47 protein-coding genes (2 of these 47 cut by a window edge) are annotated in these 57671 nt (G+C 69.0%); 12 read left to right on the forward strand and 35 right to left on the reverse strand.

Annotated elements, in window-relative coordinates; genetic code table 11:
• The 7 genes from cydB to EDF63_RS18665 all read right to left on the reverse strand — a co-directional run.
• Window positions 1–654, reverse strand: partial view of a cytochrome d ubiquinol oxidase subunit II gene (cydB, locus tag EDF63_RS10295; protein ID WP_123312915.1) — the 5' portion only. The gene continues 351 nt to the left of window position 1, outside the view; the window shows 654 of its 1005 coding nt (coding positions 1–654); its start codon is at window positions 652–654; the stop codon falls past the left edge of the window.
• Window position 655: 1 nt separating this feature from the next.
• On the reverse strand, window positions 656–2068 hold the full coding sequence (locus tag EDF63_RS10300; RefSeq protein ID WP_123312916.1) for a cytochrome ubiquinol oxidase subunit I: 1413 nt from the start codon (window positions 2066–2068) through the stop codon (window positions 656–658).
• A 274-nt stretch (window positions 2069–2342) separates the two neighbouring features.
• Complete coding sequence (locus tag EDF63_RS10305) at window positions 2343–3263, reverse strand: ABC transporter substrate-binding protein (RefSeq protein WP_123312917.1); 921 nt, start codon at window positions 3261–3263, stop codon at window positions 2343–2345.
• Window positions 3260–3988, reverse strand: a complete 729-nt coding sequence (locus EDF63_RS10310) for an ABC transporter permease (protein WP_123313146.1) — start codon at window positions 3986–3988, stop codon at window positions 3260–3262. Before EDF63_RS10310 ends, EDF63_RS10305 begins: the two co-directional genes overlap by 4 nt.
• Window positions 3985–4701, reverse strand: a complete 717-nt coding sequence (locus EDF63_RS10315; protein ID WP_123312918.1) for an ABC transporter permease — start codon at window positions 4699–4701, stop codon at window positions 3985–3987. Before EDF63_RS10315 ends, EDF63_RS10310 begins: the two co-directional genes overlap by 4 nt.
• Window positions 4698–5621 carry an ABC transporter ATP-binding protein gene (locus EDF63_RS10320; protein ID WP_123312919.1) on the reverse strand — a complete coding sequence of 308 codons (924 nt, stop codon included), beginning with the start codon at window positions 5619–5621 and terminating at the stop codon, window positions 4698–4700. Before EDF63_RS10320 ends, EDF63_RS10315 begins: the two co-directional genes overlap by 4 nt.
• 212 nt (window positions 5622–5833) lie before the next feature.
• Window positions 5834–6364: a TetR/AcrR family transcriptional regulator gene (locus EDF63_RS18665; protein ID WP_395871788.1), complete on the reverse strand. Its 531-nt coding sequence runs from the start codon at window positions 6362–6364 to the stop codon at window positions 5834–5836.
• Between the two features lie 256 nt (window positions 6365–6620).
• On the opposite strand from EDF63_RS18665, the gene EDF63_RS10330 reads away from it, so the two are divergent.
• Window positions 6621–7685 (forward strand): App1 family protein, encoded by a 1065-nt coding sequence (locus EDF63_RS10330; protein ID WP_111085765.1) that lies wholly within the window; start codon window positions 6621–6623, stop codon window positions 7683–7685.
• Window positions 7686–7782: 97 nt separating this feature from the next.
• Window positions 7783–9720 (forward strand): glycoside hydrolase family 15 protein, encoded by a 1938-nt coding sequence (locus EDF63_RS10335; RefSeq protein ID WP_123312920.1) that lies wholly within the window; start codon window positions 7783–7785, stop codon window positions 9718–9720.
• Between the two features lie 102 nt (window positions 9721–9822).
• Here the strand turns inward: EDF63_RS10335 and EDF63_RS10340 are convergent, their stop codons facing one another.
• The 6 genes from EDF63_RS10340 to EDF63_RS10365 form a co-directional block, all read right to left on the reverse strand.
• Window positions 9823–11196 carry a glucose-6-phosphate dehydrogenase gene (locus tag EDF63_RS10340; protein WP_123312921.1) on the reverse strand — a complete coding sequence of 458 codons (1374 nt, stop codon included), beginning with the start codon at window positions 11194–11196 and terminating at the stop codon, window positions 9823–9825.
• Window positions 11197–11361: 165 nt separating this feature from the next.
• Window positions 11362–11778 (reverse strand): cytochrome c oxidase subunit 4, encoded by a 417-nt coding sequence (locus EDF63_RS10345; RefSeq protein ID WP_123312922.1) that lies wholly within the window; start codon window positions 11776–11778, stop codon window positions 11362–11364.
• A 4-nt stretch (window positions 11779–11782) separates the two neighbouring features.
• On the reverse strand, window positions 11783–13519 hold the full coding sequence (gene ctaD, locus EDF63_RS10350; RefSeq protein WP_173168381.1) for a cytochrome c oxidase subunit I: 1737 nt from the start codon (window positions 13517–13519) through the stop codon (window positions 11783–11785).
• Window positions 13520–13530: 11 nt separating this feature from the next.
• Window positions 13531–14433: a cytochrome c oxidase subunit II gene (gene coxB, locus EDF63_RS10355; RefSeq protein ID WP_111085770.1), complete on the reverse strand. Its 903-nt coding sequence runs from the start codon at window positions 14431–14433 to the stop codon at window positions 13531–13533.
• Between the two features lie 267 nt (window positions 14434–14700).
• Entirely contained in the window at window positions 14701–15072 is a 372-nt protein-coding gene (locus tag EDF63_RS10360) for an iron-sulfur cluster assembly accessory protein (protein WP_123312923.1), read from the reverse strand.
• Between the two features lie 58 nt (window positions 15073–15130).
• A complete protein-coding gene (locus tag EDF63_RS10365; RefSeq protein WP_123312924.1) occupies window positions 15131–16576 on the reverse strand; it encodes a dipeptidase in 1446 nt (481 codons plus the stop codon).
• 53 nt (window positions 16577–16629) lie between these two features.
• On the opposite strand from EDF63_RS10365, the gene EDF63_RS10370 reads away from it, so the two are divergent.
• Window positions 16630–17205 carry a DUF3043 domain-containing protein gene (locus EDF63_RS10370; RefSeq protein WP_123312925.1) on the forward strand — a complete coding sequence of 192 codons (576 nt, stop codon included), beginning with the start codon at window positions 16630–16632 and terminating at the stop codon, window positions 17203–17205.
• Window positions 17206–17726: 521 nt separating this feature from the next.
• Here the strand turns inward: EDF63_RS10370 and EDF63_RS10375 are convergent.
• The 3 genes from EDF63_RS10375 to hisD are packed head-to-tail and all read right to left on the reverse strand — an operon-like array spanning window position 17727 to window position 20663.
• Window positions 17727–18794: a quinone-dependent dihydroorotate dehydrogenase gene (locus EDF63_RS10375; RefSeq protein ID WP_395871853.1), complete on the reverse strand. Its 1068-nt coding sequence runs from the start codon at window positions 18792–18794 to the stop codon at window positions 17727–17729.
• Window positions 18795–18799: 5 nt separating this feature from the next.
• A complete protein-coding gene (gene nrdR, locus EDF63_RS10380) occupies window positions 18800–19342 on the reverse strand; it encodes a transcriptional regulator NrdR (RefSeq protein ID WP_123312927.1) in 543 nt (180 codons plus the stop codon).
• Window positions 19343–19355: 13 nt separating this feature from the next.
• Window positions 19356–20663, reverse strand: coding sequence for a histidinol dehydrogenase (hisD, locus tag EDF63_RS10385; RefSeq protein ID WP_123312928.1), 1308 nt, complete (start codon window positions 20661–20663; stop codon window positions 19356–19358).
• A gap of 52 nt (window positions 20664–20715) precedes the next feature.
• On the opposite strand from hisD, the gene EDF63_RS18670 reads away from it, so the two are divergent.
• The 5 genes from EDF63_RS18670 to EDF63_RS10405 all read left to right on the forward strand — a co-directional run bounded on the left by EDF63_RS18670 (window position 20716) and on the right by EDF63_RS10405 (window position 27572).
• Window positions 20716–22092 (forward strand): hypothetical protein, encoded by a 1377-nt coding sequence (locus tag EDF63_RS18670; protein WP_185021368.1) that lies wholly within the window; start codon window positions 20716–20718, stop codon window positions 22090–22092.
• A complete protein-coding gene (locus EDF63_RS10395) occupies window positions 22089–23558 on the forward strand; it encodes a glycosyltransferase family 2 protein (RefSeq protein ID WP_123312929.1) in 1470 nt (489 codons plus the stop codon). Before EDF63_RS18670 ends, EDF63_RS10395 begins: the two co-directional genes overlap by 4 nt.
• The gene (locus EDF63_RS10400) at window positions 23558–26221 is read left to right on the forward strand and encodes a glycosyltransferase (protein ID WP_123312930.1); all 2664 of its coding nucleotides are present in this window, start codon (window positions 23558–23560) and stop codon (window positions 26219–26221) included. Before EDF63_RS10395 ends, EDF63_RS10400 begins: the two co-directional genes overlap by 1 nt.
• A 101-nt stretch (window positions 26222–26322) precedes the next feature.
• On the forward strand, window positions 26323–26478 hold the full coding sequence (locus EDF63_RS18675) for a hypothetical protein (protein ID WP_185021369.1): 156 nt from the start codon (window positions 26323–26325) through the stop codon (window positions 26476–26478).
• 41 nt (window positions 26479–26519) lie between these two features.
• Window positions 26520–27572 carry a glycosyltransferase gene (locus tag EDF63_RS10405; RefSeq protein ID WP_123312931.1) on the forward strand — a complete coding sequence of 351 codons (1053 nt, stop codon included), beginning with the start codon at window positions 26520–26522 and terminating at the stop codon, window positions 27570–27572.
• Window positions 27573–27582: 10 nt separating this feature from the next.
• Here the strand turns inward: EDF63_RS10405 and EDF63_RS10410 are convergent, their stop codons facing one another.
• The 4 genes from EDF63_RS10410 to EDF63_RS10425 are packed head-to-tail and all read right to left on the reverse strand — an operon-like array spanning window position 27583 to window position 33180.
• Entirely contained in the window at window positions 27583–28575 is a 993-nt protein-coding gene (locus tag EDF63_RS10410) for an acyltransferase family protein (RefSeq protein ID WP_123312932.1), read from the reverse strand.
• A 59-nt stretch (window positions 28576–28634) separates the two neighbouring features.
• Entirely contained in the window at window positions 28635–29297 is a 663-nt protein-coding gene (locus tag EDF63_RS10415; RefSeq protein WP_185021370.1) for an SGNH/GDSL hydrolase family protein, read from the reverse strand.
• Between the two features lie 55 nt (window positions 29298–29352).
• On the reverse strand, window positions 29353–31440 hold the full coding sequence (locus EDF63_RS10420; protein ID WP_123312934.1) for an acyltransferase family protein: 2088 nt from the start codon (window positions 31438–31440) through the stop codon (window positions 29353–29355).
• Between the two features lie 24 nt (window positions 31441–31464).
• The gene (locus EDF63_RS10425) at window positions 31465–33180 is read right to left on the reverse strand and encodes a glycosyltransferase family 2 protein (RefSeq protein WP_123312935.1); all 1716 of its coding nucleotides are present in this window, start codon (window positions 33178–33180) and stop codon (window positions 31465–31467) included.
• Window positions 33181–33277: 97 nt separating this feature from the next.
• Between EDF63_RS10425 and EDF63_RS10430 the strand changes: the two genes are divergently transcribed.
• Together EDF63_RS10430 and EDF63_RS10435 are read left to right on the forward strand one after the other, a co-directional pair.
• A complete protein-coding gene (locus EDF63_RS10430) occupies window positions 33278–34882 on the forward strand; it encodes a hypothetical protein (protein WP_123312936.1) in 1605 nt (534 codons plus the stop codon).
• 33 nt (window positions 34883–34915) lie between these two features.
• Window positions 34916–36589: a DUF563 domain-containing protein gene (locus tag EDF63_RS10435; protein ID WP_123312937.1), complete on the forward strand. Its 1674-nt coding sequence runs from the start codon at window positions 34916–34918 to the stop codon at window positions 36587–36589.
• Here the strand turns inward: EDF63_RS10435 and EDF63_RS10440 are convergent.
• Genes EDF63_RS10440 through EDF63_RS10455 form a run of 4 tightly spaced genes read right to left on the reverse strand, consistent with a single transcriptional unit; the run spans window position 36577 to window position 43481 of the window.
• Window positions 36577–39240, reverse strand: a complete 2664-nt coding sequence (locus tag EDF63_RS10440; protein WP_123312938.1) for a CDP-glycerol glycerophosphotransferase family protein — start codon at window positions 39238–39240, stop codon at window positions 36577–36579. The genes EDF63_RS10435 and EDF63_RS10440 overlap by 13 nt on opposite strands.
• Window positions 39233–41935: a CDP-glycerol glycerophosphotransferase family protein gene (locus tag EDF63_RS10445; RefSeq protein ID WP_123312939.1), complete on the reverse strand. Its 2703-nt coding sequence runs from the start codon at window positions 41933–41935 to the stop codon at window positions 39233–39235. Before EDF63_RS10445 ends, EDF63_RS10440 begins: the two co-directional genes overlap by 8 nt.
• A complete protein-coding gene (locus tag EDF63_RS10450; protein ID WP_123313147.1) occupies window positions 41935–42615 on the reverse strand; it encodes an ABC transporter ATP-binding protein in 681 nt (226 codons plus the stop codon). The genes EDF63_RS10445 and EDF63_RS10450 overlap by 1 nt, the downstream gene beginning before the upstream one ends.
• 44 nt (window positions 42616–42659) lie before the next feature.
• On the reverse strand, window positions 42660–43481 hold the full coding sequence (locus EDF63_RS10455) for an ABC transporter permease (RefSeq protein WP_123312940.1): 822 nt from the start codon (window positions 43479–43481) through the stop codon (window positions 42660–42662).
• Window positions 43482–43649: 168 nt separating this feature from the next.
• On the opposite strand from EDF63_RS10455, the gene EDF63_RS10460 reads away from it, so the two are divergent.
• Window positions 43650–45020: a glycosyltransferase family 4 protein gene (locus EDF63_RS10460; protein ID WP_123312941.1), complete on the forward strand. Its 1371-nt coding sequence runs from the start codon at window positions 43650–43652 to the stop codon at window positions 45018–45020.
• Window positions 45017–46471: a glycosyltransferase family 2 protein gene (locus EDF63_RS10465; protein WP_123312942.1), complete on the forward strand. Its 1455-nt coding sequence runs from the start codon at window positions 45017–45019 to the stop codon at window positions 46469–46471. Before EDF63_RS10460 ends, EDF63_RS10465 begins: the two co-directional genes overlap by 4 nt.
• Window positions 46472–46524: 53 nt before the next feature.
• On the opposite strand, the gene EDF63_RS10470 is transcribed toward EDF63_RS10465, so the two are convergent.
• The 11 genes from EDF63_RS10470 to EDF63_RS10520 form a co-directional block, all read right to left on the reverse strand.
• A complete protein-coding gene (locus EDF63_RS10470) occupies window positions 46525–47334 on the reverse strand; it encodes a hypothetical protein (RefSeq protein WP_123312943.1) in 810 nt (269 codons plus the stop codon).
• The gene (locus tag EDF63_RS10475; protein ID WP_123313148.1) at window positions 47331–47681 is read right to left on the reverse strand and encodes a DUF2200 domain-containing protein; all 351 of its coding nucleotides are present in this window, start codon (window positions 47679–47681) and stop codon (window positions 47331–47333) included. The genes EDF63_RS10470 and EDF63_RS10475 overlap by 4 nt, the downstream gene beginning before the upstream one ends.
• Window positions 47682–47694: 13 nt before the next feature.
• A complete protein-coding gene (gene dnaE / locus EDF63_RS10480) occupies window positions 47695–51177 on the reverse strand; it encodes a DNA polymerase III subunit alpha (protein ID WP_395871856.1) in 3483 nt (1160 codons plus the stop codon).
• Window positions 51178–51658: 481 nt separating this feature from the next.
• On the reverse strand, window positions 51659–52588 hold the full coding sequence (locus tag EDF63_RS10485; protein WP_123312945.1) for an RluA family pseudouridine synthase: 930 nt from the start codon (window positions 52586–52588) through the stop codon (window positions 51659–51661).
• The gene (gene lspA / locus EDF63_RS10490; protein ID WP_260233052.1) at window positions 52585–53274 is read right to left on the reverse strand and encodes a signal peptidase II; all 690 of its coding nucleotides are present in this window, start codon (window positions 53272–53274) and stop codon (window positions 52585–52587) included. Before lspA ends, EDF63_RS10485 begins: the two co-directional genes overlap by 4 nt.
• A 2-nt stretch (window positions 53275–53276) precedes the next feature.
• Complete coding sequence (locus EDF63_RS10495; protein ID WP_185021371.1) at window positions 53277–53963, reverse strand: DivIVA domain-containing protein; 687 nt, start codon at window positions 53961–53963, stop codon at window positions 53277–53279.
• Window positions 53964–54171: 208 nt separating this feature from the next.
• Window positions 54172–54468, reverse strand: a complete 297-nt coding sequence (locus tag EDF63_RS10500; RefSeq protein ID WP_111085780.1) for a YggT family protein — start codon at window positions 54466–54468, stop codon at window positions 54172–54174.
• A 70-nt stretch (window positions 54469–54538) separates the two neighbouring features.
• Window positions 54539–55129 (reverse strand): cell division protein SepF, encoded by a 591-nt coding sequence (locus EDF63_RS10505; protein WP_123312947.1) that lies wholly within the window; start codon window positions 55127–55129, stop codon window positions 54539–54541.
• A gap of 43 nt (window positions 55130–55172) precedes the next feature.
• Complete coding sequence (locus tag EDF63_RS10510; RefSeq protein WP_123312948.1) at window positions 55173–55895, reverse strand: YggS family pyridoxal phosphate-dependent enzyme; 723 nt, start codon at window positions 55893–55895, stop codon at window positions 55173–55175.
• Window positions 55896–55902: 7 nt separating this feature from the next.
• Entirely contained in the window at window positions 55903–57063 is a 1161-nt protein-coding gene (gene ftsZ / locus EDF63_RS10515; RefSeq protein WP_111085783.1) for a cell division protein FtsZ, read from the reverse strand.
• Window positions 57064–57208: 145 nt separating this feature from the next.
• A protein-coding gene (locus EDF63_RS10520) for an FtsQ-type POTRA domain-containing protein (protein ID WP_123312949.1) crosses the window boundary here: on the reverse strand, window positions 57209–57671 show its end. It continues 743 nt past the right edge of the window; only the last 463 of its 1206 coding nucleotides appear in the window; its start codon lies off the right edge, out of view; its stop codon occupies window positions 57209–57211.

Genomic DNA, 57671 nt, shown 5'->3' on the forward strand with positions numbered 1-57671 from the left:
CCGGACGAACGCCATCCAGACCAGGAACGCGGCGCCGACGAGGATCGTCAGGATGCCGGCCTGGGTCGCCAGGCGCTTGGCGCGCTCGCGGATCTCGCCCTCGGTCTTCAGCGCGACGAACACGACGCCGTGCGTGAAGAACACCAGCAGCGTGGCCACGCCGGTGAGCAGTGCGAACGGGTTCAGCAGGTCGAACAGCGTGCCCGTGTAGTTGTGCCCGGAGTCCATCGGGATCCCGCGCACCACGTTGCCGAACGCGACGCCCCAGAGGAACGACGGCACGGCAGACCCGACGATGATCATCAGGTCGAAGCGGCGCTTCCACTCGAGGTGCTTGTTCTGGTGCCGGTACTCGAACGAGACGCCGCGCAGGATCAGTGCCGCCAGGATGAGCAGCAGCGCCAGGTAGAAGCCGGAGAACATCGTCGCGTACCACTCGGGGAACGCCGCGAACAGGCAGGCGCCGGCGACGATGACCCAGGTCTCGTTGAGGTCCCAGACCGGGCCGATCGTGTTGATGAGCACCCGACGGTCGGTGTCGTCCTTGCCGAGGAAGGGCAGGGACATGCCGACACCGAAGTCGAAGCCGTCGAGGACGAAGTAGCCGACGAAGAACACGCCGACGATCGCGAACCAGAGAACAGGGAGGTCCATCTCAGTACACCGTCACTTCGTGCTTGACCTCGCCGGTCTCCTCGTCGACCGCTGCCGGTGCGGCAGGGCCCTCTTGCGCGACCTTCTTGATGAGCTTGAACTCGACCACCGCCAGCGAGCCGTAGATCACGGTGAACACGATGAGCGAGATGAGGACCTCGAGCCCGGTCACGTTCGGCGAGACGCCGTCGCTGGTCTTGAGCAACCCGAACACGAGCCACGGCTGGCGGCCCATCTCGGTGAAGATCCAGCCGACGATCATCGCGGCCATCGGGAGCGGGACGGTCCAGGTGGCGACGCGCCAGATCCAGCGCTTCGTCGGGAAGCGGCCCTTGCGGGTCAGCCAGAGGCCGGCGAGCGACACCATGACCGCGCCGACGCCGAGCGCGATCATCCAGCGGAACGACCAGTAGGTCACCCAGATGATCGGCTTGTAGTCGCCGGGCCCGTACACCTGCGTGTACTGCGCCTGCAGGTCGTTGATGCCCTCGACCGTGCCGTTGAAGGTGTGCGTCGACAGGAACGACAGCAGGTACGGCACCCGGATCGAGAACAGTTCGTGCACGCCGTCGGGGGTGCCGAGGGTGAAGATCGAGAACGAGGCGTCCTTGCCGGTCGCCGTGTTGTACAGCGCCTCGGCCGCAGCCATCTTCATCGGCTGCGTGTCGACCATCGTCAGGCCGAGCTGGTCGCCGGTGAGCACCGTCAGGGCGCCCGCAGCGACCATGGTCCACATGCCGAACTTCAGCGCCGGCATCATCGTCTCGAGGTTCTGGTTCCGCGCCAGGTGGTACGCGGCGACCGAGATGATGACCGCCGCGGCGACCATGAAGCACGCGAACAACGTGTGCGGGAACGCCGCCAGGGCCACCTTGTTGCCCAGGACCGCCCAGATGTCGGTCAGCTCGGCACGCCCCTTGGCCTCGTTCATCGAGAACCCGACCGGGTGCTGCATGAACGCGTTCGCGGCGATGATGAAGTACGCCGACATGATCGTGCCCGCGCTGACGCACCAGATGCTCGCCAGGTGCAGCCCCTTCGGCAGACGGTCCCAGCCGAAGATCCACACGCCGATGAACGCCGCCTCGAAGAAGAACGCCAGGATCCCCTCGAGCGCGAGGGGCGCCCCGAAGACGTCACCGACGAAGCGCGAGTAGTTCGACCAGTTCATGCCGAACTGGAACTCCTGCACGATGCCCGTCACGACGCCCATCGCGAAGTTGATGAGGAAGATCCGCCCGAAGAACCGGGTCAGCTGCAGGTAGTGCGCTCGACCGGTCCGGTACCAGGCGGTCTGGAACACGGCCACCACGGCGGCCATGCCGATCGTCAACGGGACGAAGAGGAAGTGGTAGATGGTCGTCAGACCGAACTGCCACCGCGACAGGATGAGCGGATCGAGGAGGTCGGTCATGCGGCACTTCCCAGTCGGGTCGCCGCGCGCAGTCGGTGCACGTCAGTGTCTTCCTGTGGAACGGATACATCAGATGTCACAGCCGTTGGGACCCTTCAACGGTACCGCGCCACCACCCACTTCGACAACTTGTAGAAATGTTCCGTGCACGAACGTGCAGCGGCAGTGATCGGCACAACCGTGCGGCACGGATGTGCCGATCGGCACCGCCGGGAACGACGACAGGCGCCGGGCAGTTGCCCGACGCCTGTCGTCTAACTCGCAGAGACTGCTGCTACAGCAGGCCCTCGTCCGTCAGGAACTCCTTGGCGATGGTGGACGCCTTCTCCTTGTCCGCCGTGCTCTTGGTGTTGAGCTCGATCAGGGCTTCGGGGGTCAGCTTCTCGTTGACCGAGTCGATCGCGTCCGCGGCCTTGTCGTTCACCTTGTCGGAGACGACGGGGATGACGTTCTGCGGCAGGATGAGGTTCTCCGGGTCCTCGAGCGTGACGAAGTCGTTCGCCTTGATGCTCGGGTCGGCGCTGTAGATGTCGGCGAGCTGGACGGTGCCGTCCTTCAGCGCCTTGACCGTCAGGGCTCCGCCGGAGTCCTCGACCGCCTTGAAGTCGACGTCGACGCCGTAGACCGACTTCAGGCCCTTCGGACCGTACGGACGGGTCTGGAACTCGGAGTTCGCGCCGACCGTGAGCTTGGACTTGACGTCCTTCAGGTCGGCCAGGCTCGTCACGTCGTTGTCCTCGGAGAACTGCTTCGTGACGGTGTAGCTGTCCTGGTCGGTCGCCTCGGCCTCGTCGAGGACCCGGAGGCCCTTCGGCAGCGCCGTCTCGAGGCCGTCGTCGATCTCGTCGGCGGTCTTCGCCTTGGAGTCCTTGTCGAAGTACTGCAGCAGGTTGCCGCTGTACTCGGGCATGACGTCGATCGCGCCCTTCTCGAGCTGCGGGATGTAGACCTCGCGCTGCCCGATGTTGAAGTTGCGCTTGACCTCGAAGCCGTTCTTCTCGAGGACCTGTGCGTAGAGCTCGGCGATGATCTCGTTCGAGTAGTACTGCTGCGAGCCGACGACGATCGTCTTGGAGTCGGACGACGCGCTGGAGCCGCTGTCGAGCGGGTCGCTCGACGCGCAGCCGGTCAGGGCGGCGGCGACGCCCAGTGCGAGCGCTGCTGCGACGCCCGCACGGATCTTTGCTGTGATCACGATGGATTTCCTTCCGGGATGGGATTGCGGGCTCGCTCGCGCGATCCCTGGCGCTGCCGGGCCGACGGGTCGGCGGTGCCCTTGGGCACCGACGCTCGCTGCAGCACGGCGAACACGATCTCGAACGCGATCGCGAGTGCGATCACGAGGATGGAGGCGCCGAGCATCTCGGCGTAGTCCTGGGTCTTCAGACCGAGGAAGAAGTAGCCGCCGAGGCCGCCGGCACCGACGTAGGCGGCGAGCGTTGCCGTCGCGACGACCTGCAGCACGGCCGCGCGGAACCCGCCGATCAGCAGGGGCAGGCCGAGCGGGACCTCGACCTTCCACAGGATCTGCCAGCCCGTCATGCCCTGCGCCTTCGCGGCGTCGACCGTAACGGGCTCGACCGACTCGATGCCCGAGTAGGCACCGGCCAGCACCGAGGGGATCGCCAGCACGACGAGCGCCAGGAGCGGCGCCTGCAGTCCGATGCCGAGCAGGAGTCCGAACAGGGAGAGCACGCCGAGCGTCGGCAGTGCTCGGATCCCCCCGGACACGGCGATCGAGAAGCCCCGTGCGCGGCGTGTGTGGCCGATGGCGTACCCGATCGGCACCGCGATCACCGAGGCGATCACGACGGCGAGCAGGGTGATCCAGACGTGCTCCCAGAGCCGTCCGGGGATCGCGTTGTAGCCGGAGTAGTTGGTGGGGTCGAAGACCCAGGCGAAGGCCTGTCCGATGATCACGAGGAGACCTCCGCGGTCTGCAGCACGCGGCGGGCCTGTCGGCGCGACACCGAGGCCGTCCGGGTCCACGGCATCACGATGCGGCCGAGCAGCACGAGGAGACCGTCGAGCACGAACGCCAGCACGAGGACCATGACGATGCCGGAGATGATCTCCTCGTAGATGCCGCGGCCGAGTCCGTCCGTGAACAGGGACCCGAGGCTCTGGATGCCGAGGACTGCGCCGACGGTGGTGAGCGAGATGGTGGAGACCGAGACCACCCGCAGCCCGGCGAGGAGCACCGGCCCGGCGAGCGGCAGTTCGACGCGGAAGAACCGCTGCGCCGACGAGTACCCCATTGCGGTCGACGCCGACTTCGTCCCGGAGTCCACCGACGTGAGCCCGTCGACCGTCGACCGGACCATGAGGGCGAGGCCGTACAGCGTCAACCCGATCACCACGTTGACCGGGCTCTGCAGACCGGTGCCGATGATGCCCGGCAGTGCCACGAACAGCGCCAGCGACGGGATCGCGTAGAGGAGTCCGGCGAACGTCACGATGCCGCTGCCGACGCCGGAGGCGAGGCGCGATCCGCCGGGGCGCTGGAGCCGGACGACGAGCCAGCCGATGGGGATGGACAGCAGGAAGGCGATGATGATCGGCGGGATGGCGATGGCCAGGTGCGCGACTGTGGCGTCACGGATCGTGTCGAGGTTCGCCAGCACCCACTTCACCGGGTGCCTCCACCCTGCGCCGGAGCACCCGGGGCGTCCTGCGACGCTCCGGCCTGGTTCGAGGTGGGGTCGGCCTGCACCGCGGCGGCGGCGTCGACGACGTTGACCGGTCCGGTGAGGACCCCGGCGGCGCGCCCGTCACCGTCGACGACGATCGGGCCCGTGGGGGTGTGCTCGACGCGCAGCGACCGACGCCCACGACCCACGCCGATGAAGTTCGCGACGAAGTCGTCGGCCGGCTCGGCCAGGATCTCGGACGGCGTGCCCTGCTGGGCGATCTCGCCGCCCTTCTTCAGGATGACGACCTGGTCGCCGAGCTTGAACGCCTCGTCGATGTCGTGCGTGACGAACACGACGGTCTTGCCGAGTTCGCGCTGCAGGCGGATGAGCTCGTCCTGCAGGTCGTTGCGGACCAGCGGGTCGACGGCGCCGAAGGGCTCGTCCATGAGCAGGATGTTCGGGTCGACGGCCAGCCCGCGGGCCACACCGACACGCTGCTGCTGCCCGCCGGACAACTGGGACGGGTACCGGTCGGCGAACGCCCGGTCGAGTCCCACGGTGTCCATGAGCTCGAGCGCACGAGCGCGGGCATCGGCCTTCGACGCCCCCGTCAGCAGGGGCACGGTCGCGATGTTGTCGACGACCTTGCGGTGCGGCAGCAGACCGGAGTTCTGCATGACGTACCCGATGCTCCGACGGAGCTTGACCGGGTCGACGCCGGAGACGTCGGAGCCGTCGATCTGCACGGAACCCGAGGTGGGGTCGACCATCCGGTTGATCATGCGCAGCAGCGTCGTCTTGCCGCACCCGCTCGAACCGACGAAGACGGTGGTGGTCCGGGACGGGATCACGAGGTCGAAGTCGTCGACCGCGGTGGTGCCGTCCGGGTAGGTCTTGCGAACCGAGCGGAACTCGATCATGGGTGCCCTTCTGTTCGGAGGTAGCCCGACTCCGGATGAGAGTACCCGTGGGTGCCGACATCGGTTCGGTGTGACGAACCGTGACCGCCCCGCGGCGGCGACCGGTGCGGTGAACGGACACCGCGCACGACGCATCCAGCGGGGACGACGACGCCCGCGCCTCCTGTTCGGAAGCGCGGGCGGATCGGATCGCTCGCGGCGTGTCGCGCCGGTCAGCCGGCGGCGACCACCGACTCCATGTGGGCACGGCTCATCGCGCGGTACTCGGCGATGAGCGCTGTGTCGGGGTTCGCACGGTCGCGGTGCGCCCGCGCGAGCACGGCGTGTCCGGACTCGGCCAGCACCACCCAGGCCCGCGCGATGCGCTCGTCGTCGGGCAGACCGAACCGGTCGCGCATGATCTGCCCGACGGCGGCACCGAGCGCCCCCATGCGGTCTTCGGCGTCACCGGTCCCGGTGTCCGCGGTGTCGCCGAAGCGGATCGCGCGGAAGCCCGGCTCGGTGCGGTAGAGCTCCGCCGTCTCGTCGATCAGCGCGTCGCAGGCCTGCTGCCAGGTCTCCGCGCCACTCGCGTCGAGCGCCGCGACGAAGCGCGCCGCGAGGCGCTGCGTGCAGCGGATGGCGAGTGCCTCGACCACGGCGATGCGGTCCGGGAAGTAGCGGTAGACGGTGCCGATGGACGCCCCGGCCCGTTCGGCGACCATCGCGGTCGTGAGTCGTTCGAACCCGATCTCGTCGATCACCGCGGCAGCAGCGTCGAGCAGACCCGCGAGGCGCGCCGAACTGCGGGCTTGGACCGGCTCGTTCCTGAGCAGTGATGATCCCCCCGGCAGAGCGTTCGTTACCTCGGTGACGAGCACGTGTTCTCCTCTTGCGCTCCAGCGCGGTTGGTTGGTGTGACGAGGACGATTTTCGCAGAGACCGGCTGGAACATGGCTGCGACTCACCACAGGCACCCTGGGACGTGGACTTCCGGGTCGTGCATGGGATGATGGGGCGATGCCCGACCCGACGCCCCACGAGCCGTCGTTGGCCGAGCCGCTCCTGCACCGCGCGGCCCGCATCGAGGACGCCGTCCAGGAGTTCCGCGAGCACCGTGCCCGAAGCCGTGGCCTGGTCCCGACCGTCGTCCCCTACACGGGCTACGGCGCCCCCGGATGGGTCCGGATCCTGTGCCGTGTGCTGCTGACCCGCCGTGGTCTCGCCTCCGACGTCTCGTACGCCGGCGTCCGCGGGTGGAAGAGCTTCACGAGCGTCGCGGTCGACCACGCCGAGGTCACCGTCACCGCCGGCGGGGTCTCGCACGTCGTCGAGACCGACCGCGGTGGGGTCGTCGACACCATCGTGCCGATCGACCTCGAACCGGGCTGGCGCACCGTGCGCCTGTCGGCCGGCGGCGGCCGCGACGTCGAGGCCGACGTGTTCGTCGTGCACCCCGACACCCGCTTCGGCCTGCTGTCCGACATCGACGACACGGTGATGGTCACCTCGCTCCCCCGCCCGATGCTGGCCGCCTGGAACTCGTTCGTCCTCACCGAGCACGCCCGCCGCCCGGTGCCGGGCATGTCCGTGCTGTACGAACGTGTGCAGGCGCAGCACCCCGGCTCCCCGACGGTGTACCTGTCCACCGGTGCCTGGAACGTCGCCCCGACGCTGCAGCGCTTCCTGACCCGCAACATGTACCCGTCGGGCACGCTCCTGCTCACCGACTGGGGCCCCACGCACGACCGCTTCTTCCGGAGCGGGCAACTGCACAAGCAGCAGAACCTCCGACGTCTGGCGAAGGACTTCCCGGACGTCCAGTGGCTGCTCGTGGGCGACGACGGCCAGCACGACGAGTCGCTGTACGGCGAGTTCGCCCGCGAGCACCCCGAGAACGTCGCGGGCGTCGCGATCCGACAGCTGTCCACGAGCGAGGCGGTCCTCGCCGGTGGACGCTCCCGGGCGCAGGAGCGCTCCCGCGACACCTCGGCGCCGTGGGTCTACGCACCGGACGGCGCCGGGCTCTGGTCCGAGCTCGCGCGCGTCGGCCTCGCCGAGGCAGACGCCTCCGACCCGGCCTGAGCGAGGTTTCAGGCACACCGCCGGCACGCGGCCGGCAGACGGCCGGCGACCCGGCCGCTCATCCCCCGCGCTCGGTCACCGGGTGTTCGATCGGGGCATGAGCACCGACACGGACCCGGACCGGACCGCCGACGCCGAGCGTCCACCAGGGACCCCCGCGAATCCCCTGAACCGCATCGAGGACCACGCCGTCATCGGCGACACCTCGACCGCCGCGCTCGTCGGCCGCGACGGCACGATCGACTGGGCGTGCCTGCCGCGCTTCGACAGCACCGCGACGTTCGCCTCGCTGCTCGGCACCGAGGACCACGGGCACTGGACGCTCCGCCCGACCGACCCCACGGCGACCGCACATCGGAAGTACCACGGCGACACACTCGTCCTGTCGACGGTCTGGACCACGGCCGACGGCGTCGTCGAGGTGACCGAGTTCATGCCCGTCGGCGCGCACCGCCCGTCCATCGTCCGCCGTGTCCGCGGGCTGAGCGGCACGGTCGAGGTGCAGCAGACCCTGCGGATCCGGTTCGACTACGCCCTCGCCCTGCCGTGGGTCCGCCAGATCGGTGGCGACGAGGACCCGGCACTGCTCGCCACCGCCGGTCCCGGGTCGGTCATCGTGCGTGGCCCACGGTTCCGGGCGTCGGACCACCGGCACACGGCCACCGCGACGATCCACGACGGTGACGTACTCGACACCGTCCTCACCTGGTACCCCTCGCACCGCGAGCCCCCGGCGCCCGTCGACGTCGACGCCGAACTCCACCGCACCGTGGGGTGGTGGACGGACTGGATGGCGACGGCGCGCACCGAGGGTCGCTACGCCGACGCCGCCCGCCGCTCCCTCCTGCTGCTCCGCGCCATGACCCACGGCGAGACCGGCGGCGTGGTGGCCGCCGTGACCACCAGCCTGCCGGAGGACCCGGGCGGCGAACGCAACTGGGACTACCGCTACGTGTGGCTCCGCGACGCCTCCCTCGCCCTCGCCTCGCTCATCGCGCACGGCTACCGCGACGAGGCGGCACACTGGCGCGGCTGGCTGCTCCGCGCCATCGCCGGCGACCCCGCCGACGTGCAGATCATGTACGGCATCGCCGGGGAGCGCGAACTGCCGGAACGCGAACTCCCGCACCTGCCCGGGTACGCCGGCTCGACGCCCGTCCGGGTCGGCAACGGCGCGTACACGCAGTACCAGGGCGACGTGTTCGGCGAAGTCCTGGCAGCGCTGCACGACGCCCGCGAGCTCGGGGTCGAGGAGAACGCCGACTCGTGGGCCCTGCAGCGCGCCCTGCTCGGCTACGTCGAGGAGCACTGGCAGGAACCCGACAACGGCATCTGGGAGATGCGCGGCCCGCGACGGCACTTCACGCACTCGCGCGCGATGATCTGGGCCGCGTTCGACCGTGGGGTCGCGGCGGTCGAGGAGTTCGGTCTCGAAGGGCCCGTCGACCGCTGGCGCACCCTGCGCGACCAGGTGCGGGCCGAGATCGAGGAGCACGGCTGGAACGCCGCCCGTGGCAGCTACCGGCAGCACTACGACACCGACGAGGTCGATGCGAGCCTGCTCGTGCTGCCGCAGATCGGGTACGTCTCCGCCCACGACGCCCGGATGGCAGGCACCGTCGCCGCCATCGAGCAGGACCTGTCGACCGGCTCCGACGGCCTCGTGCTGCGGTACCGGACGTCGTCCGGGTTCGACGGCCTCACCGGCGCGGAGCACCCGTTCCTGGCGTGCTCGTTCTGGCTGGTCGAGCAGTACGCGGCCTCGGGACGGATCGACGACGCCGAACGCCTCATGGACGTGCTCGTCGGGTACGCGAACGACGTCGGGATGCTGTCCGAGGAGGTCGACGTCACCACCGGCCACCACGTCGGCAACACGCCGCAGGTGCTGTCGCACCTGACGCTCGTGTCCGCGTCGGACGCCATCGCCCGGGCGCGGGGCGCCTCGACCGGGCACCGCACGCGGCTGCCCGTGCACGACGGTGGCACCCGCTCGTGGACCGGCGAAGGCGAGCGCGCCGGCGGGCCCGCCTGATGCGGTGGTCCTGACCACGGAACGGACGGGAGGCACGGTGCCAGCTGGCACCGTGCCTCCCGTCCGCCGTTCCGCCCGTTCAGGGCGCGACGGTCACGTCCGTCAGGACGACGACTCCCAGTCCGCCGGGCCGCGCGAACCCGCGCGGTACTCCTCGAGCGGGACCTCGTCGGCCTTCCATGCCTTGACGACCGGCTCGACGATCTCCCAGCAGCGCTCGGCCACGTCGCCGCGGATCGAGAGCAGCGGGTCGTCGTGGAAGATGCCGTTCAGGACCTCACCGTAGGGGGTCAGCTCGCCGTCGCTGAACGACGACGACAGGGTGACCTGGCCCATCTCGAACGGGTTGCCACCGCCGTTGGCCGACACGGTCAGCTCGATCTCGTCCGGGTTCAGGACGATGCGGAGCGTGTCCGCCTTCGGGCGACCGCTCAGGCCGGAGGGCAGGCGGGTCACCGGCTTGAAGGTGATCAGCACCTCTTTCCGGCTGTTGCCGAGTGCCTTGCCGGACCGCAACGTGAACGGAACGCCCTTCCAACGGGCGGTGTCGACCTCGACCGAGATCTCGGCGAGCGTCTCGGTGCTCCGCGACTTGTCGACGCCGTCCTCGTCCTGGTACGACGGCAGTTCCTTGCCGTCGATCGTGCCGGCCGTGTAGACGGCGCGACGCGACGCGATCTTCGGGTCGCCGCCCTTGAGCTCGGTCGAACGGAGCACCCGGGCCAGGGACGAGCGGAACTCGACCGAATCGATGTCCGCCGGGGCGTCCATCGTCACGATGCCGAGGATCTGCAGGAGGTGCGACTGGATCATGTCGACCATCGCGCCGGCCTCGTCGTAGTACTGGGCGCGGTTCTCGAGACCGAGGGTCTCGTCGTAGAAGACGTCGACCTTCTCGATGTTGTCGGCGTTCCAGATCGGCTCGAACAGGCGGTTCGCGAAGCGCAGACCGATGATGTTGAGGACCGTGGTGCGTCCGAGGAAGTGGTCGGTGCGGTGCACGCGCTCTTCGGGGACGAGCTTCAGCACCGTCTCGTTGAGGGCCCTGGCACTCGCGACGTCGGTGCCGAACGGCTTCTCGAAGGCCAGCGTGGTACCCGCGGGGAGCTCCACGTGCTCGAGCGCCTCGCAGATGTCGGAGGCGATCTGCGGCGGCAGGGCGAAGTACAGGATCGGCTCGGCCTCGGCCGCGTCCAGCAGGGCCTTGAGGTGCTCTGGGTCGGTGGGGTCGCCCTGGATGAACTGGGTCGACGCGAGCGTCGCGTCGACCTCGGGTCCCTTGACGTCCTGCGACGCGAAGGACTTCGTGACGATGTCCTTCCACTGCTCCTCGCTGCGGGCGCTGCGGCCCGTGCCGATGAGCTGGACGGGAACCGCTCGACCGCTCTGCAGGAACGTGCCGAGGCCCGGCAGCAGCAGGCGGGAGGCGAGGTCGCCCGTCGCGCCGAAGATGATGAGGGTGCGCTTGTCGGTCACCTGAGGTGACTCCTTTCGCTGTGGTGGGGAGGTCCGCTCCAGTCAAGCCGCGGGCGGGCCCGTTTGTTCCGGATCGGGGACCGGAGTTCGTGGGGCGCCTGGACGCACTTCGGGCGGCACCGGATGTGGTGCCGCCCGAAGTGTCAGGTGCGTTGCAGCGTCAGGTCAGTGCCCGAAGTTGCCGCGGTAGTACTCGTAGACCCAGCCGACCAGGGTGACCGCCACCAGGGCGAGGCCGATCGGGACGATCCACAGCCCGGCTGCGACGCCGAGGAAGCAGACGGCGACCGCTGCTGCCAGCAGGATCGGCCACCACGACCAGGGGCTGAAGTGCCCGAGCTCGGCGTCGCCGTCCTCGATGTTGGCGTCGGGGCGGTCCTCGGGCAGCACGCCGCCCTGGGACGCCATGACCTTGCCGAGGTAGAAGGCGATGAACGCCGACATGATGCCGGTCAGGCCGATCGCAACGGTGCCGACCCACTCCGGGCGCCCGTAGTAGAGCAGCGCCCAGATCGTGTACGCGGCGTCCGCGAGGATGAAGAACCCGAAGAGGATCCAGAACAGGTTGGTGTTCGCGCGCATCGGCTTACTTCACCTCGCCCTTCGCGGCGTCGTAGGTCGGGGCATCCGGGGCGTCCTTCGCGGGGCCGACACCGATCGGCACACCTGCCTCGGGGTGGTTCAGGTCGAAGGCCGGGGACTCGGAACGGATCCGCGGGATCGACGTGAAGTTGTGGCGGGGCGGCGGGCAGCTGGTGGCCCACTCGAGCGAGCGGCCGTAGCCCCACGGGTCGTTCACGGCGACCTTCGGTGCGTTCCGGGCCGTCACGTAGACGTTGAAGATGAACGGCAGGAACGAGATCGCGAGGATCATCGAGCCGATCGTCGACAGCTGGTTCATCCAGGTGAAACCGTCGTTCGGCAGGTAGGTCGCGTAACGACGCGGCATACCGATGACGCCCAGCCAGTGCTGGATGAGGAACGTGGTGTGGAACCCGATGAACAGCAGCCAGAAGTGGATCTTGCCGAGGCGCTCGTTGAGCATCTTGCCCGTCCACTTCGGCCACCAGAAGTAGAAGCCGGAGAACATCGCGAAGACGACGGTCCCGAAGACCACGTAGTGGAAGTGCGCGACGACGAAGTACGAGTCGGACACGTGGAAGTCGAGCGGCGGCGACGCCAGGATCACACCGGTCAGACCACCGAACGTGAACGTGATGAGGAAGCCGACGGCCCACAGCAGCGGGGTCTCGAAGGTCACCGAACCGCGCCACATCGTGCCGACCCAGTTGAAGATCTTCACGCCGGTCGGGACCGCGATGAGCATCGTCATGAGCGAGAACCAGGGCAGCAGGACGCCACCGGTGACGTACATGTGGTGCGCCCAGACCGTGACCGACAGGGCCGCGATCGCGATGGTCGCGTAGACGAGGGTCTTGTACCCGAAGATCGGCTTGCGGCTGAAGACCGGGAAGACCTCGGACACGATGCCGAAGAACGGCAACGCGATGATATACACCTCGGGGTGCCCGAAGAACCAGAACAGGTGCTGCCAGAGCAGGGCTCCGCCGTTGGCCGGGTTGAAGATCTGTGCGTCGAACACGCGGTCGAGGCCGAGGCCGAACAGCGCGGTGGCGAGCACCGGGAACGCCATCAGCACGAGCAGGGCCGTCACGAGGGTGTTCCACGTGAAGATCGACATGCGGAACATGGTCAGACCCGGGGCGCGCATCGTGATGATGGTGGTGATGAAGTTCACCGCGCCGAGGATCGTCGAGAAGCCCGTCATGCCGAGTCCGAAGACCCAGAGTGTGCCGCCGAGCCCTGGTGTGAACGTCGTGTCACTCAGTGGCGCGTAGGCGAACCACCCGAACGAGGCCGCACCCTGCGGGGTGAGGAAGCCACCGACCGCGATGAGCGAGCCGAACAGGTAGAGCCAGAACGCGAAGCCGTTGAGTCGCGGGAAGGCGACGTCGGGAGCACCGATCTGGAGCGGCATGATCGCGTTCGCGAAGCCCGAGAACAGCGGCGTCGCGAACATCAGCAGCATGATCGTGCCGTGCATCGTGAAGAGCTGGTTGTACTGCTCCTTCGTCGCGACCACGTGCAGGCCGGGCTCGAACAGCTGGGCGCGGATGACCAGGGCCATCACACCTGCGAGCAGGAAGAAGACGAACGACGCGATCAGGTACATGTACCCGATGGTCTTGTGGTCGGTGGAGGTGATCCACCGGACGATGATGTTGCCCTTCCGGCCCACCTTCGACGCCTGGAAGTCCGGCGAAGCAGTCTGGGTCGGTTGGCCGACGAAAGACGTTGTCATCTGACGAGCCCCTACTTGTTCTCGCTGGACGCCTCGACCGGCGCCTTGTTGTTCGGTTCGTTCGTGTTGGTGTTGTACTCGTCGCCGAGGAGCCCGACCTTGCCCTGGTCCTTCAGGGTGTCGAGGTAGTCCTGGTACTGCGCCGGCGTGACGACCTTCACCTGGAAGAGCATGAGCGAGTGGTACTCACCGCAGAGCTCCGCGCACTTGCCCTGGTACGTCCCGAGCTTCTCCGGGATGAAGTACTCCCAGTTCGTCTTGCCGGGGAGCATGTCCTTCTTGTACAGGAAGTCGATGATCCAGAAGGAGTGGTCGACGTCGCGCGAGGAGAGCTCGATCGCGACCTTCTTGCCCTGCGGCAGGTAGAGGGTCGGCAGCTGCGACTCGTCGATGGCGCCCTTGGCGTTCTCTTCTTCCTGGGCCTGGATGCCCTGGTAGTAGACGCTGTCCTCGGGGTTGTCCTTGTTGATGTAGTTGAAGTCCCACGCCCAGCGCTTGCCGTACACGTGCACGGTGGCGTCTGGGTCGTCGAACGGCTTCTCGATCGCGGCCTGGTCCTTCGCGGTGAAGGCGAAGAAGCCGAGCACCAGGATGAGCGGCACGATCGTGTAGAAGATCTCGAGCGGCATGTTGTAGCGCATCTGCACGGGCAGGCCGGTCTGGCCCTTCCGGCGGCGGTACACGATGGCGGCCCAGATGATCAGGCCCCAGACGATGAGACCGACGGCGAGGAGCACCACCCAGCTGGTGGTCCACAGGCCGACGATGCGGCTCGTGTGGTTGGTGACGTCCTTCGTCTCCTCCGTGCCGGGGAGCCATCCGTTCATCTGCTGCTGCGTGCAGCCAGCCAGTGCGATGACCAGACCGACGGCCACCGGGACGGCCGCCCAACGTATACGGCGATTCGAACGCACTGTTACCTCTCGCAAAGACGTGAGCTCGGAGCCTAACCCGCCGAGCCGCACGAAGGCGACACTTGGCTGGCTCCCAGCTTGATTGGAACACTCCTAGCTTACTCGCAGCTCGCCACCGCTCGTGCACACCCGACACGCTCATCGCCGCGATCCGCACTCCTGACCGGCCGTTTTCCCCGGTCACGCTGCGACCAGGTGCACCGACGAACGCGAGCGGGGAGCGACCGTGTCGGTCGCTCCCCGCTCGCGTGTCGGATCGGCTGGTGATCAGTGGAAGCTGTCACCGCACGCGCAGCTGCCCTGCGCGTTGGGGTTGTCGATCGTGAAGCCCTGCTTCTGGATGGTGTCCTCGAAGTCGATCGTCGCGCCGTCGAGGTACGGGACGCTCATCTTGTCGACGACGACCTCGACCCCGTCGAACTCGGCGGTGACGTCACCGTCGAGCAGGCGCTCGTCGAAGTACAGCTGGTAGATCAGGCCCGAGCAGCCCCCGGGCTGGACGGCGAGGCGCAGGCGAAGGTCGTCGCGGCCCTCCTGCTCGAGGAGACTCGCCACCTTGCCGGCCGCGGCGTCGCTCAGGAGGACGCCGTGCGAGGCTGCCTCGGTCGCCGGTGCGTCGGTGGTGATGGTGTCGCTCATCGCGCGTCTCCCTCCGGGCGGTGCGGTTCACCGCGCCTGGCGTCGATTGTAAGCACCGTCAGCTGCGCGTCGCGAGCCGGGCGAGCAGGATCGCCTCGGACGCGATGGCCCGGTGCAGGACGCCGAGGTGCTGCGACTCGTTCGGGCTGTGCGCCCGGGTGTCCGGGTCCTCGACCCCGGTGACCAGGATCTGGGCCTCCGGGAACTCCGCGGCGAGGTCCGAGACGAACGGGATCGAGCCGCCGATGCCCTGCTCGACCGCCTCGGCACCCCAGCCCTCGCGCATGGCCGTGCGTGCCTCCTGGACGGCCCAACCGGCCGTGTCGACGAGGAAGCCGTCGCCGCTGTCCGGTTCGGTGATCTCCATGCGGGCGCCGAAGGGCACGTGTGCCCGCAGGTGCCGTTCGACGGCGGCGTACGCCTCGCGCGCGTCCTGGCCGGGCGCGACCCGGACCGAGACGCGGGCCGAGACGGACGGCAGCAGCGTGTTCGAGGCGTTCGCGACGCTCGGCACGTCCATGCCGGTCACGGTGATCGACGGCTGGAACCACATGCGGGACAGGACCTCGCCGGTGCCGATCGGCCGGACGCCCGCAACGAGGGCCGCGTCGACGGCGAGCTCGTCGTCGGTGCGCGACGGGACGTCGGCCTCGTACGAGGTGAGCCCCTCCACCGCGACGGAACCGGCGTCGTCGTGCAGCGACGCGAGCAGCTTCACCATCGGGATCATCGCGTCCGGGGCCGCTCCCCCGAACATGCCGCTGTGGCTCGCGTGCTCGAGGGTCGTCAGGGTGAGCTTGAACGTGACGTTGCCACGGAGTGAGACCGTGATCGACGGCACGTCCACCGACCAGTTGTCGCTGTCGGCCACCACGATGACGTCGGCGGCCAGGTGCTCCTTCTGCTCGCGCAGGAAGGTGCGGAAGGACCGGGAGCCGAACTCCTCCTCGCCCTCGACGAACAGCACGACGCCGAGGTCGAGGTCGTCACCGAACTGCGCGTGGATCGCCCGCAGCGACGCGATGTGGGTCATCACGCCGGCCTTGTCGTCCGAGGCGCCGCGCCCGTACAGACGGTCACCACGGAGCGTCGGCTCGAACGGCGGGGTCTCCCACAATGCGTCGTCGCCCTGCGGCTGCACGTCGTGGTGGGCGTAGAGCATCACGGTCGGCTTGCCGTTCCGGGCCGGGCGGACGGCGAGCACCGCGGGCTGGCCGAGCTCAGCGCCGGAGGTCTCGGCGTCGGCCGTGTCCCCATCGACGGCCGACCGCACGATCCGCACGTCGTCGGCGCCGAACACGCCGGTTGACCGCGCCAGGTCCGCCACGGCCTCGGCGCTCGCCCGCACGTTCGCCGGGTCGAACGCCGACCACGACACCGACGGGATCCGCACCAGGGCGGACAGATCGGCGATCGTCGTGGGCAGTGCACCCTGTACCTGTTCGCGCAGGGCGTCGAGGAGCGCGGGGTCGGTCGCGGAGCTGGGCTGTGCGGTGTCGGTCATGCCCGGTAATCTAGAGGACGATCCCGCACGCACAACGCCGTTAGGAACGCACCGTGGCGAAGGCAGCCCCCAAGACCAACACGACCGTCAACCCGACCGAGGAAGAACTCCTCGAGCAGGGCAAGGGCCGCCCGACGCCGTCCCGCCGTGAGCGCGAAGCCGCGAACCGCCGTCCCCTCGTCGGCAACACGCCGGTCGACAAGAAGGCCGCCCGCGCGCGTCTCAACTCCGAGCGCGAGCGTGCCCGGGTCGGCATGGCCAACGGCGAGGAGCGCTACCTGCCGGCGAAGGACCGCGGTGAGCAGCGTCGCTTCGTCCGCAACTGGATCGACGCGCGCTGGAACGTCGGCGAGATCATGATGCCCGTGCTCGTGCTGTTCCTGATCGTCGGGTTCGCCGCTTCGCAGACCGCGATCGCGTCGTACTCGCTCCTGCTCGTCTGGGCGTTCGTGGCCCTGTTCGTGCTCGACTGCGTGGTGCTCTGGCTCTCGATGCGCCGCAAGCTCACCACCAAGTTCGGCGAGATGCAGCGCGGCACGTTCCTGTACATCCTGACTCGGGCGTGGCAGCTGCGGTTCCTGCGCCTGCCGAAGCCCCAGGTCAAGCGCGGGCAGTACCCCGCCCTCTGACACCAGCGCCGCTGTCCGAAGCGCCGTCCGGCCTCGCCGGGCGGCGCTTCGTCGTTCCGGAGCGCGCGGCTCGGGTTGGGATTCGGGGCCCGGGCCCCGCGACTCGCCGCATGCGTGCCGCCGAGGTTCCACGACCCGCCGCGTGCGTGCCACCGAGGTTCCACGACCCGCCGCGTGCGTGCCACCGAGGTTCCACGACCCGCCGCGTGCGTGCCACCGAGGTTCCACAGCTGCCCCGCTGGCGCGGCGAGGTTCTGAAATCTCGGAACCTCGCTGGCCGCATCCGGGCGTGGCGACGCACCGGCGGACGGGAGGCACGGGGCGGGGTCGCACCGTGCCTCCCGTCCCAGGGGTGGTCGACGAGGTTCCGCGACTCGCCGCGTGCGTGTCGTCGAGGTTCCACGAACGGCCGCTACGGGCCGCGAGATGCCGAGATTTCGGAACCTGGAGGGACGTCGGAGTCGGGGCGGCAGAGTCGGGGCGACGGAGTCGGGCGGGCGGGCACGCCCGCGCCACCGCGCTCAGCGGGCGGCGCGACGCAGCCGCTTGCGGCGCAAGCGGTTGATGCGGGTGGCCCAGCTCGGCCCCTCGTAGAGGAACGCCGTGTAGCCCTGCACCAGGGTGGCCCCGGCGTCGATGCGGTCCTGCACGTCCTGCTCGGTCGTCACACCGCCGACGGCGATGACGCAGAACTCGGCCGGCACCGCGGCACGGACGCGACGCAGCACCTCGAGCGAACGCGCTGCGACGGGCGCGCCGGAGAGTCCGCCGGCACCCATGGCCTCGACGTCGGCAGGATCCGCAGTGAGTCCTGATCGGGAGATCGTCGTGTTGTTGGCGATGATGCCGGACAGCCCGAGCGACACCGCGAGATCGGCGATGGCGTCGACCTGCTCGTCGGTCAGGTCCGGCGCGATCTTCACCAGCACGGGCGTGTCACCGGCGGCGTCACGGACGGCGGACAGCAGCGGGCGGAGCTGGTCGAGTTCCTGCAGGCCGCGCAGGCCGGGCGTGTTCGGGGAGCTGACGTTGACGGCCAGGTAGTCGGCGAACGGCGCGAGGCGACGCGTCGACTCCAGGTAGTCGTCGATGGCGTCCTCGACGGCGACGACGCGGCTCTTGCCGATGTTCACGCCGATGACGGGCCGGCCCGGGTTGCGGCGGGCGCGCTCGAGGCGTCGGGCCGCAGCGCCGGCGCCGTGGTTGTTGAAGCCCATCCGGTTGATGAGCGCGCGGTCCTCGATGAGCCGGAACAGGCGCGGACGCTCGTTGCCCGGCTGGGGCTTCGCGGTGATCGTGCCGACCTCGACGTGCCCGAAGCCGAGCAGGCCGAGGCCGCCGATGCCGCGGGCGTCCTTGTCGAACCCGGCGGCGAGGCCGAAGCGGGACGGGAAGTGGATGCCCATCGTCGTGATGCCGTCGGCCGCCGAGGGCCGGGAGTAGCGCTCGACCAGACCGCCCACGAACGGCACGTGCGGCAGGGCCTTGATGACGGCGAACGCCAGGTGGTGCGCCCGCTCGGGGTCCATCTTGGCGAAGACCGACCGGAAGACGACGGCGTACCCGGAGCGGACCAGGCCTTCCGCGATGCCGCTCACGCGCCGGCACCGGCCGACGAGCCGGCGGCACCCGCAGGCGAACCGGCAGCCCCCGCAGCCGAACCGGCGGCACCCGCCGACGCGCCCGCAGCGTGGTGGTCGCGGCGGAGCTGGCCGATGGCGTCCTCGAAGTCCTCGAGCGAGTCGAACGCCTGGTAGACGCTGGCGAACCGCAGGTAGGCGACCTCGTCGAGCTCCCGGAGCGGCGCGAGGATCGCGAGCCCGATGTCGTTGGCGTCGATCTGGCTCGAGCCGGACGACCGCACGGTCTCCTCGACGCGCTGCGCGAGCACGGCCAGGTCGCCGTCGGTGACCGGGCGCCCCTGGCAGGCCTTGCGGACGCCGGAGACGATCTTGTCGCGGCTGAAGGGTTCGGTGACGCCGTTGCGCTTGACGACGTTGAGCGACGCGGTCTCGGTGGTCGAGAAGCGTCGTCCGCAGTTCGGGCACTGTCGACGGCGGCGGATGGAGGTTCCGTCGTCGCTCGTCCGTGAGTCGACGACGCGGGAGTCCGGGTGGCGGCAGAAGGGGCAGAACATGTCGTCGCCCAGGCTATCGGTTCGTGCGCTCCGTCACGGCGGCACCGTGCGCGGGGAGCTGCTCCTCGGTCGACAGGGCGACGATGTGCGCGGCGACCCCGTCGAGCGCCGACGCCGAGTAGCGGATGACCTGCTGCGGCCGCATGAACGTGGACGCGGACAGGCCGGACCCGAAGCGCGCCTGACCACCGGTCGGCAGCACGTGGTTCGAGCCGGCCAGGTAGTCCCCCAGGCTGACGGGCGTGCTCGGTCCGACGAACACCGCTCCGGCCGCGTCGATGTCGGCGAGCACCGCGTCGTCGTCGGCGGTCTGGATCTCCAGGTGCTCCGGTCCGTACGCGTTGCTCACGGTCGCGGCGTCGGTGAGCGAGTCCACCAGCACGATCGCGGACTGCGGTCCGTCCAGGGCGGTCTGGAGGCGCGCAGCCGTCCCGAGCACCGCCGTGCGCTCCGGGATGGCGGCTTCCACCGCATCGGCGAACGTCGCCGACGTCGTCACCAGCACGCTGCCGGCCTGCTCGTCGTGCTCGGCCTGGCTGATGAGGTCGGCGGCGACGAACCCGGGGTCGGCGGTCTCGTCGGCGATCACGAGGATCTCGGTGGCGCCGGCCTCGGCGTCGATGCCGACGACCCCGCGAACCAGGCGCTTCGCCGCGGCCACGTAGTTGTTGCCCGGACCGGTGACCAGGTCGACGGGCTCGAGGTCGATCTCGGCGACGCCGTACGCCAGCGCGCCGACGGCTCCGGCGCCGCCCATCGCGTAGACCTCGTCGATGCCGAGCAGCCCGGCCGCGGCCAGGATGGTCGGGTGGACCGCACCGCCGTGGTCGCGCTGCGGCGGGGAAACGAGCGCGATCGAACGCACACCGGCGACCTGCGCGGGGACGACGTTCATGACGACGCTCGACGGGTAGACGGCTTTGCCGCCGGGCACGTAGAGCCCGACGCGGCGCATCGGCTGCCAGCGCTGGTGCACCTCGGCGCCGTCGGCGAGCGTGGTGACGGAGCCGGCGGGGACCTGCGCGGCGCTGGCGGCACGGACGCGACGGATGGCTTCGTCGAGCGCTTCCCGTAGTTCGGGTGTCAGCCCGGCGACGGCTGCCGCGATCTCGGCGACCGGCACCCGGACGTTCGCCGGGGCGCCGCCGTCGAAGCGTTCGGCCTGGTCGTGCAGCGCGTCCGCTCCGCGGTGTCGGACGTCCTCGACGAGCTCGCGGGCGGCGTCGACCGCGTGCGAGACGTCGCCCACGGCGCGCGGCATGAGTCGGAGGAGTTCGGCACGGGCGGGCAGGCCACCACGGAGGTCGATTCGCTGCATCATCAGGAGACAAGCCTACCGAGGTGCACCCCCACGCCCAGTAACGTGAGGGTCGATGAACTTCGAGAAGGCACGGCGCCTCGTCAGCGACCTCGTCCGGGTGAACGAGCGGTACGCGCGGGACGGCCACTACCGCAACGACGTCCGCGAGCGGCTGGGGCGGACGGTGTCCCGCGTGGACGTCGGTGTGGCCCGGCGCGAGCGCGACCGAGCACCGCTGGCCGCCCGTCCGTTCGAGGGGCTGGTCGAGACGAGCCTCGCCCTGGCGGGCATCCGGACCGTTGACCGCGAGCCCGAGGTGGTGCTCGTGGTGGACGAGCTCCGCGAGGGCGCGGCGTTCGCGGGTGTCCAGACGGCGTTGGCCGTCGCGCTCGCCCTCGGTGCGCGACTGGGCCGGTCGGTCCGGGTGGTCATGGTCCGCTGGACGACGCCGGGCAACAGTGCCGCCGCGGCCGAGGCGCTCGTGGCGGACCGGTTCCCGGCGTCGCGGGTCGACGGCCGCCCGGGCGTCCGCGTGGTCCGTCGCGAGGACGTCCTGGACACCGAGTTCGGCCGCGACGACGTCTGGATCGCCACGCACTGGAAGACCGCGCACCCGCTCGACGTCGCCGTCACCGCCGGGGTCGTCCCCCACGACCGGGTGGCGTACCTGGTGCAGGACTACGAGCCCGGCTTCAGCCCGTGGTCGACCGAGTACGCCGTGGCCGCGTCGACCTACCGCGCCGGCTTCCGCATGCTCGTCAACTCGGAACCCCTGCGGAAGTACCTCGCCGACGTCGAGGACCTGGACGTGCCGCCGGAGCGCACCTTCGCACCGCACCTCGACGTCGAGCTGCTCGAGCGCGTCGCGGCGGCCCGGCAGCACGAGGACGTGGTCCGGGTGCTGTTCTACGGACGCCCGAGCAAGCACCGCAACCTGTTCCGGCTCGGGGTCGCCGCCCTGCGTGTCGCGGTGCAGGAGCTCGCGGCCGACGGCATCCGGGTGGAGTTCCACTCGGCCGGCGAGCAGCACGGCGACGTCGAGCTCGACGGCGGGCGCGGCGACGTCAAGCTCGTGAGCCACGGCACGATGCCGTGGGACGACTACTTCCGCTTCATCGCCTCGACCAACGTCGTGCTCTCGCTGCAGCACAGTCCGCACCCGAGCCACCCGCCGTTCGACGGCGCGATCTCCGGTGCCCGCGTGGTCACGAACGAGTTCCGCGGCACCCGGGAGCACCTGCACCCCAACCTGGCAGCGGTCCCCGCCGACGCCCGGTCGCTCGGCCTGGCCGTGGCCGACGCCGTCCGCCGCGCCGCGGCCGAGGGCCCCACCGGCTTCGCCCCGCTCGCCGAGCACGCGCTCGGCGGTCCGCTCGACGCAGCAGTCGACGCACTCGCCACCGCGATCGAGCACGACGGCCAGCACCACCACGAGGAGTCCACCCGATGACCCGCACCACCCTCGTCGTCGTCCCCGTCTACGGGGACCTCGAGTCCCTGCTGCGCTGCGTGGACGGGCTCGTCGAGCACCTCGACACGTCCGTGCACCGGGTGCTGCTCGTCAACGACTGCGGTCCCGACGCCGACGCGATCGAGCGCGCCCTGCTCGAGCGGATCGACGGCCGCCCCGGGTTCCGGTACGAGCGCAACGACCACAACCTCGGGTTCGTGGGCACCTGCAACCGCGCCGTCCTCGAACTCGACCGCGGCTCCGACGACACCGACGGCACCGACGACGCCGGCGAGGCAGTCCTGCTGCTCAACAGCGACGCCGTCCCCACCGCGGGCTTCCTGGACGCCATGCTCGACGTGCTCGACGAGGACCGCACCGGCGTCGTCACGGCGCGCAGTGACAACGCCACGATCGCGAGCATCCCCTACCGACTGACGAACCGCGGCGCCGCACGCACCGAGGAGCGCACGCGAGCAGTCTGGGGCGCGGTCGCCCCGCTCCTGCCGGTCTCGCAGGTCCTGCCGGTCGCGATGGGCTTCTGCTTCCTCACCCGCCGCGAACTGATCGCGGAGCACGGGCTGTTCGACGACGCCTTCGCCCCCGGGTACGGCGAGGAGAACGACTACTGCCTGCGCCTCGCCGAGCACGGCTGGACGTCGCGGATCGCCAACCGCGCGCTGGTGCTGCACGCCGGCGGCAAGAGCTTCTCGGGCAACCGCAACGCCCTCCGTGCTGCGCACCAGCGCGAACTCGAGCGCCGCTACCCGTTCCTGCCGGACGCCGTCGCCGCCTACCAGCGGCACGGCTCGACGGCGACGGAGCGATTCGCCGACGCCCTGGTGCCCGCGGGTCCCCCGCCCCGCCTCGCCGTCGACCTGCGGCACGTCGCGGACGCCGGTGGCCTGGTCCGCGAGATCGACGGGGCCTTCGCGGACGGCTTCGACCTGGAGGCCCGGCTCGCCCCCGGCACGTCGGCCCCCGGCGGGTGGACGGTCACCTCCGACGCCCCGAACCCGGACGACCTCGTCACCGTCACCGTCCTCGTGGACCCCACGCCCGCCGAGGTCGTCGCCGCCAACCGGCGGTCGCTCGAGCTCGTCGTCGTCCGGACCGAGCCGACCTCGACACCGTGGTCGTCACGAGCGCACCGGGCCGGAGCCGACCAGGTCACCGTCCTGCTGGACCCGCACGTCGTCGCCACGACCCGCGGCGGACTCGTCGCGGCGCGCGAGCAGCTCGACCGTCGCCTGACCGCGCCGCTCGCGTCGCGCTCCGAGGCCCTCGAGGGCCGCTGGGCAGCGCTCCTCCCCCTCGACCTCACCGCCGCCGAGTTCGCGGCGGCGAACGCCTCCGACGAGGTCACCCGGCTCCGCCGCGAGCTCGACGACCTGCGCGCGAGCCGCTCGTTCCGCACCGGCCAGGCGATCGCCAAGGTCGCCGCACGCCTGCCGGGTCGCCGCTGATGGCCGAGGCGAAGGGCCTCGGCCGCGTCGCGCGACGCCTGGCGCGTCCGTTCCGTGGCCCCGAGAAGCCGTTGACCGTCACGGACCGGCTCGACCGTTGGGCCCGGCGGATCGCCGAGTTCGGTGTCCTCGACCGCGCGTACCTCGAAGCGCAGACCGGACGGACGTTCGACAGCGACGCCGAGGCCATCGCCTTCTACGTGCACAACGACGGGCAGCGGGGGCTCTCGCTGCACCCGCTCATCGAGCACGAGTGGATGCGCGAGCACCAGCCCGTCCCCGCGATGTCCTGGTACGACGCCCTCCACCAGGAGGGCCCGGAGCTCTTCCAGACCGGACCGCTCTTCGACGCCGGCGTGTACGCCGCCTCGGTGCCGGAAGCCGACCGCCCGGCGTCGACGCTCGATGCGCTCCGTGACTTCCTGCGGAACGCGACCGACGCGACCACGCTCCCCGTGCCTCCCGGTCGCCGTGGCCACGCACCCACCTGGGGCGCCGCACGCGACGCAGCCGTCTCCGCTGCCCGCGCCTTCGCCGACGCGCAGCACCGCACCCGGCGTCGCTACCGGGCCACGTGGGACGGACCCGACGTCACCGAGGCACTCGCCCGGTACCCGCGCGGGGTCGCACGGCGTGACGCGGAGCAACCGCTCGTGTCGGTCGTGATGCCGGTGTACCGGCGTGCCGACGTGGTCGGCGCGGCGATCGCCTCGGTACGCGCGCAGCAGCACGCGAACTGGGAGCTCCTCGTCGTCGACGACGGATCCGGCGACGAGACCGCCGACGTCGTGCGGCGCATCGCCGCCGACGAGCCGCGCGTCCGTCTGGTCGAGCGGGAGAACGGCGGGGCCGGAGCCGCACGCAACACCGGACTCGCGGCCGTCCGCGGCGACTTCGTCGCGTTCCTCGACGCCGACAACACCTGGCGGCCCGAGCACCTGTCCGCCGCACTCGCCGGGCTGCTCGAGACGGACGGCCCCGGCGTGCACACCGGCGTCCGGATGATCGGCGCGAACAACGCCGACGACTCCACCGCGCCCGCCGAGACGTACCGCGGCGAGGACGGCACGCTCGACGACCTGCTCGCCGGCAACTTCATCGACCTGAACGCGCTCGTCGTCCGTCGCGACGTCGCCGCCGCCGCCGGGCCGTTCGACGAGACCCTGCGGCGCTGGATCGACTGGGAGTGGCTGCTGCGCATCGGGAAGCGCTCCGGCGTGCCCGCGTACGTGCCCGTCATCGGTGTCGACTACGACAACATCCGCGACCCCCGACGGCTCTCCTCCGCGCAGCCCGCGTCGTGGCAGGAGGTCGCCCTCGCCCGCCACCGCATCGACTGGGACGCCCTCGCCGACGCCGTACCGGCGCGCGACGCCGAGCTGGTCTCCGTCGTCGTGCCGGTGTTCCGCGACTGGACGATGACCCGGCGCGCCGTGGACGCCGTGCTGCACGCCGCAGACCACGAAGGCGACCGGGTCGAGGTCGTCCTGATCGACAACGGGTCCCCCCGCTCGGTGTCCGCCGTGCTCGGAGCCTGGTTCGGCGACGAACCGCGGGTCCTGCTGCAGCGCGAGGACCGGAACCGGAACTTCGGGCTGGGCAGCGACCTCGGCCTGGCCCGGTCCACCGGCGGCACCGTCGTCATGCTCAACAACGACACCGAGGTCACGACCGGATGGCTGCGGCCGCTCGTCGCCGCGCTGGACGACCCGACGGTGCTCGGCGCGCAACCGCTGCTCGTGTACCCGGACGGGGTCGTGCAGGCAGCGGGCACGGTGTTCGGCGGGGACAAGGTGCTGCCCTGGCACTTCCTCGGCGACCACCCGCGGTACGACGCTTCGCGGGCGTTGGCGGGTGCCGGGACCGACGCCGCCCGGCTGGGTGCTGCCGGTGGTCGCCGCTTCTGGGCGATCACTGCTGCTGCCGCTGCGTTCCGGGCCGTCGACCTGATCCGCTGGCACGGGTTCGACCCGGTGTTCGCGAACGGGCTCGAGGACGTCGACCTGTGCCTCCGGGCCCTCGCCGCGTCACCGGACGGCTCGGCCTTCGCCGTCGTGCCGTCCTCGGTCGTCGTGCACCACGAGAGCCGCACCCCCGGTCGTGACGACGCCCGCGTGGACAACCGGCGCGTGTTCGACGAGCGCTGGCGTGGGCGGTACCCGGCGGCGGACGCAGCAGGGCACTACGAGGCCGCCGGACTGCGGTGGCTCGGGGTCGAGCCGGGGCTGCCGAAGGGGCACGCCGTGATGGTGCGGTCGTCGCGGCCGATCGTCGTCCGGGACTGGGCGGGTGCTGCCGGTGCTGCCGGCGTTTCCGGTGCTGTCGGCGCTTCCGGTGCTGCCGGCGCTGCCGGTCTCCGAATCGCGGTGAAGCACGACGGGACCCGGGTGGCGGACGTCAGCGCGCTCGTGACGGCGCTCGAGGCTGACGGTCACTCCGTGCAGGTCGACCTGCCGACGTCCTGGTACCGGGGGTCGAGCGGACTGGACGACGTCACGGTGCTGGTCGCTGGCGGTTCGGGAACGGGAGTGCCGTCGTTCGTGCCGCAGCCGGGTGCACGGAACGTCGTGTGGCTCGCGGCGGGACAGGTCGTGGCCGACGGGGACTTCGCCGAGGTGGTTTCGGCGGATGCCGGAGCCGAGCGGGTCGTCCGGGCACTCTGACCCGAGCCTTCGTCGTCTCCAAGGCGGTTTCATCGGGCTCGTTCACCCGCTTCCGAGGCGATCGCTCCCCGTTGTTCACCTTCGGCGCGCAGCATGGTCCCATGTCGCTCATCTCAGACGTCGTGCGGTCGACCTTCACGACCAAGTGCGCGGTGTGCGGTGCAGTCATCCTGAAGCGCGATGCGCTCGACCACGAGGGCCAGGCGTTCTGCTCGGTCCTGCACGAGGCCGAGTACATCGTCGCGACGCTCGACTGACGCCACCCCGCTCTCCGGCCGAGTCCCCGTAGGATCGGTCGGTGCCCGATCGCCTCCTCGCGGTTTTCCCTGCCTACCGCGACAACCCGTACCTCAACCTGATGCTGCTGGCCCCGCGGGCACGTGGCTGGAACGTCCTCGAGAGCCTGCGTCTGGAGCAGCTCGAGCAGCACCTCGGTCGGCTCGGTACCGGTGACGTCTTCCACATGCACTGGACATCCCCGATCGTGCAACGGAACGACGACGACCTCGAGGAAGCGCGGGTTCGTCTCGATCGTTTCCGCACCGCCGTCGACGCGGCGCGCACACGCGGAGCTCGGCTCGTCTGGACGATCCACAACGTCCTCCCCCACGATGCGCGGCACCTCGAGCTCGAACTCGAACTGAACCGCTACCTGGCCGGCGCCGCAGACGTCGTCCACGTGATGAACAGGGACACGCCCACGGCCGTGTCCTCGTACTACGAGCTCGACCCGGCAAAGGTCGTACACCTCCCGCACCCGAGCTACCAGGGCGTGTACCCGGACTCGGTGTCGCGCGAGGAAGCGCGTGCCTCGCTCGGACTCACGGACCGCGACCACGCCGTCCTCGCCTTCGGCCAGATGCGCCCCTACAAGGGCATCGACGTCCTAGTCGAGGCCGTGCGTCAGACGGAGCCGTCCAAGCGCCCCGTGCTCCTGCTGGCCGGCCGGACCACGCCCGACGACCGCGAGGAGATCGACCGGCTGCTCGGCGACGACGTGCGTGCGGTCCGCGAGCACGACCAGGTCGAGGACATCGACGTCCAGCTGTGGTTCCGGGCGGCGGACACCGCGGTGTTCCCCTACCGGCGGGTGCTCAACTCGGGGGTCCTGCACCTCGCCGCATCGTTCGGCGTGCCGTCGGTCCTGCCGGACGAGCCGCACCTGCGTGCCGAGTTCGGCGACGAGGGGTGGATCAGGTGGTTCGACGCGAGCGCCCCCGTGGAGTCCTTCCGTGTTGTGCTGGCCGCGCCTGCCCTGGGTGCTGCCGAGACCGCGGAGTTCAGCCGCCGGCTGGCGCCGTTCGCGTTGTCGCGGCGCTACGCGGAGTTGCTCGACGCCGTCCAGGAGTAGTGGCGCGGACTCAGAACAGGAAGCGCTTCGCCGGGCTCGCCCGCAGGGCGAGCGCGACGACGAGCGGCACGAAGTACGCGATGAGGAACGTCCACTTCGACGACGGGAAGCCGAGACGCTCCGTGATCGCCAGCGACAGCGTGTGCGTCAGGATCATCGGGATCGCGCAGGCGGCGACGGCGAAGACCACGGTCCGACCCCAGCGCGGGATCCAGCGTTCTGTCCCCTCAGCAATCAGCAGCATGCCGCATGAGATCGCCGCCGCCATCAGCACGCTGAGCAACGGCGTCCCGAGGTTGCCGGCCTTCATGTTGAGCGTGTCGAGAGCTCCCGACCAGCCGAGCCACCACGACGGGACGAGCAGGACCATCCCCGTGACGATCGGGCGTTCGATCGTGTCGCGGTAGCGACGGAGGAGCATCCCGACGAGCATGAACGCAAGGGCTGGCATCGCCATACCGGCCGACTCCGGGATGTGGGCGATCGCGAAGCGGTCCCCGATGCACCAGGCGATGCCCACACCCGCCACGAACCAGGGCAGGACCGCGTGGACGCGTTCCAGCCACCGCATCAGCACGGCGGCGACGAAGAGGCAGGTGACGAACCAGAACGCCGAGTACGGCCTCGAGATCCAGTCACCACCGAGGGGCAGCAGGGTGAGTGTCCGGGTGTCCAGCGGCTCGCCCAGCGCAGCTCGGAAGCCGAACCAGATCAGCGTCACGAGGACGAGCCAGCTGAGGTACGGAACCAACAGGGTTCGCGCACGCCGACCGAGTTCGTCGCTCGCGGATCGACCCGGCTTCCAGAGGTACCCGGTCAGGACGAAGAAGACCGGGACGTGCCACGTGTAGAGGCCCGCCTGGGCGAAGTGGCGCTGGTCCCAAGTGTGCCCGGCGACGATCGCGACGACGCCCACCACCCGGACGAGGTCGACCGCGACCGAACGGTCCGATCGGCTCCGGCGCGTCGCGAGGTGTTCCGGGACAGCCGGAGTCGAGAGCATGCTTCATCGTACCGATCGACCGGGGCAGGGCCAGCCGCGTGAGGTCGGTGACGGTCGTCCTACGCGGTGGACGTCCCCACGGCGAGGATGATGCTCCGGAACGCCTCGCCGAGCTGCCGGTACTCGGCGGCACCGGCCGGGTGCGTACCGTCGGTACTGACCCCATCGGCCCACGAGGACCCGGACCGGGCGAACGTCCACGGGTCAGCCCACGTCCACCCTTCGTCGGTGACGAACTGCTGCAGCGCCGTCCGGTAGGTGGCAGCTGCCTCCGGCCGCCAGCGGTACGGCGGCAGGTCGGCCACGATGACCTTGCGGGCGCCGACCGTCTCGACGATCCGCTCGTACGCCGAGCGCTCCTCGTCGAGCGACTTCCCGACGCGGACGGCGTTCGTACCCGCCAGGATCACCAGCACGTCGACGTCGCCAACCGGTCTGACGGCCGCTGCCATGGCGTCCGGGGTCGCGCCGGCCCGTGCCCATCCACCGGCGTACTCGATGCCGTCGCCCTGTGCATACGTCATCCAGCTCTCGTCGTCCAGGCCGTTCCCGAGGAAACCCGATCGTCCCGCGCTCAAGGAGTCCCCGACCACGGCGACACGCAGGTCGTGCTCGGGCGCGACCTCGGCTGCTCGGAGGGCGTTCGGTTCGACGGTCACCACGGGGACCGCGACGGCGACTGCCAGCGCAACGGCAGCCATCAGGTATCGAGAGCGACGCACGAACGACATTCTCTCGCAGCCGGGACTCCTGACGACACGTGTGGGCACCCCCAGATCAGCCGACGACGCTGAGGGGCTGCGTGCGGTCCAGTGCCCTCGCGAGCCACGGACCGAGCGATGCGCTGTACGTGTTCGACAGGTGGGAGCCGTCGAAGTAGACGGACACGCCACCGATCGCCGAGTAGCAGCGACCGTCGTGGCAGAACTGCGATTCGACCGGGACCCAGCGCACGACGTCCCCGTAGCCCTCGTCCACCAGCAGACGCTGCGGGAGGGACGTCGACGGCGGCAGAGCATGCGCGACGTCGTTCGTGCACGATCGACCCGATGCGAGGCACGACGGGCCGATCACCTTGTCCTCGAGGGTCTGTCCGGTCAGCGGCACGTGCTGCAGCATCGTCACCGGCAGACCAGCATCCCGAACGCCGTCGATGAGCTCGGAGTAGCCGTTCGCCTGGGCCGAGTCCGTCCCCGCGAAGCGGTAGTTCGCCCAGAGGTCAGCGAGCACGACGCGATCGGCACGTGGGACCAGGGTCTTCATCACCCAGTCGTTCCGCGCCGCGCACCATCCGCGTTGATCGGCCGGGATCACATCCCCGTAGGTCGTGCCGGTCGGGGCTTCCAGGCTCGACGGGCACCGGTTTCGCGCTGCGACGATCACCTTCACGTGGTCGAGTTTCCCCGCGATGTCGAAGGCACTCGACCAGGCGCCCGCGTGCGAGTCACCCCAGAGCAAGAGGGTCTCGGACGCGTCAGGGTCACCGTAGGTGCAGTACTTCTCAGTGTTCTCCGTGACGTCGTCGATGCAGTCGTCCTTCCAGACGAGCGGCTTGTCCGACAACGGCGCCGGCACGTCGGCGACGTCGATGTCGCCCCACGTGTCAGCGCAGGACCGGTCGCCGATCGCAGCTGCACCGAGGCACGTCTGCCCTCCGGTGACCTGCGCGAGGAGTCGGTCGTCAGCAGCGTCCATCTGGGCGTTGGCGACACCCACGGTGCCGAAGCACCCGGCGACCAACACGAGGAGGGTCGCACCGCCGGCGACGAAGCTGCGTCGACGTCGCTTCGTGAGGACCGCACTCCGACGGACGGGGTTCTCGACGTACCGGTGGGAAGCCCACGCCAGGACGACCGTGGCGCACAGGATGGCGAGTTTCAACCGGAGGCCGAGGTCCACGCCGAGCCACTGCGGGACGAGGATGATGAGGGGCCAGTGCCAGAGGTACGCGGAGTACGAGACGTCGCCGAGCCAGCGCACCGGTCCGAACGACGCGAGGAACCCGAACGACCACGGATCCGCTGCGGGTGCGCGTCCCGCGATCACGACCGCAGCGCCGACCGTCGGGAGCACCGCAGCGATGCCAGGGAACGGCGTTGCCTCGGAGTAGAGCAGTGCGGCGGCCGCGATGGCGGCCAGCCCCACCCACGGTGCCCAGAGCCGCGTTCGCGGACCGGGCAGGGGCACGAACGCGACGAGCGCGCCGACCGCGAACTGCCACGCCCGAGCGGTGGTGTCGAAGAACGCCGCGTCCGGGTTGGTGGCGGTGTGCAGGAGCCCCCAGCAGAAGCTCACCACGCCGATGGCGCCGATCACGACGACGATCCAGGTTGCACGACGGCGCGCCAGGAGAGCGATGGCGGCCAGCAGGATCAGCGGCCAGACGATGTAGAACTGCTCTTCGACCGAGAGCGACCAGAAGTGCTGCACGGCGGAGGGGACCACGTCGGCGTCCAGGTAGCTCACCGACTGGGCGGCGAGGAACCAGTTCTCGGAGAACAGCGACGCGGCGAGGACGTTCGAGCCCGTCGCCGACCAGGTCGACGCCGGCAGCACCAGCACCGTGAACACCAGGACCGCGACCAGCACGACCACCGCGGCGGGAGCCAGCCGTCGGATCCGGCGGGCGTAGAACCCGATGAGCATCGGGACCGGCCGCTCACGCTCGGCAGCCTTCAGGATGTGGCCGGTGATCAGGAAGCCGGAGATGACGAAGAAGACGTCGACACCCACGTACCCGCCGGGGACCCGGTTCGGCCAGAGGTGGTACAGGATGACGAGCGCGATGGCGACCGCTCGGATCCCCTGGATGTCGGCTCGGAATCCTCGCTGGGGCCCACCGGACCCGTCCTTCGCACGACGCACCCGGCGATGTTACCGGAGCCGCACTCAGGTCCGTGAACGGCGGAGTCGTTCTGCGGCCGATCGGAACCGGCTGAGCACCGACCGGGACGCCCGGCGATCGACGAGGAAACGCCAGCCGTCGCGCCGATCGCTCAGCGGTTGCAGCACGTGGCTTGCGTCGAGTGGGGGCAACGGCATCCGCGCGGTGACGACGGGCACCGCGACGTCGACGGTCGACAGCCGGAACCTTGCGGTGACCGTCCAGCGCCCTGCCGTGTCGGGCCCCCCGTCGGCGGTGATCCGGCCCAGCCATCGGGAACCCGTCGCGTCGAGGTCGACGGTGCGGACTTGATCGCCCGATCGCAGCTCCAGTCGCATGGACGATGACAGGGGCGGGGACGGTGCCGGTCCCTCGACACGGAGACCGTCCACGCCGGGCGTGACCTGGTCGACGACCACCGGTGCGTGGTGCCGGAGCTCCGAGATGAGGCGGACCGCCTCGGGGTCACGAGCAAGGACCGCTCGCCGGATCGCCTCGAGGAGTTCGGACTTGGCGGACGCCGTGGGGGTGCGCCGCAGCACACGCTCGGCAGCGTCGACGAGCGGTGCCAGGCCTGTGGCATCGAGCCGGTCCGCTGCGTGCAGGAAGGCGGTCAGGAGACCGTCCTCGGCCAGCGCTGTCCGGTCGAGTCCGGCGGGCGCCACCGAGTCGAGCAGGGCCGCGGTGGCGGACACCCATTCTCGGAGGAACCTCCCGGGCTCCGGCTCCCGAGCCCGCATCGCGGCGGCGAAGTCGGACGCGACATCGGGCTGTCCGGCCCAGAGCAGGGCGAAGAAGCACCGGCGCTCGGCTGCGACGTCACCGAGGACCGTGTGGTCCAACGCCTCGAGCAACCGGCCGAGGGACTGCTCCACGCTGGGCGGCAACGCCGTGCCGGACGGAGCCTCCGCGAGGTACCGGTCAAGGTGCACCCACCCGTCCGCGTCGAGGACCAGCAGTGCTTGCTGGCGGACGACCGGCGGGGATGCCGCAGACACGAGTGCCGCGCATGCCGTCTCCTCGCGCAGGTAGTCGAGCAGGGCGACCTCGTCCACCTGGTTCGACATCGAACCGCCTGTCCCCCCGGCACGCTCGCGGTAGAGGTACACGCACGTCGTGACGACGTCGATCGCACGCGCTTCCACGACCGACCGGGTCATCGGCTCGATGTCGTCGGCGTGGCCGACGTTCGGGAACCCCAACGCGGCCCGCTCCCAGAACGACCGCCGGAAGAGTCGGTTCCAGCACGCTCTGCCGGTCAGGAGTGCCGGGGTCTCGGCGAGGGTGGTCCCCTGCAGCGCGTGGTCGAAGGCGCGCCACCGCGCGGTGGGACTCCAGGTGCGCGTCGGTGAGAACTTTAGGTGGTCGCCGATCACCAGATCTGACCCGGACGCCTCGAGCGACCCGACCATCGCTCGGTACGCGCCGGGCGGCACGAGATCGTCCGCATCGGCGAAGACGAGGTACTCCCCCCGGGCGGCTGCGGCTCCGGTGTTCCGTGCCGCAGCCCCGCCGGGGGCGTCTGATCGGAGGCGCTGGACGCGTGGATCACGAGCACGGAACGAATCGATGATCACGGCCGTCCCGTCGGACGAGCGATCGTCCACCACCAGGACCTCCATCGCCTCGACGTCCTGGTCCAGCACGCTTTCGAGCAGCTCACCGATCCACGGCGCGGCGTCGTGCACCGGGATGACGACCGAGAGGAGTGGATCTGACACGTTCTCGACACCCCTCGTCTGTGGTCCCCCGTTCGGTGGATACCGTCCGCAGCCGAGACAGTCTACCGTCGAGCGGAGATCAGATCAGGGGGTCGAGATGTCTTCTCGTTGGATCACTCGTTTCGCCGTCGTCGGCGCGATCGCGGTGTCGTCGGTGCTCGTCGTGGCACCAGCACAGGCCGCGACGAAGCCCGCGCAGGTCACCGGTGTCGCCAAGGCCACACAGGACTGGGCCGGCAAGAGCGTCAAGATGACCTGGAAAGCGGTCCCGAAGGCGACCACCTACGTCCTCAAGTGGTCGACGCGGTCGGATCTCGGCAGCCCGGTCTACAAGGACTCGACCACCGTCGGCGCGTGGATGACGAAGCTCCAGCCCGACAAGACGTACTACGTGACGGTCGCGGCGAAGACCGGCACGACGGCCGGCGCCTGGGCGAAGACGGTCACGACGAAGCTCCAACCGAACGCCGTGGCGAACTTCGGCACGATCACGGCGAAGCCCGCGACGAACGGCGTCACGGTGTCGATCCCCGAGGTCGCCAACGCGAGCGACTACCAAGTGCGATGGTCAGCGGGTCCCAACGAGAACCGGACCCCTGACCGGTGGACGCCGCACTTCACGCCGTGGTCGTCGGCGTTCGACCCGGCCACCCGCACATGGACCCTGCCGGGATCCGACAGCGACCTGACCTCGGTCGCGTACGGGAACCCGATCTACGTCCGCGCCATGGCGCGCAACACCTACTTCAACTCGACCTTCGTCCGGAAGTCGGCGCAGGTGAGCGCGTGGCCCACGCCCACGAAGCCGATCGCTTCCGGCACGCCCGTGCATCTCGCCAGCTACAACGTCCTGTGCTCCGGCTGCGAGACGAGCGGCACGCCCGGTTGGGCGAAGCGTGCGCCGGCGATCGCCAAGGTGATCAACGACAAGGCCCCGGATGTGCTCACCGTCCTCGAGGCCAGTGGTCTCTCGAACGGTGCCGGATCCGAGCAGGCCTACCTGGATCTCGATCGACGCCTCCCGAACCTGCAGCTCGTCGACACCGCCCCGATGACCGTCAGCAAGTCCCACCAGGGCAACCGGATCTACTACGACCCGGCGAAGTACACGGTCCTCGACCACGGTGTCCTCGCTGGCGTCAAGGACTACGAGGTCTCCCCTGCATCGGCGGCGCCGGACACGAACACCCCGTGGGCGAAGTTGCAGGCCAAGGACGGCAGCGGGACCACCTTCTACGTCGTCGCCGCCCACTACGGCATCCCGTCGAGCGCGTACAGCACACCGCGGAAGACGCTCCTCGGTCAGAACTCCGCGCAACTCCTGACGGCACTCAACCGGGTCAACACACCGAACGCCGCGGGCAAGCGGCTTCCCGTCCTGCTGGGCGGTGACCTCAACGACAGCCGGTACCCGGAAGACGCGATCGACGGCGCGCAGCCCACATTGATCCGAGGGGGCTTCTACGACGCGTCGGCCTCCCAGCACCGTTACGGCACGGCGAAGACGACGTACAACAACTACCAAGCGCCGTCGAACCAGGTCGACGATCCGAACAAGGACGGTCAGCGGATCGACTACATCCTGACCCAGGGGCTCCAGGGCAGCGACGAGTTCGTCAACAACTGGAACCCCGGGACGTCGGTGATCCCGTCCGACCACAACATGATCGAGGCGAAGGTCCGCGTTCCGCTAGTCCGTTGACGATGTCCTCCTGCGGCACTCTAGGGTTTCCCCATGAGCATCTTCCGGCAATCGGTGAACTCCAGAACTGACTGGCGCAAGGCCGCCAGATCGTTGTCGAAGTCGCTTGAAGGCGTGTACGGCCGTGTTGCCTTCGTGACCGACGACGAGAATCATCCGGCTGTTGCGTGGCTCGTCCACGAGTTCTCGACGGTGGTCCTCGTCGGCCCCGAATCCACTCGACGGCCAGGCCTCCGGACGGTGTCCGCCGCCACGCTCGAAGACGAGACGGCCGCGATCGCGGAGCTCGGGGGCTTGAGTGCCGTGGTCGATGCACGCTCCTCGACGGACCAGGAGCGTTCCCTCCGCTGGCAATGGCTCTTCTACCACGTGCAGCAGGGCGGCCAGTACGTGACCGAACACACCACCACTGCGACGCCATGGTGGGCCGAAGAAGGCCTCCTGGGTGACGCTAACCGGTCCCCGCGCGACTTCAAAGAGTCCGCTCAGTCCATCGAGACGGTCGACGAGAGCGACGGCGTCGTCCGCTTGCGGAAGGGCCGCCAACACGTCTTTAAGGTGAAGGACGAGAACGCGAATCGCGTCGTGCCGGCGCGACGCCCACTCGCTCGTCTCGCCGTGCTCGAGACCGAGCCCGGCGGCACGTTCAACGGTTCGACAACCGTTGTCGAACACGGGAGTGAACCTCGGCTGCCGTCGCAGAAGTGGAACTACCACCATTCGCACGTCCGGAAGGTCTCGGGCGGCGTGACGATCCGGCGGGATGGACTCGCCTTGGCCGGGGACACTGTCCTTCCCTCATCCTTCCGGCACGCCCGCGCGAGGAGCGTGTCGAACCCGCAGCTCGTGAGTTTCAATCAAGAGTTTGGTCGTGCTCGAGAGCACGGACCCACGCGACGCCTCAACGGCTCGTTCTACGATTTGAGTTCGACCATGAGCGGACACTTCGGTCACACGATGACCGAGACGGTCAGCAAGCTTTGGGGCTGGGACCGCGCGAAGGAAGCCGACCCGTCGCTGCGAGCCATCTACCGAATGCCCCACCCGGAGTTCTCACCGACCGTCGAGCGGGCGCTCTTCACTGCGTTCGGTATCGACGACACCGACATCGAATGGGTGCACGACGATGTCCAGGTGGAGAGCTACGTCTGGAGTTCCTACCTCTGGCAGAACCTCACAAGGTACCACTTCCACCCGCGGGTGAAGGAGACCTGGTCTCGGCTGCGAGAAGGCCTGGTGGAGTCCCGACCGGTGGACCGGCGCATCTTTGTGTCCCGCAAGAGCACCGAGGCAAACCGAGCGTGCTTGAATCTCGATGAGGTTGAGGCGCACTTCTCAGCTCGAGGCTTCGAGATTGTGTACCCGGAAACGCTTCCCTTCGCCGAACAGGCGTCCACCTTCGGGAGCGCCCGGATCGTCGCCGGCTTCGCCGGCTCCGGGATGTTCTCGATGATGTTCGCGGAGAGGCTCGACGGCGTACTGGTGCTGTCTCACGATTCGTACACTGCTCGGAACGAATTCCTTTACGCGACAGCACTCGCGGACGAACTCCACTACTCCTGGTCTCGATCACAGATCCAGCACGGTTCTGACTTCTCGACGGAAGCGTTCCATTCGCCATGGGCATTCGACTTCGCCGCGCACGGATCCGACCTTGACCGGAGCATCGACCGCATGCACGAACTCGCTGACCGTCAGCGTTCCTGATCGTCTCCGTATCCCTCGAGGGCTCGCATCGCTTCGTAGACTCGGCGGCTTGATTCGCCGTCACGGGTCGCTGCGAAGGCGGTGGAGGCGCGGCTGGCGAAGGGCTCCGAGACGACGAAGGCCCGCTGCGCGCTCTCCGCCACCATGTCGACGAGTGTCGCTTCGTCAGCCACGACTGGTCCGAAGCCGTCTCGCTCGTAGTCAAAGTACCCCTGACGCCTCGGGTTTTTACCCCCCCAGAAGTCGGCCTTGTCGAACTGGTAGTACGCCAGTGGGATGTCCACGAAGGCCGCGTCGAAAGCGATCGACGAGTAATCGGTGACTACGAACGCAGCACTCGCCAAGACTTCCTGGACGTCGTCGGTGCCGAAGTCCAGCACTTCGATGCCGTCGGGAAGTGCGAATTCCGCGAGGTACGGACGCATGTGAGGATGCGGCATCAATGCTATCCGCTTGCCGGTCGCAGCAGCGATTTGGGTGAGCCGTTCAGAGTTGAGCAGCGACGAGTAGCGACGAGCGTATTCCGACTCGCCGAAGCGATCGATACGCGCTCGCTCGTTCGCACCACCGACTCGATCTCCGACCAGGTACTGCCGCCACGTCGGGATGACGACGATCCGGTCGCGTTCGGACGCTGCCGCTCGCTTTCGCAGCAGTTCGTCGTGCCGGGGCAACCCGGTGAGTTTCGTCTCCTTGCTGGAGAACTTGTAGGGCCCAGGACCGGCAATCGACTCGTACTCGGGAACGGTCGTCGTGACGAACAGGTGCGGATCCTTCCCGTTGAGCCAACGAGACAGGTCGTCCTGGATGACGCCGTGTTGCAGGAACGTGAAGAAGTACCGCGGCTGACCGTAGCGGCGGCGGTTAATCGGATGCGTCACGTAGTAGTCGGCGTGCGACGAGGCGAAGTGGTCTGCGCTCAACAACAGCTGTTTCCACTTACGTGATCCGTGCGCGACAAGCCGGAATCCTTCTGCCTGCAAGCGTGACCACGACGGGCTGTCGCGCTCGAGGATGAACCACGAGTTGACTTGGGGCCGCTCGCGAGCGAGGAAGCGGTACAGGTGCTCGGCATTGTCGTTCGCATGGTCGTTCTTGTCCATCAGGGCCCATGCATGCGCGAACCGACGGCGGACCGAGGGCAGCCGCAGGGAGCATGCCATCAGCCAGTTGTCGACCTTCCACGACGACCACCGGTGGCTCCGCCACCACGCGCCGAGACTCTGCCGGAGGTAGCGCCGATAGGGGATGTCCGCAGCGGAGAACCGAGGACGGACACGCTTGCGTTGGTCGCTCACCACCTGGTTCACGACCCCAGGCGTGAGACCCTCGCTCGTGGGCTGCTGTTCCCAACGTCCGATGGACCGAAGGGCGCCGTCGAGCCGGACCTGCACCTGGCGACGTCGCTGGACCCAGAGGAACCGCTTACGCATCACGACGCGGCCGTAGAACTCGAAGTCCTGGACAGTTGCGTGTTCTGGCTCCTGCTCCCGATCATCGACCACGATCTGCTCGTCAGGCAGCTCACCAGAGAACCAGTACTCGAGTTTCACCAGCTGGTGAACCTCGTCGACCTCTGTGAAGCGGACGTACCACGATCTGAAGGGCTGCTCGGTGTTGTACCCGTATAGCAACGCCATTCGGATCGCGTACTGGACGCCGATGAAGTCGAAGCTCCGGATGGCGTCCGGAGCGATGAGCCGGAGGATTCTGCCCACCAGTTCGTGGAACTCCGGGAAGACGTGTGCTGGCGCAGAAGCACTCAGCGAGTGGATGGCCAACTGCGCTTTGAACATCCAGAACAGCTCGTACAGCACCGTGTTCTCGAGCCACCGAGGAACGGGTCCGAGCGCTTTCGCTCGTTGGAGCAGGTCGAGGTAGCCGTACCGGAGGATGCTCGTGTACTTGCCCTCTTCGGTGAAACTCGACCCGAGCAGAGACGAGTCGTCTTCTCGTGTCCGGTAGTGGTACTTCGCGGAGGCCATGAGTCCCAGCAGATGGGTATCCGACGCGAGCAGGTACCTGGCGACCAGGTGACCGTCTTCGAAATGCGGTCGCACTCGGCCGTCGAAGGTGAGATCTCGGTCCACCAGGACGCTCCTCCGGAAGAACGCGGAGTTGACGCTCAATTGGAAGATCGGCTCGACGGCGAGGTCGACGATGCGCGACCCTGACTCGAACTTGGCGCGGTGCGGATGGTTGTCGACGAGAGAACCGTCAGGGAGAAGCCGTATCTGGTGAGCGGCCAGCAGAGCGAGACCTTCGTGTCGGCCGTGGATGTCAATGTACTTTGCCACTCCAGCGAAGTAGCCGCAGTCGAGCGCATCGTCGGGATCGATGAAGGTGACCCACTCGCCGCGCGCCAACTGCAGCCCTGTGTTCCGAGCGGCGGCAACCCATGCGTTGGGCTGGGTCACGACGACGACCTCGTCGCCGCGGCCGGACGCCCAGGACCGCAGCCGGAGCAACGTGTCGTCTGTGGACCCGTCGTCCACGAATACGAGTTGCACGCGCTCCATGTTGAACGTCTGCGCCTCGAACGAGGCGAAGAGATCGTCGAGGTAACGACCGACGTTGTAAGCAGCGATCACTGCCGTGAAGAGGAATCCGGGCGATGCCTCCGCACCGTTCACCAGCGAGGACTCATGCATCTGACAACCCCAATTCGTTCTGGACCGGTTCGGCGAGCCTCCGGCCGGAGTCGAGCGCGAGCATCGCTTCGAACACCCGCTGGCAGTTCAGCTCGTCTCGTGTGATGAACGACTCGGCTGCTCTCTTCATGAACAGTTCTCCTGAGCGGAATCCGTCCTCAGCGATTTCCTCGAGAGCGTTCGTGACGTCCGCCGCTCGTCGGGCCACGGGTCCGTACCCGTCGCGCTCGTAGTCGAAGTAGCCCCGTCGTCCGACGTGTGTGCCGTCGAAGAAGGTCGCGTCGTCGAACTGGAAGTAAACGAGCGGCATGTCCAGGAACGCTGCCTCGAACGCGATGGACGAGTAGTCGGTCACCATCACGGCACCATGAGCGAGAACGTCCTGGACGTTCGTCTCCGCGTACCCGACCACCTCGATCGCGCCCGGTAGGTCGAAGTCTGCGAGGTAAGGCTCGAGATTCGGGTGCGGCATGAAGACGATCCGCTTGCCTTCACGCACGGCGAGTTCTCGAAGCGCTGCGGACGAGAGAAGTTCGATCCAGCTCCGCGCGTACTCACTCTCGAGGAACTGGGGGTTCTTCTCGCGGGTGTTCGTCCCCCGGAGCTGCCGCCCAGACAACTTCTTGCGCCAGGTGGGCATGATCAGGATCGCATCCCGGTCGGCCTCGATCACTGCACGCCGTTTGCGAAGGAGTTCGTCGTGACGCGGAAACCCGGTGAGCACCACCTCGCGGTCCGAGAAGGAATACGGACCGGGGCCGGCAATGGCCGCCTGCTCCTGCGGTGTCACCACGACCAGCGCCTCGACCGGCTTCGGATTAATCCACCGTGAGATATCGTAGTTCGTCACCCCATGCTGGAGCCAGGTGAACCGGTACCGCGGGGGCCCGTAGCGTGCAGCATCGAGCGGCTGTACGACGTACGCGTCGATATGCGATGACGCCAGATGGGCCGCATGCAACAGCAGCGCGCGCCACGTCGGGGTCCCGTACGGCACGAGTCGGAAACCCTCCGCTTCGAGCCTCGCCCAGTCCGGCGACGATTCTGTGAGCACGAACCAGGCGTTGATCTCAGGGCGGTTCCGACGCACCCAGCGATACAGGTGCTCTGCGTTGTCGTTCGCCTGATTATCCCGGTCCATAAAGACCCACGCATCGGCGAAGCGCGACCGGATCGGGCGTGAACGAGCACGCAGAGCAAGCGCGAGGTCGGCGCGCTGTTGCTTTCCGAGGGCACTCGCGAGTGACCTACGCATGGCGGACAACGCCCACCGCACCGCGGGCCGATCGAGACCGTCCCAAGCCTTTGGGAATCGTGCCCGCTGGTTGATGATCACCGGGTGCAGCTGGCGCGAGGTCAGCTCTAACTCGGGCTCGGCGACGGCATCCGTCCCGAAAGGCACCGGCGCACCACCGAGGAAGACGTTTGTCCGGATGCCCCGGGTCAGCCAGACGTGTCGCTGCCGGAGGACGGCGTGCCCGTAGAAGACGTAGTCCTGGATCGTTTCGTGGAGCGGCGCAACGTCACGACCGTCGACGACCCACTGCTCCATGGGCTGGCTACCAGTGAACCAGTACGAGATCCGGACCTGCTGCGAGGTCTCGTCGACCCTCGTCAGTCGGACCAGGTCGGCATGCTCGGAACTGCCCGTGTACCCCATGAGGACGGCGCGTCGGACGGCAGCTTCGACGCCCATAATGTCGAAGACGCGGACTGCCTCATCCGAGATGAGCGCGCGCACTCGGCCGACGAGCTCGTGGAAGCGATCGAACACCTCCGGTGGGGCAAGGGCCGTGCGTGACTCGATCGCGCGCTCGTTCTTGAAGTACCAGAAGAGGTCGTAGAGGAGCGTGTTCTCCAGCCATCGCGGAAGCGGCCCGATCGCCGCAGCCCGCTCGGCAAGGTCGAGCAGACCGTACTCGACGACGTCGGTGTACTTGCCAGCCTTGTCATGATGGGACTCCATCAGCGACGTACCGTCGCCTCGAACGCGGTAGTGGTACTTGGCGGAGGCGAGCACACCCAAGTGGTGGGAGTCGGTCTCTAGCAGGTACTTCCCGATGAAGTGCGCGTCCTCAAAGACCGGCCGCACCCGTCCGTCGAACGCGAGTGCGCGGCGTCGGACGGCGTCGACGCGGAAGAAACTGGAGTTGACGGCGAGCTGGATGAACGGCTCGAGACGGAGGTCGACGACGCGCGACCCCTTGCTGAACTTCTTGCGGAGCGGATGAGTGTTCTTCAGCTCGCCGGTTTCCAACAGACGCATCTGATGCGTCGCCAGCAGGCTGACCGGGCCGTTGCCATAAAGCTCGACGAACTTGTCGACCTCGGCGAAGTATCTGTGGTCAAGGACGTCGTCCGGATCGGCGAAGGTCACCCACTCAGCGTCGACTAGCTGTAAACCAGCATTCCGTGCCGCCGCGACCCACGCGTTGTCCTGACGAACAACCGTCACGTGGCCGCTCCGTCGGGATGCCCATTCGCTGAGGATCGCGAAACTATCGTCGGTCGAACCGTCGTCGACGAAGACGAGCTGGACCTCCTCGATGGGGTAGGTCTGCTGCTCGAGAGAGCGGAGCAGGTCCGGCAGAAAGCGGGCCACATTGAAGGTCGCGAAAACAGCAGCGAAACGGAATCTCGAGTCACTTGACATGTCGTTCCGGGCGGCCGGGTCGAACGAGGGAGCGCTGCTCATCACACGGTCGCGTCGTAGGCTGTGATGACGGATTCCGGATCGCCGATCTGCTTCAATTCACCACGGTCCAACCATGCAACCTCGTCGCACATCGACTTCACCGTGCTCATCGAGTGGGAGACGAGAATGACTGTGCGGCCTTCTTCCTTCATCTCCTTGAACTTCGTCCGGCAGCGGTTCTGGAAGGTCGAGTCTCCGACGGCGAGTACCTCGTCCACGACGAGCACGTCCGGGGTGACGGCGACGGCGACGGAGAACCCGAGTCGGACGTACATGCCCGACGAGTAGTTCTTCACGGGCTGGTCGATGAAGTTGCCGACACCGGAGAACGACACGATGTCGTCGAACTTCCGTGTGACCTCCTTGCGGCTCATCCCGAGGATCGAGCCGTTCAGGAAGACGTTCTCGCGACCGGAGAGCTCGGGGTGGAACCCGGAGCCGACCTCGAGCAACGACGCCTGCTTGCCGCGGGCGGTGATCGAGCCCTCTTCCGGCCAGAGGATCTTCGCCAGGCACTTCAGCAGCGTGGACTTGCCGGACCCGTTCTTGCCGATCAGCCCGAAGGTCTTGCCCTGCGGCACCTCGAACGACACGTCCTTCAAGGCCCAGAAGTCCTCGTGCACGGACTTCTTGCCGCGCATGACCATGCTCTTCAGCGAGTCGTTGCGCTCGCTGTACATGCGGAATCGTTTCGACACGTGGTCGACGGTGACGGCAGCATCGGTCACAGGAGTTCAGCCAGCTTCTTCTCGTTGCGGGAGAACACGAAGTAGCCGAGTGCGAGCGACACGCATCCTGCGAGGGCGCACGCGACCAGGTCGGTCCAGTTCGGGAGACGGTTGTCGTACATGAGGTTCCGGAAGACCTCGGAGAACCGCTCGATCGGATTGAGCTTGTAGACGTGGATGATCCACGGGTGTCCGGCCTTGTTCGCAGCGTCCTCGACGAGCGACAGCGGGTAGATGATCGGCGACAGGTACATCCACATCTGCAGGCCGATGCCGACGAGGTGCTGCATGTCGCGGAAGTGCACGTTGATGATCGACAGGATCAGCCCGAGGCCGGCGGCGAACATGGCGAGGAACACCATCGTCAGCGCGATCACCGGCAGGTAGATCCAGAAGTTCGACCCAGCGATGGCGAGGGCGATCAACAGCACACCCATCTCGACGAGCCAGGTGAACCCGAACGACCCGACGGCCGCGAGCGGCAGCGTCATCCGCGGGAAGTAGACCTTCTTGATCAGCGACCCGTTGGCCACGATCGAGGTCATCCCCGAGTTGATGACGTTGCGCGCGAAGATCCACGGCAGCAGGCCGCACATGAGCCAGAGCGGGTAGATGTTCAGTCCACTGGGGTCACCGACCTCGAGACGCGCCCGGAAGATGAACGAGTACACGATCGTGTAGATCAGCATCGTTGCGAGCGGGTTGATCAGGGACCACAGCTGCCCGAAGACCGTGCGGCGGTACTTGCCCTTGACCTCGCGCGCAGTGAGGTTCGCCAGCAACTCGCGCGACGACATGAGCTCGTTCAGGTACGTCATGCTTCGGGTGCAGGCTCCTCCGGGGCGCAACGGAGCGCTCCTCACAGGGAATCGGGGACGAGGCATTCTCGCACACCGGTTGCACAACGCACGTTCGACGCGGTGACTCGTGCGCGTGGCGAGTGGCCAGAGAGCGAATCCTTGGGGAATCGTGAGTAGGGTTGGTGGGTGATCGTCAGCTTCGCCAACCACTCGACGGCGCCCGTCAACCTCGGCGGCGCGGAGCGGTCCCTCGTCCGGTTCGTCGAGGACTGGCTGGCGATCGACCCGACGATGACCCCGACCTTCGTCACGAAGGCCCCGAAGGGCAAGTTCATCGAGGCGCTCGACGACCGCGGCTGGTCCTACGACGCCCTGCGGTTCCGCGGGTGGGCGCTGCCGAGCCCGCAGCCGGCTCCGGCCGCGGAACGCGCGGCGTTCGCCACCGTCGACTACGCCGCGGTGAACGCGATCATCCGCCTGTACGAGCGTCAGCGCCCGGACCTCGTGGTCACGAACACCCTCGTCGCACCGTGGGCGTCCTTCGCCGCCGCGGTCCTCGGGATCCCGCAGGCGTGGTTCGTCCGCGAGTACGGCGACCTCGACCACGGGCTGCAGTTCCAGACCGGGCGTGCGGGTGTCCTCGGTGACATCGGCCTGCTGTCCGGTGCCGTCGTGACCAACTCCGAGGCGATGCGCGAGCACCTGGCGCAGTACATCCCCGCCGACAAGCTCTCCGTCGCGTACCCGACGGTCGACACCGAGCGCCTCCTGGCCTCGAAGGACGAGACGCCGGCGGTCGCGCCGTTCCCGCAGGCCGAGCCCGGCCTCCGGATCACGGTCCTCGGCCGTGTCGAGGAGTCGAAGGGCCAGCACCGTGTCGTGGACGCCCTGGGCGCGCTGCACGAGCGCGGGGTCGCCGCGAGCGTCTGCTTCGTCGGCAGTTGGAAGCACCCCGGCGAGGACCAGCGCCTGACCGAGCGCGCCCGCGCGCTCGGCGTCGCCGACCGTGTCGTGTTCGCGGGCGAGCAGCAAACGCCCGCCCCGTTCATCGAGGCTGCGGACGTCTGCATCACCCCGTCGACGATCGAGGCCTTCGGTCGCACGACGGCCGAGTACATGACCCTGGGCAAGGCGGTCGTCGCGACCCGCCAGGGCGGGAGCGCCGAGCTCGTCGACGACGGCGTCACCGGCGTGCTCGTGGACGCCGACGACGTCACGGCGCTCACGGACGCGCTCGCGACGTACGCGGCGGAGCCGGAGACGGCCAGGAGGCACGGCGCGGCTGCTCCGGACCGGCTCGCGTCGGTCACCGGCGCGGGTCACGACAACGCGGCGGCGATCGCACGTCTGGTCGCGCTGGTCGGCACCGCGGGCTACCGACTCCCCCAGGCTGCGCGGTACTGGTTCGAGCTCCCCGGTGCCTACGCCTCGCTCGGCGCCACGAGTGCGCGCGCCGCGCTCGGCCTGCTCGCGAACCGTGTTCGCGCCCGCTCCGGGACGGTCGGCCGACTCCTCGCCCGACCGGGTGTGGTCGCACGGAAGCTGGTGCGCCGATGAGCCGCGACCGGCGTCCGGTGACGATCGTCGTCCCGATCTACGACGACCTCCCCGGCCTCGAGCGCTGCATCCAGGCGCTCCTCGAGACCGTCGACTTCTCGGTCGACCGGGTCCTGCTGGCCAACGACGTCGGACCCCACGTCGACGCCATCGAGGCCCGCGTCCTCGAACTCGTTGGTGAGCACCCCGGCTTCGAGTACACCCGCAACCCGCGCAACCTCGGGTTCGTCGGCAACTGCAACCGCGCCGTCCTCGAGCTCGACCGGACCGGCAACGACGTCCTGCTGCTGAACAGCGACACGGTGCCGATGCCGGGCTTCCTCGACGAGATGACCGCCGTGCTGGCGTCCGACGACGCGATCGGGGTGGTGTGTGCGCGCAGCGACAACGCGACCATCGCGTCGTTCCCCTACGCCCGGCGCAACCCCCGGGCGACGCTGCCCCCGCGCCGCACGCGCGAGCTGCACGGCCGGACGAAGTACCTGCTCCCCCGGCACACGGTCTCGCCCGTGGCGATGGGCTTCTGCTTCCTCATCCGGCGCGAGGTGATCGACCGGTTCGACCTGTTCGACGAGGTGTTCTCCCCCGGCTACGGCGAGGAGAACGACTTCTGCCTGCGCATCAACGAGCACGGCTACACGTCGGTGCTGGCGAACCGCGCGCTCGTCCTGCACACCGGCTCGACGAGCTTCAGCGGCGACCGCGGCCCGTCACTCCGCCTGGAGCACGAGCGAATCCTGCTCGAGCGGTACCCGTTCTACGCCGGGGCCGTCGCGCTGTTCCTCGCCCGCTACCGTGACGCCGTCGACGTGTTCGCCGACGCGTTCCTGCCCGACGACGACGTCGTGCGCGTGGCCCTGCACCTGCCGACGGAGATCACCCCGGAGGTCGTGGCCCGTGTCCGTGACACCCTCGCGTGCGCGGCGGACGACGTGGTCGTCACGGTCATCGTCTCGAAGGCGCAGATCCGGTCGGCACGGCAGGCGTTCCCCGGAGCCCTCATCGCCGTCGGCGGCCGTCCTCGCCAGATCTTCGACGTGGCCGTCGCGCTCGGGGCGTTGACGACCTTCGCGCAGCTGTCCGCACTCAACGCCAACGCGCCGCGCTGGATCCTGGTCGACCCGGTGTCGCACGACATCCGCTGGTCGCACGCGGTCGCGAACCACCGTGCGTCGGCGATCGACCGCATCCTCCGTCGCTTCGAGAACCAGAGCACGTCCTGGCGCGGCGGCGACGGACTCGTCGAGTTGATCCGGATGGCGGCCGACACCGAGATCGACCCCGCATCGCTCCGCGCGCGCTGGCACGCCGTCTCGGACATCGCCGAGGCGACGGGTCTGCTCGTCCACCGGGCGACCGTGTCGCTCCGCCGGCTCACGGCCCTGAGCTTCGGGGCCCGGAACCCACGCATCGTCGCGCGGATCCGCGCGATCACCGGGCGCGGCGCCTGAGACGACGCCCCTGCTGACGGGAGGCCCGTGGCGGCCCCGCCACGGGCCTCCCGTCAGACGACCGCGTCGATGACCGGACGGTGGCGTCCGACGCTCGTCGCGTCCCACGCACCCAACAGGTGCAGCGTCGCGATGCGGAACGCGAGGGCCCGGACCAGCAGCTGCCGCCACTCGGGCTCACCGGCTCCGAGCGTGTCGAGTCGCTCGACCGGGACGCCGTGCCAGCACACCGCGTCGACGGCCGCGATCGCGGTGCCGAACGCCGCCGGACGCCAGTACGGCGGCCAGTCGATGATCGTCGGTGCGGACCCCTCGGCGAACAGCACGTTGCCGAGCAGGTCACCGTGGACCAGCTGCGACGGCGAGTGGACCGGACGGAACGACGCCGCGAGCCGGTCGAGGGTGGGGTCCGTCGGCAGCGGTTCCTCGCCCCACGCCATCCGGTCGGCACGGGCCCACGGGTCCGTGGCGGCTCCGGTGGTGGACGCCGTGCCGAGGAACGCTGGTCGATCGACGCCGGCGACCGCGCGGTGGAAGGCACGGCCTGCCTGGACCACGTCCTCGACGCGGGACTCGTCGGCTCGACCGGCGACGAACTCCCAGGCCTCCCAGTCCCCCGACCGCCAGCTCCCGTCGTGGGTGGCCACGGGGCGGGGTGTGCGGAACCCCGCCGAGTGCTCGAGCTCGGCCAGGAGGTCGGCACGCCAGTCGGTCACCGCCGGGCCGTCGTGCGGACGGAGCACGACGCCGCCCGCGCGCCAGGTCAGTCCGCGCCCGCCCGTGAGCGGCACCGGCGTGGCCGCTCCCACACCGAACGCGCGCAGCGCTCCGGCGTCGGGAGCGACCAGCTCGGTGCCGTTCACGCGCTCCGCAGCACCTTCGTCATCGGGCGGCCCCTCGCGACCTCGTCGACGAGCTTGTCGAGGTACCGGATCTGCCGCATGAGCGGGTCGTCGAGTTCCTCGATGCGCACACCGCAGATCACGCCGGTGATCAGCGGCGCGTTCGGGTGCACGTGCGCGGCGGCGAAGAAGTCCTCGAACGTGGTCTCATCGGCGAGGTGTCGCGCGAGCGCCGCCTCGTCGAAGCCGGTCAGCCACCGGATGACGGTGTCGAGCTCGGCCTTCGTCTGGCCCTTCCGCTCCACCTTCGCGAGGTAGTGCGGGTAGACCGCCGCGAAGGGCGTCCCGAAGATCCGGTGTCCGGCCACGCTCACACCCCTGCTACACCAGGCACCGCGGCCCGAGCAGGCTCTTCAGCTCGCCGAACAGGTCGGGTGTCAGGTTCACCGGGAACGGCAGCTCGAACGTGCGCGCGACGTCGTCCTTGAGCAGCTTCAGCCGGACCTCGGTCTCCCCCTGGTGCCGTCCGAGCACGGCTGCGAGCTCCGTCACGGTGGACGTGGTCGCCTGCCGCTCCGGCAGCGACAACGTGAGCGGGCCGGAGCCCATCGCGTCGCCGATCGCCGGCTGGAACATGCTCACCGCGTGCAGGGCCTTGCCGTCGTCGCGGACGTTCACACGACCGCGCAGGACCACGATCGAGTCGGCCACGAGCGACGGCCCGAACTCCTGGTAGGTCTTGCCGAGGAACATCACGCCGATCTGGCCGCCGAAGTCCTCGATGTCGACGATGCCGTACGGGTTGCCGCTCGTCTTCGCCACCCGGTGCTGCACGCTCGTCAGCAGCCCCGCGACCGTGACGGTCTCACCCTCGATCGAGTCGTCGGCCGCGATGAGGTCGGCGATGGTGATCGACTGGTGCTTCGCGAGCTCGATCTCGAGCCCCGCGAGCGGGTGGTCCGAGACGTAGAGCCCGAGCATGTCGCGCTCGAACGCGAGCTTGTCGCGCTTGGACCACTCCGGACGGTCGGGCACCTGCGACACCGGACCGGTGGCCGGCGACTCCTCGGCGACCTCGGCGAACAGGGAGTCGAAGTCGAAGCCAACGTTGCCGTGGGCCTCGTCGCGCTTGACCTTGACGGCGCCCTCGACCGCGCCCTCGTGGATCTCGACCAGGGCGCGGCGGGAGTCGCCGAACTCGTCGAACGCACCCGCCTTGATGAGCGACTCGACCGTGCGCTTGTTCGCCGACGAGATCGGGATCTTGCGCAGGAAGTCGTGGAACGACTCGAACGCACCCTTCTCGGTGCGGGCCTTCACGATGTCGTCGACGACGTTGAACCCGACGTTGCGGATCGCGCCCATGCCGAAACGGATGTCCTCACCGACGGCCGCGAAGAAGCCGATCGACTCGTTGACGTCCGGCGGCATGACCTTGATGCCCATGCGGCGGCACTCGTTCAGGTACAGCGCGAGCTTGTCGCGGGCGTCGCCCACCGAGGTGAGCAGCGCCGCCATGTACTCGGCCGGGTAGTGCGCCTTCAGGTACGCGGTCCAGAACGACACGACGCCGTACGCGGCGGAGTGCGCCTTGTTGAACGCGTAGTCGGAGAACGGCAGCAGGATGTCCCAGAGCATCTTGATCGCCGCAGCCGAGTAGCCGTTGTCGAGCATGCCCTTCTCGAAGCCCGCGTACTGCTTGTCGAGCTCGGACTTCTTCTTCTTGCCCATCGCGCGGCGGAGGATGTCCGCCTGGCCGAGGGAGAACCCCGCGACCTTCTGCGCGATGGCCATGACCTGCTCCTGGTAGATGATCAGGCCGTAGGTGCCGCCGAGGATCTCCGACAGCGGCTCTTCGAGCTCCGGGTGGATCGGCGTGATCGCCTGCTCGCCGTTCTTGCGGAGGGCGTAGTTCGTGTGCGAGTTCGCACCCATGGGGCCCGGGCGGTACAGGGCGATGAGCGCGGAGATGTCCTCGAAGTTGTCGGGCTTCATCAGGCGCAGCAGCCCACGCATGGGTCCACCGTCGAGCTGGAAGACACCGAGCGTGTCACCGCGCTGCAGGAGCGCGTACGCCTCGGGGTCCTCGAGTCCCATGGTCTCGAGGTCGAGCTCGATGCCACGGTTGGTCTTGATGTTGTCGAGGGCGTCACTGATGATCGTGAGGTTGCGGAGCCCTAGGAAGTCCATCTTGATCAGGCCGAGCGACTCCGCTGCCGGGTAGTCGAACTGCGTGACGACCTGGCCGTCCTGCTCCCGCTTCATGATCGGGATGATGTCGATGAGCGGGTCGCTCGACATGATGACGCCGGCCGCGTGCACGCCCCACTGGCGCTTCAGCCCCTCGAGCCCGAGCGCGGTGTCGAAGACGGTCTTCGCCTCGGGGTCGGTCTCGACCACGGTGCGGACGTCGACGGCTTCCTTGTAGCGCGGGTGGTCCTTGTCGAAGATCCCGGTGAGCGGGATGTCCTTGCCCATCACGGGCGGCGGCATGGCCTTCGTGAGCTTCTCGCCCATGCCGAACGGGAACCCGAGGACGCGCGAGGAGTCCTTCAGTGCCTGCTTCGCCTTGATCGTGCCGTACGTGACGATCTGTGCGACGCGTTCGGACCCGTACTTCTCGGTGACGTACTTGATCGCCTCACCGCGGCGCCGGTCGTCGAAGTCGACGTCGAAGTCGGGCATCGAGACGCGGTCCGGGTTCAGGAAGCGCTCGAAGATGAGCCCGTGGCGGATCGGGTCGAGGTCGGTGATGCGCATCGCGTAGGCGACCATCGACCCGGCACCGGAACCACGGCCCGGGCCGACGCGGATGCCGTTGTTCTTCGACCAGAGGATGAAGTCGGAGACCACCAGGAAGTACCCGGGGAACCCCATCTGGTTGATGATGCCGACCTCGTAGTCGGCACGCTCCTGGACCTCGGCCGGGATGCCGCCCGGGTACCGGTACTCCAGCCCCTTCGCGACCTCCTTCTCGAACCAGGAGTGCTCGGTCTCCCCCTCGGGCACCGGGAACTTCGGCATGTAGTTGGCCGAGGTGTCGAACTCGACGTTGCAGCGCTCGGCGATCAGCAGGGTGTTGTCGCACGCCTCGGGGTTGTCGCGGAAGACGTGCCGCATCTGCTGCGGGGACTTCAGGTAGAACTCGTCGGCGTCGAACTTGAAGCGGTTCGGGTCGTTCAGCGTCGAGCCCGACTGCACGCAGAGCAGGGCGGCGTGCGACTTGGCGTCGTGCGAGTGCGTGTAGTGCAGGTCGTTCGTGCCGACCAGCGGGATGTCGAGGTCCTTCGCCAGCCGGATGAGGTCGCTCATGATCCGGCGCTCGATCTCGAGCCCGTGGTCCATGACCTCGGCGAAGTAGTTCTCCTTGCCGAAGATGTCGCGGTAGTCGGCGGCGGCCTTGACGGCTTCGTCGTACTGGCCGAGGCGTAGGCGCGTCTGGACCTCGCCCGAGGGGCAGCCCGTCGTGGCGATGATGCCCTCGTGGTACTCCTGCAGCAGCTCGATGTCCATGCGCGGCTTGAAGTAGTAGCCCTCGAGCGAGGCCTTCGACGACAGCCGGAACAGGTTGTGCATGCCCGTGGTGTTCTCGGCGAACATCGTCATGTGCGTGTACGAGCCGGCGCCGGAGACGTCGTCGCCACCGCCGTCGCCCCACCGCACACGGGTCTTGTCCGTGCGGTGCGTCCGGGGCGTGATGTACGCCTCTGTTCCGATGATCGGCTTCACGCCGCCGGCCTTGGCGGCCTTCCAGAACTCGAAGGCGCCGAACATGTTGCCGTGGTCGGTCACCGCCACGGCCGGCATGCCCTGCGCAGCGGTCTCCTGCACGAGGTCGCCGAGCCTGGCCGCGCCGTCGAGCATCGAGTACTCGCTGTGCACGTGCAGGTGGACGAAGGAGTCGGAATCCGCCACGGAACCTCCGGTCGAACGAGCTGCTTGCGGGACGCGAACAGCCTAACCGCGACGGAGGACAAACCCGCGCGCGTCGGAGCGGTCTCCCGCCGAGGTCGCACGACACGCCGCACGCAGTCCGGCGAGGGTGCAGGAACCGACGTGTGGCGGGCGCGAGGTGTGCAGATCGTGGCCCCTCGGCGGTGGAGTCCGCGCGTGGCGGGCGGGAGGCACGGGGCGGGGCCGAGACGGGCCTCCCGGCCGGAGCCCGCGCGCGACACGCCCGTGGCGCCCCCGTTGAGGTTCCACGACATGCCGCCCGCGCATCGCCGAGGTTCCACGAACCGGTGCCGAGCGCGCCGACATACCGAGATTTCGGAACCTCGACGGACCACGCGGCGACACGACACGGACGGACGACGCGACCGAGCGGGGCCGGCGCGCGCCCGCGTCAGGACGAGGCGGCGCGGATCCGGTCGAGCGCGAGGCGCAGGTCGTCCGGGTACTCCGCCCGGAACGACACCCACTCACCGGTGCGCGGGTGGTCGAACCCGAGGCGCACGGCGTCGAGCCACTGGCGCGTCAGCCCGAGCTCCTGCGCGAGCGCCGGGTCCGCGCCGTACATCGTGTCGCCGACCAGCGGGTGGCGCGTCGCCGCCATGTGCACGCGGATCTGGTGGGTGCGCCCGGTCTCCAGGTGCACCTCGAGCAGGGTCGCCGAGCGGAACGCCTCGAGCGTCTCGTAGTGGGTGACGCTCGGCTTGCCGTCGGCGGTGACCGCGAACTTCCAGTCGCTCGACGGGTGCCGCCCGATGGGGGCGTCGACGGTGCCGGAGGTCGGGTCGGGGTGCCCCTGCGCGAGCGCGTGGTAGACCTTCTCGACCGTGCGCTCCTTGAAGGCACGCTTGAGGTGCGTGTAGGCGAGCTCGGTCTTCGCGACGACCATGAGCCCGGACGTGCCGACGTCGAGGCGGTGCACGATGCCCGCGCGCTCCGCGGCACCCGAGGTCGCGATCGTGAAGCCGGCGGCCGCCAGACCCCCGGGCACGGTCGGACCGTCCCAACCTGGCGAGGGGTGTGCGGCGACGCCGACGGGCTTGTCGACGACGACGATGTCCTCGTCGTCGTGCACGATCGTCATCCCCGGCACGACCGCCGGCACGATGCGTGGCGGCTCCTTCGGGGACCACTCGACCTCGAGCCACGAGTCCGCGTGCAGGCGGTCCGACTTGTCGACTGGGACGCCGTCGACCCGGACCCCGCCGGCGGCGACGACGTCGGCCGCGAACGACCTGCTGAAGCCGAGGAGCTTCGCGATGGCGGCGTCGACACGCTCGCCGGCGAGCCCGTCGGGGACGGGGAGGGAACGCGACTCGGTCACGTGGCGTCGTGCCCCAGCGTGTCGCGACGGTCGCGGTGGTCCGGACGGGAGGCCCGCTCCGGCTCCGCCACGTCGGCTGCGGGCGATCCCGCGTCCGCTGCGGGGACCGAGAACGCGGCCCCGCCGTCGAGCGGCTCCGTCGTGTCCGCCTGTGCTGCGCGCTTGGCCGAGACCGTGCGTGACCCGTCGAGGTTCACGCCGAGGATCACCAGCAGCACGAAGACCACCATGCTGATGCAGATGAACGAGTCGGCGACGTTGTAGATCGCCGGCATCATCCACGGGGTGGAGATGAAGTCGACCACGTGGCCTCGGCCGAAGCCGGGTTCACGGAAGAGTCGGTCGATCAGGTTGCCGAGCGCGCCGCCCAGCAGCATGCCGAGCACGACGGCCCACCACATCGAGCGGATCCGCCGCGAGTAGATGATGATCGCGACGACGACCGCGGCCGAGATGACCGAGAACACCCACGTCATGTTCACCGCGAAGGAGAACGCCGCCCCGGGGTTCCGGACGTACAGGAACTGGAGCGCCCCGCCCAGGACCGGGACGGGGGTGCCGTAGGGCAGGTTCGCGACGACCAGCGCCTTGGCGACCTGGTCGAACGCCACCACCACGACAGCGGCGAAGGCCAGTGCCGCGATAGCGCGGACACTGACCTTCGCTCGTGTTGCTGGTCGCGACAACGTCAGTTGCCGAAGCCCTGCGCCGATGCCGGCGCCGGGGTGAGACCGGACTGCTCGTTCGAGGAGTCGAGCTCGGAGAGCTGCCCCTGGATGTAGCTCTTGAGCTGGGCGCGGTAGTCGCGCTCGAACGTCCGGAGCTCGTCGATCTTGCCCTCGAGCTGGCGCTGCTCCTGCTCGAGCACCTGGACACGCTGACGGTTCGTGTTCTCGGTGTCGGCGATGATCTGGCGCTGCTTCGCCTCGGCCTCGGAGACCAGACGCGCTGCCTGGGCGGTGCCCTCGGCGATGAGCGCGTCGCGCTTCTCGATGCCTTCGCGGACGTGCTCCTCGTGGAGACGGCGCGCGAGCGTCAGGAGGTTCGTGGTGCCCTCGGTGTCCTCGTCCGCCGGGACCGTGGTCGCCGGGGCGGCCGCTGCGACCGGAGCGGGCTCGGGAGCCGCCTCGACCGGGGTCGGCACGGGCTCCGGCTCGGGCTCGGCCGCCGGAGCGGGCTGCTCGGTCTGCGCCGACTGCGGAGCGGACTCGGCCGCCTGCAGGCGCTGGCGGAGCTCGTCGTTCTCCGCGGTCAGGCGGCGCAGCTCGACCACGACCTCGTCGAGGAAGTCGTCGACCTCGTCCTGGTCGTAGCCCTCGCGGAACTTCGTCGGCTGGAACCGCTTGTTGACTACGTCTTCCGGCGTCAAAGCCATTGCCGTCACCTCAATAGAACTGCTGAACGTGTGGAACCACTTGCGTCGCGACCGAATCTACCAGTCGCGCCCTGTGGTGCGGATGCCGCGCCGGAGGCGAGCATCGATCCCGACCACCGTACACCGACGACGGACCGGAACGATGACCGCGCTGTCGGCGTGGCGCGTGTCGCGGGTCGGGATCGGCCCGGGAAGGACCTGGATCGGGTCAGACCGCGACGGCGATGCCGTTGACGACGACCCGGGCGATGATCACGACGAGCATGACGATCGTCCAGCCGAAGTCGAGTGCGACCGGCCCCATGCGGAGCGGCGGCAGGACCCGCCGGACCGCGCGGATCGGCGGGTCGGTGATCGTGTAGACGAACTCGGAGACCACGAGCAGTCCACCGCGCGGTCGCCAGGACCGGTTGAAGTTCTGCACGAGGTCGAGCGCGAACCGCCCCCACATCACGAAGAAGTACAGCAGGAGGGCGAGGGAGATGATCCCTAGGATCACGGACACGATGGGGCTCGCTCGTCTCGGGCGAGCGGCGTCATGCGACGACGCTCACGGGCGGGTGGCCGCGGGCGGCTCAGGACTGGGCGAAGAAGTTCGCTTCGATGTCGGACTCTACCTCAGCCGGCTCACCGCTCACTGCGACGTGTGCGGGCGACAGGAGGAAGACCTTGTTCGTAACGCGCTCGATCTTGCCGTACAGGCCGAGCGACAGTCCGGACGCGAAGTCGATCATGCGACGGGCGTCGTTCTCGGTCATCTGCGAGAGGTTGATGATGACGGGGATGCCGTCGCGGAAGCTCTCGGCGATGGACTGGGCGTCCTTGTACTCGCGCGGGTGGACGGTGAGGATCTCGTTCATTTCCTGGACCGGGGTCGCCTTCTGTGCGGTCGTGTGCGAGCGGCGGAGCGGAGTGACCTGGGCGCCGCGCTGGTGGGTGTGCGTCTTGGGCGCCGGAGCGGCGGCCGGTGCCGCGGCCGGAGCCGCGGCCGGAGCCGCGGCGGCGGGAGCGTCCGCCGGGGCGGCCGACTCCTGTGGCGCGGCTGCCTTCGCCTCCGGGGCCTGCTGCCGCGCGGGGGCAGCCTGCTGCGGCTGCTCGTCCTCGTAGTCGAGTTCCTCGTCGGCGAGGCCGAGGTAGACCATCGTCTTCTTCAGCGGGTTGGCCATGGTTCCTCCGGAGGTTGGTGCACGTGGATGCCCTGCAACGAGGCTAGGGTGCCGCCGGTCGATTTCCCGTGATTGCGGTGCCGATCCGCAGGTGTGTCGCGCCCTCGAGCACGGCGTCGGCGTAGTCGCCACTCATGCCGGCCGAGATGTCGGTGGCGCCGGGTGCGAGTGCCACGACCCGCTCGGAGATCGTCCGGAGTCGTGCGAAGGCCGCGCGGGGCTCCTCGTCGAGGGGCGCGACCGCCATCACGCCCCGCAGCCGGATCGTGCCGGTCTCGAGCACGCGTGTGGCCATCGCCTCGACGTCGTCCGGTTGCACGCCGCCGCGGCCGGGGTCGTCGGTCAGGTTGACCTGCACGAAGCCGTCGATGACCGGCGGCTCCGGTTCGACCTCGGTCGGCGCGAAGGCGTCCACCACCGAGGTGCGGTCGAGCGACTGCACGACGTGCGCGTAGCGCCGGACCTGCCGGGCCTTCTTCGACTGCAGCTGCCCGACGAAGTGCCAGGTCAGTCCGAGGTCGTCGAGCTCGGCGGCCTTGGACTGGGCCTCCTGGTGGCGGTTCTCCCCCACGTCGGTGACCCCGAGCGACGCGAGGGCCCGGACGAGGGATGCCGGGTGGTACTTCGTGACGACGATGAGGGTGAGGTCGTCCGCCGAGCGCCCTGCGGCGCGCGCCGCGTCGGTGATGCCGGTCCGGACGGACGCAACACGCGCCTCCAGTCCGTCGTCTGGTGACGAGGACGGGAGGCGCGGATCACCTGCCATGGAACGGTTACTTCAGGAAGTCGGGGACGTCGAGCTCGTCGTCGTCGTCGAACGCCGGGTCGGCGGCGCGCTGCACCGGCGGCTGGTGCTCCTGCGAGGCCCAGGACGGGCTCGAGGTGCTGGAGTCCTCGATCGCACCGGTCGACGCGGCGACGGGGGCCGTCGCGCTCGACTCGGGGTCGACGTAGCTCGAGCGACGCTCCTTCTGCTGCTGCGCCGGCTCGCCGCCGTCGAAGCCCGCGGCGATGACGGTCACGCGGACCTCGTCGCCGAGGGTGTCGTCGATGACCGCACCGAAGATGATGTTCGCCTCGGGGTGCACGGCTTCCTGCACCAGACGGGCGGCGTCGTTGATCTCGAAGATGCCGAGGTTCGAGCCACCCTGGATCGAGAGCAGCACGCCGTGCGCACCGTCGATCGAGGCCTCGAGCAGCGGCGACGCCACGGCGAGCTCCGCGGCCTTGATGGCGCGGTCGGCACCCCGCGACGAACCGATGCCCATGAGCGCGGAACCCGCACCCTGCATGACGGACTTGACGTCGGCGAAGTCGAGGTTGATGAGGCCCGGGGTGGTGATGAGGTCGGTGATGCCCTGCACGCCGGCGAGGAGCACCTGGTCGGCGGTGGCGAAGGCCTCGACCATCGAGATGCCGCGGTCGCTGATCTCGAGCAGGCGGTCGTTCGGCACGACGATGAGCGTGTCGACCTCGTCCTTGAGCCCGGCGACGCCGTTCTCGGCCTGCGACTGACGACGCTTGCCCTCGAAGCTGAACGGCTTCGTGACGACGCCGATGGTGAGCGCGCCGATGGACTTGGCGATGCGGGCGACGACGGGCGCACCACCCGTGCCGGTCCCACCGCCTTCACCGGCGGTGACGAAGACCATGTCGGCACCCGCGAGGGCCTCTTCGATCTCTTCGGCGTGGTCCTCGGCGGCACGACGGCCGACCTCGGGGTCCGCGCCGGCGCCGAGACCGCGGGTGATCTCGCGGCCGACGTCGAGCTTGACGTCGGCGTCGCTGAGCAGCAGCGCCTGGGCGTCGGTGTTGATCGCGATGAACTCGACGCCACGGAGGCCGAGTTCGATCATCCGGTTGACGGCGTTGACGCCGCCGCCGCCGACACCGACGACCTTGATGACGGCGAGGTAGTTGTGGTTCGTGGTCACGTCAGTCAGGCCTCCGGTTGAACCCTCAACCTCTACTTGAAGTTCAGGGGCAATGCTGGTAGATGTGGTGCTGGCTTCGACGCTACGGGTGGGTTCCGCGCACTGTCGCCCCGCCACGCCGCGTGTCGCCGATCAGGTCGGCAATTCAGTCCTTCGCGCGGATCACGCCGTTGTCCGGTGCCGACACGTCGTACTCGACGACGACGCCCGGGTTCCGCGCCGCGTGGTCCTTCACCAGCGCGGCGAGCAGCGCGGCCTTCGTGTCGGAGTCGTCGGGGCTCCCCCACACGACGGTGGAGCCGTCCTTGAGGGTCAGGGTCACGTCGTCGGCGGTGGACCCGGCGACCCGCGTGACCTGCGACCGCACCGTCGAGGGCAGCGCCAGCACGACCTCGGTCATGGTGCGGAAGCTCGAGGATCCGAGGCGCGCGCGGGCGATGTCGGCGAGCGGCATCGTGGCCGGACGCTTCGGCGACGACTGCACGACGATGCCGGCCGGGTCGACGAGGTCGAACGAGCTGCCGGACTTCACGGCCACGACGGGCGTGCGCTCGGTGACCGTCACGACCAGGGTGTGCGGCGGCGCCTCTTCCGTCACGTAGCTCTCG

The sequence above is a fragment of the Curtobacterium sp. JUb34 genome, from assembly GCF_003755065.1.
GTDB lineage: Bacteria > Actinomycetota > Actinomycetes > Actinomycetales > Microbacteriaceae > Curtobacterium.

Coding starts and splice junctions, on each gene's coding strand:
- EDF63_RS10300 (WP_123312916.1), bottom strand. CDS start 2,068: ATGACCGACCTCCTCGATCCGCTCATCCTGTCGCGGTGGCAGTTCGGT.
- EDF63_RS10320 (WP_123312919.1), bottom strand. CDS start 5,621: ATGATCGAGTTCCGCTCGGTTCGCAAGACCTACCCGGACGGCACCACC.
- EDF63_RS10330 (WP_111085765.1), top strand. CDS start 6,621: ATGCCCGACCCGACGCCCCACGAGCCGTCGTTGGCCGAGCCGCTCCTG.
- EDF63_RS10335 (WP_123312920.1), top strand. CDS start 7,783: ATGAGCACCGACACGGACCCGGACCGGACCGCCGACGCCGAGCGTCCA.
- EDF63_RS10345 (WP_123312922.1), bottom strand. CDS start 11,778: ATGCGCGCGAACACCAACCTGTTCTGGATCCTCTTCGGGTTCTTCATC.
- ctaD (WP_173168381.1), bottom strand. CDS start 13,519: ATGACAACGTCTTTCGTCGGCCAACCGACCCAGACTGCTTCGCCGGAC.
- EDF63_RS10360 (WP_123312923.1), bottom strand. CDS start 15,072: ATGAGCGACACCATCACCACCGACGCACCGGCGACCGAGGCAGCCTCG.
- EDF63_RS10365 (WP_123312924.1), bottom strand. CDS start 16,576: ATGACCGACACCGCACAGCCCAGCTCCGCGACCGACCCCGCGCTCCTC.
- nrdR (WP_123312927.1), bottom strand. CDS start 19,342: ATGTTCTGCCCCTTCTGCCGCCACCCGGACTCCCGCGTCGTCGACTCA.
- hisD (WP_123312928.1), bottom strand. CDS start 20,663: ATGATGCAGCGAATCGACCTCCGTGGTGGCCTGCCCGCCCGTGCCGAA.
- EDF63_RS18670 (WP_185021368.1), top strand. CDS start 20,716: ATGAACTTCGAGAAGGCACGGCGCCTCGTCAGCGACCTCGTCCGGGTG.
- EDF63_RS10395 (WP_123312929.1), top strand. CDS start 22,089: ATGACCCGCACCACCCTCGTCGTCGTCCCCGTCTACGGGGACCTCGAG.
- EDF63_RS10400 (WP_123312930.1), top strand. CDS start 23,558: ATGGCCGAGGCGAAGGGCCTCGGCCGCGTCGCGCGACGCCTGGCGCGT.
- EDF63_RS18675 (WP_185021369.1), top strand. CDS start 26,323: ATGTCGCTCATCTCAGACGTCGTGCGGTCGACCTTCACGACCAAGTGC.
- EDF63_RS10410 (WP_123312932.1), bottom strand. CDS start 28,575: ATGCTCTCGACTCCGGCTGTCCCGGAACACCTCGCGACGCGCCGGAGC.
- EDF63_RS10430 (WP_123312936.1), top strand. CDS start 33,278: ATGTCTTCTCGTTGGATCACTCGTTTCGCCGTCGTCGGCGCGATCGCG.
- EDF63_RS10435 (WP_123312937.1), top strand. CDS start 34,916: ATGAGCATCTTCCGGCAATCGGTGAACTCCAGAACTGACTGGCGCAAG.
- EDF63_RS10440 (WP_123312938.1), bottom strand. CDS start 39,240: ATGCATGAGTCCTCGCTGGTGAACGGTGCGGAGGCATCGCCCGGATTC.
- EDF63_RS10445 (WP_123312939.1), bottom strand. CDS start 41,935: ATGAGCAGCGCTCCCTCGTTCGACCCGGCCGCCCGGAACGACATGTCA.
- EDF63_RS10450 (WP_123313147.1), bottom strand. CDS start 42,615: ATGTACAGCGAGCGCAACGACTCGCTGAAGAGCATGGTCATGCGCGGC.
- EDF63_RS10455 (WP_123312940.1), bottom strand. CDS start 43,481: ATGACGTACCTGAACGAGCTCATGTCGTCGCGCGAGTTGCTGGCGAAC.
- EDF63_RS10465 (WP_123312942.1), top strand. CDS start 45,017: ATGAGCCGCGACCGGCGTCCGGTGACGATCGTCGTCCCGATCTACGAC.
- dnaE (WP_395871856.1), bottom strand. CDS start 51,177: ATGCTCGACGGCGCGGCCAGGCTCGGCGACCTCGTGCAGGAGACCGCT.
- EDF63_RS10495 (WP_185021371.1), bottom strand. CDS start 53,963: ATGGCTTTGACGCCGGAAGACGTAGTCAACAAGCGGTTCCAGCCGACG.
- EDF63_RS10505 (WP_123312947.1), bottom strand. CDS start 55,129: ATGGCCAACCCGCTGAAGAAGACGATGGTCTACCTCGGCCTCGCCGAC.
- EDF63_RS10510 (WP_123312948.1), bottom strand. CDS start 55,895: ATGGCAGGTGATCCGCGCCTCCCGTCCTCGTCACCAGACGACGGACTG.